Below are 56084 nucleotides of genomic sequence, written 5' to 3'. Positions count from 1 at the left end.
CTTGCCGACCTTGTACGCGCTGGTCACGCACAAACTCTTCTAGGGCAACCCGAGAACCAGTGGCTGGAGGTCAAACGACAGCACTACGACCTGGGAACTGACTACGGCAAGGTCAGGCTCGCCCAAACGGTCTCCCAGTTCGCGAATTCCGATTCCGGCGGTGTGGTGGTTGTGGGCCTCGAATCCAAGAAGCGCGACGGCGTCGACACCATCCACGCGGTTACTCCCATGAAGCATGACCCGAATATCCGCCGGAAATATGTACAAGCCATCAGCAACCGAATCTATCCGCCTCCGGATCGCTTGGTGATAGAGGTTGTCGCAGCGGACACGGGTGATCTCGTGCTAATTGAGGTTCCGTCCCAGCCTGAAGAGCTCAAGCCATTCCTTGTCCACGGGTCAATCATTGACGGCAGAACTCAGGGGACTTTCATCTCTATAGTCCAGCGACGCGACGATGAAGCCGCTTCAAGCCACCCGGCGGCAATTCATTCGATGCTGGCAGCCGGGCGAGCATTCTTGAGGCGCGGGCATTTCCCTGACGGAATATAACCCTTCGTGGTGCAGGCAAATTGGCGGGTTTTTACTAGCCTCCGAACACCGGCTCTGGAGTTAGTTCCATCTGCGTGCGCTCCCAGTCCAACATGTAGGCGGTCCTGGGCATTGCGTCGATTCCTGTGACTGCGCGAGATACCGAATAGACGCACTGCTCGTACTTTTCGGCGCACCGAGCAGCCTCGTGCCTAAGACCGCGGTGCTTCACTCTGTTTCGGTCCGAGCCGAGATCTAGGCACTCCCCTTCCCAGCGTTCCGGTACTCGGAGGGCCTTGATCAGCGTCGGATATGCATTAGATGTTGACACGCCTTCGGCTAGGTCAAGAGCAAGGTTCGTAAGAAGGGAATGCTGCGCTTCAACGTAATCAGGCGGCGCGAGCTCGCTCCGACGCCAGGATCCCCAGGCGAGCGTGTATTCCGTCAAGTGCCTAACCACCAGATCATGTTTCTCTGGAGAAACGCGGTCCGATGGAGGCTGCAGTCGTAACGGTTCTTCGGAGCCGGAGTAGGTAACGCACTCAAGGAATCGGAGCGGCAATCGCTTACCCCGTGGGTGTTTCTGAAGCTGAGCTACTGCGCGCATTTCCAACGCAAAATCTGCGGATGCCAACCCCAGTTGAGCACGGCTCCCACTGAAATCGAGAACGAAGTGAATGCGTCCGTTGGACCTCCTACCCGCGTAGTAAGAAAACTTGAGATGGTGGCGGGTGCAGGTATATCGGAGAATCCGGAAGCAATCGCGCGCCAATTCTGAATCCTGCTCGGCAACGTCGAAGTGGAGATTCCAACCGGCCATGTCAGGCCTCATCCTTCGGGCTATGACCCAGAGTCTGCGCAGCATCACTTGATCGGCGGACGCAGCGTTGCATGAAGGCGATGACGATTTCGCGTTGGGTTTTGCCCTGGAGCGCGGCGTAGGCCTTGAACTCGTGAGCGAGGTCCTCGGGGACGTCGAAGTTCATCCGCTTCAGCGGCTGCCCGGCATCGGGTTTCCTGGTGGTCATGCGTTGGCATCCTGCCTGGCGTGGTCGATCGCGGTGTGGATGTGGGTGGGGTTCAGGCCGGACCAGTGGAAGTCGTCGTCCACCACGACGACGGATGCCTGGGAGTAGCCGAGCTCCTCGGTGACGTACCCGGACAAGCTGACGTTTAGCCCCCTGTCCGACATCGTTGATCCAACTATAGGGAGTAGATTGAACCGGGTGACAGAGGCACTTTCCGAGCAGGCGCGCCGAGTTGGGTATGCGTACTACCGCCTTGGGCACTCCACTCCCTCCGCGGTCGCCGAATTCGATTCTCTTGTCCAGTCGCTAGCCGACGGGACCTGCGGTCCGAGCACGTCTAGACCGGAGCACTTCGGAAAACCCACGTGGGTCATTTGGGTATTGATTCTGGGGTTGTTTCTCATCGTTCCGGTCTTCAGTGCAGAAGCGCGGGAGGTTGGGACTGTTGTCGGGGCATTGTGGATCCCAGTTTGGCTGGTTGTGTATTGGTTTGCGTCGATGGCGCAGGAATCAAAGGACGGCCCGTTCCAGGCTTGGCTAGCCCAGGAACAGGGACGAGAGAGAGTCGCTTCCCAGTTCCGGAGCGCCGTGCATCGGGAAATGTCCACCCTGATTCGCGCATACGGGCGGCCGGTTCAGGGAACGGGGAAAAGCTCGCCGGATCTACAGTCTTCCGCTGACGTTTCCCCTCGGGGCCAGCCCCCGGGCAAGGACCTCCCCCACCCAACCTTCAATCCCCCAGGCTCGGTTGGAACCGCTACATCCAAATTACGCACACCAAAAGCGATCAGCTCGTCCTTCGAGCTGGTCCCCCCGCCGGTTAGACCCTCATGCACGTTTCGGGAGGCAGAGCTCTACTGTCGGGAGTGGCTGGAGGCACTCGGGGCCACGGGGACCCGCGTGTCCCAGGCGACCAGGGATGGGGGAGCCGACATTATCGCGGACCGCTGCGTTGCAGAGGTGAAGCACCATGCTTCGCCGATCGGTCCGGGACCCGTTCGACAGATCGCTGGGGTGGCTACGACCGTGGGGAAACAGGCCATCTTCTTTTCACTGAGCGGATACTCGAGACAGGCAATCGAGTTTGGTTCGATGGCCGGCGTCTTGCTCTTCCAATACGATCCTGCAGCGTCACAACTAACGGGACTCACCACGGCGGCACGTCAGGCGATGCAAGACGGCCTGCCCACTTGAGCCTCGAACTGGACTCGGTTCATTCAGAGACTGTCCAGTTTGCCCCGTCTTGCTGGTCCAATTTTGGCGCTCCGGATCGATCCCGCGCCCCTTCGATGGCTTGCCAGATCAGTGCAGCTACTTCGGCACCTTCCCACTGGTTATAGGGGATCCACAGGTGAATTTGTCGCCCCGGGGAGGACAGCTCGACGAGATAAGCGTCAATGTACGGGCCACTTTCTCTTCTTCCGATCAGACTGTCGATGAAGTCCCCATCATCGAAGACAACCGGTGCCCGGGGAACACCCATGTGCTGGAAGCCCGCCTTGGTTGTCGTAACTACGTACTCCCATTGAGGATTGTCGAGACTAAGGAATGTTGGCTGCGTCAGATCCACGGGGTCATGGAACGACGACAACATTAGCCTCCCTCCAGCGACCAAAAGCCGACCTGAGCCACGAGTGGTGCAGTCCTCGACTGACCAGACTTCCCACGCGGCCGACAAACAGCGTCCGGAAGCTGCAATGGAGCTGCTCTGTGCCTCGGTGATCCACTCCTCGTCCGACTTGCGTGCACCATCCATGAACAACTTCAGCTCATGCGGGCGCAGGCGCCGTGAGGGTCGTTCGTAGTCATTAGGAACGAAATCGGTTTCGTCCCAGAAGTACTCCAGCAACCAGCGCCTCACCGCGTGACGCCTTGACTTCGCGCTTTCCGGGTATTCGGTTGGATATTCGCCGATTGTCGAGCGCAACCCTTCGAGCGATGCTGCAGCTCGCTTGCATCGTTCATGGTTCTCCTCATCAACGGAATAGCGCTCGTAGTCGACGCCCACTACTTCTCCGGATGTGGACAGCTGGGCCATGGCCGACGCGGCAGCCAAGTTCACGCCCCAGTCCTGAATGGTTCGAGTTCGTTGAAGGACCTCAGCTTCCGTGAATTCCCTCGGGGGCGTCGGCTCCTCAGGGCGGAAATCGGGCCGCTCCCATCCCCTTGCATCCAGAAGATCCAGTGGCTCCGCCCCTAGTTCCCGGCGACGGTCGACAACCTCCTGCCCTATGGCGGCTGCCAACGACGCACCCTGCCGTTCGTTGTCGTTGAGAGTCATTAGATAGGCCAGTCCAGGGCGGTAAAGATGGACGAGGAAGCGGTTTTGCGAAGTGACCTGGTCCTTGGGCAGACGTTGATCCAAGAAATGGGCTGGAACCCGGCTTTCGTGCATTGCGAAGTATCCGGCTCTGGCGGTTTCGACAACTACGCTCCAGCAGTGTTCGCCCAGTTCCAGATCGACAACCTGGATGTTGTCCGAATCCAACGACTCTTCCGGAATGAAGCACGCAAAGTCTCCGTCGAAAGCGTCCCGCAGATAGGCCACTGCTCCCTTTCGGGGCCCCTGGCCATCCGTGGAGAGCCAGCACGGGACGACTAGGTCGATTCCGCGTGGTCCAAAGTTGGACATGGAGTCCCAGTATTCGTCGTCATCGATGTCCTCCGACGGCAGCGAGGCCGCACGGTACTCGTCGATCGCCGCGAGCATAGCTTCCTGAGTTTCGATGAGGTGGAAGGGCGAATCGGTCGTCAGCAGCTCTCCTGGAACTGTGCCGAACACGTCAACGAGGGCATGGCTCTCACGTCTCTGGCGGCCCATCGTGTGCATGTGCTCTATGGGCAGCCCGTATCCGGAATCGAACTCCCAATCTTTGGCCAAGCGCTCGATATGTTCACGCGCGTAGCGCTTGGACAGCGCATCCGGATTAGGTGTCTGGGGGGTGGACTTGGACCGTTCCTCGGGCTCCAGGACCGCTACCTCGGCCAGCGCGTGCGCCACAGGGAACGACACGTCACCTTTTCCGGTCATGTGCTGGACGTGACGCAATACTTCAAGAAATCCCTGATCCACTCTTGTAGCCCCCGTGTTCCCGGACTGTCTGTTAGGTGAAACCTACTTCACGAATGAGACAGTTCACTCCGCACCCGCGGTCGATCGGTTCCGAGAACCACCGTTGCCGCCGCTGTTGGTGGTTCAATCCCGAGGTCATAGGCGGCCTACTCTCCACAATGCCGGCGGTTCGGTCCTGTCATCGCCGGACTGCTTGCACCAAGCAGAGCTGTTTCCACCGCCAGGAGGTCTGGGGCACGGCGCAGCGCAATATCCGTCGGTGTCTGCGTGGGGTGCGGATGCTCCTAGGGCACCCGGACGTGAAGGCAGACACCTGGGTCAACCGGTTCGCACACCGCGCCAGCGGCGACAGCACCCTCAGGCCCGACCACGTTCGCCGACTCGTGACCGCCGCGGCAGCCTTGCTGCCTGGGGACATCTCCGCCACCGTGCTGAACCACGCGATCTGGCGCTCCTCCTCCGGGTCAGGAGAACGACGGCCCCCCGCTCCCAGCCCGTGTACACATCGCCGGCCCGGAAGGTAGACCATCAGGGGTGAACAGTTGGACCGGCAGGGCAAGGACCGCACGCACGGGCCGGACCGTCCGGCTGCCGGGCCCCACCGACAAGGCCTTGAACAGCGTCCACGCCAGGGCGGGGAAGTCGCCCGCCCGTGCCTGTCGAACCATGTTGTCCCCCATAGGTTCCAACGTATCCCGCGTTAAACAGACGGACAGCAAGGTGCCCCGGTGCCGGGCGTGTGGTGTTCCGGGTCCTCCACATCGCCCCGTCCACGGTGCCGGCAGGCGCGGTGGGCGGGGGTTGTGTGTGGGGAGCGCAGTGCTGGGGGCGGGTGGAGCCGGTGCGGAAGCTCGGGCCGTCCCCAGCCAAGCGTTCGGGCGCCACGCCGCAACGCCCCCCACCAACGCACACCGAAGTGGATGCAGCGGCTTCCCAGACGGCGTACAGGTTCATACAGTCCGGTTCCGTAGTGTCGGGAGCACCTCTTGGAGGTGCGAGTGATGATGAAGGTCCCGGTCTCCCCCAGGCCGGGACCTTCGCGCGTGACAGGGGCGGCCTGCGCGCCTACCGGTCGGTGTCGTCCTTGTTCCAGTACGTCTCGGCCTGTTCCTGGAGGACGGCGAGGCGTCCGCGCATTTCGGCGAGCTCCTCCCGTGCGGCCGCGGCGGCGGCCCGCTCGGCTTCCAGCGCCGATGCCGCGTCCCGGCGTTGACCTTCGGTCTGGGCGGTCAGGGCGGCGAGGCGTTCGGTCAGGTGCGCCACCTGTTCCTCGGCCTTGTCTGCGCGCTGCGCCTCGGCGTCGGCGCGCGCGGCTTCGGCGTCGACGAGGTCCCCGGCGTCCCGGGCCTCGACCTTTGCCGCCTCGACGAGTTGGCCGGCCGCTTCGCGGTCCGCCTGGTACCGGGCGGCGGCCTCGGCCGCCGCGGCGGCCCACGCCCCGGCGAACGCCCGCTGCACGGCCTCCGGGATCGGGACCTCCGCCTGCCGCGCTTGGGCCCGCCACTGCTCGACACCGAGGCGGGCGGCCTCCATGGAGACGCCCGCGCGGGCGCGCACCGCCGAGACGGTGACCTTCTCCCCCGCGGCGTCCATCTCCTCGGCCGCCGAGGCGGCCCGCTGCGCCGGTGTGGACTGCTCTGCCATGAGGGCATCTCCTCGCAAGTAGTCAGTAATAAGCTTACTCCTATTATTACTTCTTCAGAATGGCTTGTCCATCCCTTGAGCGGCCGGGTGGCGAGGCGATGGTGCCTACGGCGGCCCAGCACCGGCGGGCCTATGGGTGGCCGGGTCCTCCACGGCGGCCGTCCACGGCGCCGTCAGTCGCGGTGGACGGGGGTTGTGTGTGGAGAGCGCGGTGCTGTGGGCGGGTGGAGCCGGTGCGGAAGCTCGGGCCGTCCCCAGCCACGCGACCGGTCCGGTCGCCGGCGTTGCTGTCTCCCGTGGGGCACCGGTGCCGAGGATGTTCCCGCTGTCGTCACTCCACGCCACCTGTACCGGTCCCGCGCTCCGGGCGGTGGTGGGCACCTGAACGGCGGCGCTGCCGGCCGCGGTCGGCCCGGTGGCGGTCGGCCCGGTGGCGGTGGCCTCACCGCGTGGACCGGTTCGACGGGGCTGCTGCCCCGTACGGGCAGCGCACCGCTGCGGCGGCGTTCCCGTGGACAAGGCCGCGTCTCCCCGTTTCGGGCTGCCGGTGCCCGAACGCCGGTGACGGCGCTTTCCGTGGGGTTGGACCCGGCGCGTCGCGTCCGATGCGAGGGTGGTTTCAGGCGCGGCGGGCTTTGCGGTGCGCCGACCAGCCGGGCAGGCGGGCGTCCAGGCGGTTGCTCCGCAAGGGGTCCAGCGACCCAAGGCGGTTGAGGCGGCGTTGGTAAACCAGCCACCGGCCCAGGACAAGCTCCTCGTCGTTCACGGGCTTCGACCCGCTGGGGAACCGACCGTGTTCGGTGAGGAACGCTGCGCACTCCTCGAGCCGCTCGTCCCAGCGGATGCTGTCCCGGGACTTCACCGGCTGGCGTCGCCATCCGGGGATGCGGGCCATGGCGGTGTGCTGCATGAGCTGGAGGTCCCCGCGCCGGTGGGCGGCGCGTTGTTCGCGCAGCCAGAGGTGCAGGGCGAGTTCCAGGGCGGAGGCGACGCTCCGGCCGTCGGCGAGACCGGGCAGGCGGTGGTGCTCGTTGACGAATCCCAGCAGCATCCGGTGCCAGAGCCGCCACTGGGTGCCGGTGGTGCCGCGCGCATGGCGTGGCAGCGACGGTTCCGTGTGGCGCAGCGGGCGTCGTTCCGGGGGTCTGGGGTCGTCCCGGATCCGGGCAGTGACGTGGGAGCGCACGGCACTGGGGGTGGTGTGGCACAGCCGGGCGATGGTCTCCACCTCCACGCCCTTGCGGTACATCATTTCCCACTCCCCGCGGGAGAGATCCGATGCCACTACGCCCCTCCCTCCCGGCGGCCGGTGGGATCGTTGGTCGTCGGGGCCACGGGGCGTCCGGCCGGGTCGGGGTGGTTCCGGCGCACGCAGCGCTCCATGAACGCGATGACGATTTCGCGTTGGGTTTTGCCCTGCAGGGCGGCGTAGGCCTTGAACTCGTGGGCGAGGTCCTCGGGGACGTCGAAGTTCAGGCGCTTCAGCGACTGCCCGCCGGTCGCCGGCTTCCGGGCGGTCATGCGGTGGCGTCCTGCCGGGCGTGGTCGATCGCGGTTTGGATGTGGACGGGGTTCAGCCCCGACCAGTGGAAGTCGTCGTCCACCACGACGACGGGCGCCTGGGAGTAGCCGAGGTCCTCCGTGACGCACTCCAGCGCGGCGGGGGTCTCGGTCAGGTCCACCTCGGTGAACGTGGTGCCGGCCGCGGCGAACTTCTCGGCGGTCTTGCGACACCCGAAGCATCCCGGCTTCGAGTACATCGTGATGGCCATGCCACTCTCCCCCTACCGATTGGCGTACCTTCGTTCTACCCTCAAATAAGGGTCAGACAAAGGTTTTTACCTTGTGTTGGCGGCGTTTTTGGCCCGGCTGTGTACGCGACCCTGCAGGCAGGTGGGCTTGTTTGCCCAGACGGATCGGCTACTGCCCCACTCGTCCACGGAAGCCCTTTCGTCTCCCTGTGGGGGCCGGGGCCGGCGGCACTGCCGTCGCCCCGGTGGGTGCCGGCGCGGGGCCTGCTCTCGCCTGGTGGCGCTTTATTCGGTCCCCCGCGGGACCCGGGTGCCTTGGCGTCACGGTTGCGGCGTCGCCTCCGTTGCCCCGTGCTGCCGGAGGATTCATGGGCGCCCCCCGGGGGTGTGTTTGGATGTGTTCCATGAAGAGCACACCGCCCGCCGATGTGGTCCGGGATCTCGCGCGGCTCGAGAAGGCGTTGGACGCAACGGTCCCGGGCAAATCCGACGGGAACCTGTTGGTGGCGACGTGGAACGTGCGCGCGTTCGGGGACCTGACCCGCAAGTGGTCGGCCGGGCCGAAGGATTCGCCGAAGCGGGACCTGCACGCGATGGCGTGCATCGCCGCGATCGCGAAGCGCTTTGATGTCCTGGCAGTGCAGGAGGTCCGCCGGAACACCACCGCCCTGCAGCACCTGGTGGGACTGTTGGGGCCGGGGTGGAGGTTCATCACCTCCGACGTCACCGAAGGAACCGCCGGCAACGGGGAACGCCTGACGTACCTGTACGACGCCGAGCGTGTCCAGCCCTCCGGGCTGGTCGGGGAGATCGTCCTGCCCCCGACCGCGGACGGACCGGTCCCCCAGTTCGCCCGGACCCCCTACGCGGCCGGCTTCACCCGCGGCACCGCCGGATTCGTCCTCACCAGCGTGCACGTACTCTGGGGCCAGCGCGCGACCGACCGCCTCCCGGAGATCACCACCTTCGCCCAATGGATGCGCGACTGGGCGGAGCACCCGGACGACTGGAACGAGAACCTGCTCGTCCTGGGGGACTTCAACCTGGACCGCATCGGCGACCCGTTGTTCGAGGCATTCCTCTCCACCGGACTCTGGCCGCCAACGGAACTGGACACGGTGCCGCGCACCATCTTCGACAACGACCGGACACGGAACTTCTACGACCAGATCGCCTGGTTCTCCGAACCCGACGGGACCAGCATGCTCCAAAGCCTGCACTACACAGGACGCGCCGGCCACGTGGACTTCCTCCCCCACGTCTTCACGACACTGACCCGGAACGAGGTGTCCTGGCGGATCTCGGACCACTACCCGCTATGGTCCGAATTCACCCTCCGAAACGACCCTTGAGCGCAAAGGAACCATCGCGGTTCCCCGCGGTCCCCGGCGTTGTTGGTTGCCGGCGGGGACGTAGGCGGTTGGCTACCAGATTTTGATGCCGAAGCGCCGCGCGGCGGCGTTCAGGGCCGGGTTGTCGCTGCGGATCGCCGTCCCGGGGTCCGCGACCATCGCGGTTTCCTCCAGGCCGTCGTCCCTGCGCCTTAGCCAGTAGGCCCAGCAGTGCCCGCCGCCGTGCTTGCTCCGGAACCGCAGGCCCAGGGGCCTGCTGCCATCGTCCAGGACCTGTTCCCGGATCCAAGTGGACACCAGGGTGGTTGCCGCGCGGTTCTCCCCGTGGAGGACACCCAGGGTGAGCTGGTCGATACCCCGCCCGTCGTGGAGTCCGGTCCCGATGCCGGCGCCGAGGGCGGCGATGGTCTCCGGGTGTTCGACGTCCACCCACCAGCCCGGTTCGGCCAGCTCGACCCCGGTAGGTGTTGCGGCGGTCCCTCCAGTGCCGGGGCAGGCAGCCGAGCTTGACCTGGTTTCCCCAGTCGTCGTCGATGCCCCGGACGTATTCGTCCAGGCTCATGCCCATGAAGTCGGCGTCCTTCTGCATCGGATGCCGGGCGCCGAGGCGCAGGGCGTAGCCGGAGAGCACCTCGGCGAACGCGATCTCGTCCGTCTCGAAAGATGTACACGGTGGACCCGGGTGTGTCGTACCCGCTCCATTCCCCCACGGTCATAAACAAAGGAGTCTGTAGCCCAATGAAAAGGTCCCATCCCAAGACGGTGCTTTCGTATGTCTGGGCGAGGAACCGGCCTTAGGCTGCATCGGCGAAGATCGCCTCGATGTGCGCGACGACGTCCTCCGGCTTGAACTTCCAGTGCCCGCCAACCTTAGCCCCGCGCGGGGCAAGGCCTAGCTTGAGCCATTCCCGGAACTGATATTCCGAAATATTAAGGAGGTAGGCGACCTCGTGTAGGTCCAAAAGGGGACGGATACCGGCGATCGGAGCGGCGTTGATGCGGGACTGGGTTGCTTTCATACCAGTAGGGAGTGCAGTGTCCCGCGTTCAAGTCTCAGGTCAACCGAACCGCCATCAGCCCCCGCCCTCACGACCTGAAAAGTGGGCTACGCTATTGGATCATGAGCGGACCGATCCGGACCGTGACCTGCACAGAAAGAAGGGCCAATGCCCATCGCCCGCGGGCGTCCGCGCCGCCACGCACCCGGAACCATCGCCGAACCCCGCACCTTATACGACCCGTTCGACGGTGCAGGTCGCAGCACCAATAGGGGTCGCCGGATCATCATCGAGGCCGAAAAAACCGGAACCTCCCTCATTTACAAGGCCAGCGTGCGCTACTGGCCGTTGGATGGGAGCCGAACCCGGGAAGCCACCGCTCAGGGCGCCACGGAGACGGCCGCCAAGGCGGCCGCAGTCGATGGCGCCCGTCGTGCGCTGCGCCACATCCCGGGGACCGACCAGCTCACCCTCGACTCCCCATTCGCCGCTCTGTGGGATGCCTGGATGCTCGAGTCCGGACCCGGCAAGGCCCCGCGCACCCGCTCCATGTATAAGACACAGTGGGAGCACTGGATCGGTCCCGCCCTCGGCGCGCGCACCATCGAGCAGGTGAAGCCTGGAACGGTCACCGCTGTGCTGGCCGCCGTCCGAGCCGGACGAACCGTGCAAGTAAAGACCAAGGGCGGCCAGTTTCGGGACCAAGGCATCGGCGGGCTCGGAGCCGCGCGGACGACCATGCTGCTCATCCGCAACCTGATCCAGCTCGCCGATGACCATGAGGTGTACGGGGACAGGCGGCCCCCGAGGATCCGGGATACCTTCGCCGCAGAGCGCAAGGCCGCTGAAAAAACCCCCCGCGCGCTGTTCCCCTGGGAGGACAAGGCCCTTTTCGACCGGCTCGAGGGCTATGTCCACGGCGGGTCCCGCGACCCGCGGGCCGAACGGGTCCCCGTGATCATGGCCCTCATGCTCTCGAACGCGGCCCGTGTGTCGGAGGCCCTTGCCGCACGCATCGAAAACATCTGGGAGGCCTTCCCCGGCGAGGCGAAGAGCCCCCTAGTGATGCAACTGGCGGGCGCCGTCAAGTTCGACGACAACGGCACTCCTTACTACGAGGCGTGGGACAAATCCAGGTTGCGCGCCCGCACCCCGGTCGTTCTGGACGCCCGAGCATCCCGCTACGTCCGCGAGCAGATCGCCCGCGTCGGGACCACCACCGGCTGGCTGTTCCCCAACAAGGACGGAGGCGTGGTCGACCAGGGCAATTTGGACCGGCAGCTCCGTCAGGCCCTGAAGTTCAAAGTGGGCCCGGGCGACGTGGATCTGAGCTGGGTAGGGACGCACACCTGCCGGCGAACGAGGGTCACCATGGTTGCAATGACGGATCTGGAGGCCGCGCGCGTCTTGGCCGGGCATTCACAGATCTCCACCACTCAGAAGTACGTTGACCCCACCATGAGGCAGTTCCTGGACCCAACAGGCGCGCTCGGCGGACGCCAGGCGCACGTGCGGGGGGGAGGCCGGCTGAATGCCGAAATGTGACTCGTGGAAGAGTTTTGCTAGAGTTGGGGCCCCCTGAGGTCGCCCGGTGGTCGCCTTGGGGCCCGCCGATCCCTTTATCGGCAAGGGAGTTGGTGCTCTATCCCGATGTTGTGATGGCACACAACACGCGTGTGCCTTCCGCCCGTGAGGGTTGTGGGCCTGGCGGCACGGACATGCCGCGGACCGCGAGTCGGTTAGGCTCTACTCTAGGCACACATCCACCCCTGGAGCACCCACCTCCGGGCACCATCGGGAGCATCATGGACTTCTCGCCCCGGCCACCCGAGGGCGCCGAAACCCCGTTCAGGGTGCGCGGCGGCCCCGATGCCGTGCTGCTGGTGCACGGCTTCACCTCCGGCCCGCGCAGCATGCGCCCGTGGGCCGACGCCCTGGTGGAGGCGGGTCTGACCGTCAGCCTCCCCCTCCTGCCGGGCCACGGAACCACGTGGCAGGACCTGGCCCGCACCCGGCACACCTCGTGGACACGCGCCGTTGAGCGGGAGTTCGATTTCCTCCAGCGGGCGCACCGCAACGTCTTCGTCTTCGGCCTCTCGATGGGCGGGGCGCTGGCGCTCCAGCTGGCGGCCAACCGGTCCGTGGCCGGCGTCGTTGTCGCCAATCCCGGCTTGACCTTCGCCGACCCGGCCGCGCGCTTTGCGGGCATCATCAAATACGCGGTGAAATCCGTGGCCGCGATAGCCAACGACATCGCGCTGGCGGGCGCGGACGAGGGTGCCTACGACCGGACGCCCGTCGCCGCCGTCGAACAGCTGGCGCTCCTGTTCCGCCACACGCGGCGCGCCCTCCCCAGCGTCTGGGCGCCCGTACTCGTTTACCGCTCGCGGGTGGACCACGTGGTGCCGGATTCCAGCATCGACGCGCTGTTGGCGGGACTGGCCAAGCGGCCGCCCGGGGCGCCGCCGCCCACCGTCCGCGCCCTCGAAAAGAGCTTCCACGTGGCCACCCTCGACCACGACGCCGTCCTGATGTTCGAGGGCTCGATCGCATTCGTCCGTTCCCACACCGAAGGCGGCAGCAGTGCCTAACCACGATCCCGATCCGCGCCGGGACCCGTCCTCCGACGACGCCGCCTGGCGGGACCTTGTCCGGCAGCTCGAATCCACGGATCCGTCCGCCGAACAGTCCGCACCGTCGGAACGGCCCGCGCCGGCTGTTCCGGCCCCGCGCATAGCGGATCCCGCCGCGCCCGGTCCGCGCGATTACTCGCCGCCGGAACCGGACGACGACGACGACGCCTTCGTCCCCGAGGATCCCCCCGCCTTGGGCAGCGGCAACCCCATGACCGTTCTGGCCTGGTGCGGCGCGGCCGGCGCTCCCCTGGCCCTGCTGCTGCTGGCCATCCTGTGGCGCGGGGCGCCGGCGGTCGCGTGGATCGGCTTGTGCCTGGCGTTCCTCGTTGCGGTCGGCTACCTGCTGTGGCGCCTGCCGCGGCACCGAACGGGCAACGACGACGGTTCGCGCGTCTAGGAGCACCGGCGAAAGGCCGACGCGCCCATCGCCTTACGCCCGCGCCGCGCCGCGCGCCTCGACCCGAGCGAGATCGGCCGATCCGACCAGTCCCGCGTCCGCTCCCAGCCGGGCGCGGAGGACCCGCGCAAACGGGCGGTAGCCGCGGCCGGTGAGTTGCCGCCGATACGAGGCCTCCGCGGCTTCCAGCAGGCCCGTCGACGCCGACCCCAGCCCTCCCCCGATGACAAAGGTGCCGGGGTCCAAAGCCGCGGCCAGGTTCGCCAGTCCCAGTCCCAGCCATTCCCCGGCCTCGGCAACCAGGTCCATGGAGGCGGGATCCCCGTCGCGCGCCAGCCTCGTGACCAGTTCGCCGTTGATGGCTTCAGGGTCCCCTCCGGCCGCGGCCAGCAGCGCGTGGGCCACCGGCGAGTCCGCCCGGGCCATTTCCCGGCCTTCGCGCCCCAACGCGTTGCCGGACGCGTACTGTTCCCAGCACCCGCGGTTGCCGCACTCGCAGCGGTGGCCCCCCGGCACGACGACCTGGTGGCCGAACTCGCCGGCCACCCCATGCCGGCCACGGCGCAAAACGCCGTCGATCACCAGGGCTCCACCGATGCCCGTCCCCAGCGTCAGGCACACGAACTGCTCCTCCCCCCGCCCCGCGCCGAACCGCCACTCGGCCCAGCCGGCGGCATCGGCATCGTTCGCGACGGCCACCGGCCGATTCAAGAAACCCTCGAGTCGGCTCCGCAACGGTTCGTTGCGCCAGGCCAGATGGGGGCTGAAGCGGACGTTCCCCGTCACCGGGTCCATCCAGCCGGCGGCGCCGACCCCCACCGGCATCCCGGGCGTGTCGCCAGCCAGCTCGCGCACCACCTCCACGACGGCGGACTCGACCTCCCGCGGATCGTGCCCCGGCGTCGGCCGCCCGAGACGGCGCAGCACCACGCCTTCGGCGTCGACCACGCCCGCGGCGATTTTGGTACCCCCGATGTCGACGCCGACCGCCGCTCCTGCCGTCATCCAGCACCCTTTCCGAAGTTTGTCCTCGCCATAAGTTACTAGCGGGTATTTTTTGTGACGCGACACACTAGGCTGGAGTCAACGGCCGATCCGCTGGGGTTCGGCCGGAAGGTCCCACTCGACGAAGAGGAGCCCATTGTGCGCGAATTCAGCGTACCCCCGCTTGTGGTCAGCCCGCCCGCGACCAATTCCACCGACTTTGTCTTGCGTCAGGCCGCCTCGGCGGACAATCCCGTCCTGTTCGCGCGTCCGGACGGCAAGGGCGGATGGCTTGATGTCCATGCCAAGGACTTCGCCGCGGATGCGTCCGCCATCGCCAAGGGCCTGATCGCCGAGGGCGTCGAACCCGGCGGACGGATCGGCATCATGTCCCGCACCCGCTACGAATGGGCGCTCGTGGACTTCGCCATCTGGTTCGCCGGATGCGTCTCCGTCCCCGTGTACGAGACCTCCTCCCCGACCCAGGTGGCGTGGATCCTCGGCGACTCCGGCGCCACCGGCGTCGTGGTCGAGGCGGGACACCACGAGAACGTCGTGCGGCAGGCAGCCTCCCAGGAGGGGCTGAACGGGCTGGAGCACGTGTGGCAGATCGACGGCGGCGGGCTGGACGTCCTGCGAGAGGCGGGCCGGTCGGTCGGCGACGAGGTCCTCGAGGAACGCCGCACCTCGCTGAACCTGGACAGCCTGGCGACCATCATCTACACCTCCGGCACCACCGGCCGCCCCAAGGGCTGCGAACTCACGCACCGCAACTTCGTGGAACTCAGCGAGAACGCGGCGGCCGCCCTGCCGGAATGCGTCCACCCGGGCGCCTCCACCATCATGTTCCTCCCGCTCGCCCACGTGTTCGCCCGGTTCATCTCCGTGCTGTGCGTCGCCGCGGGCGCGACGGTAGCCCACACCGCGGACGTCAAGAACCTCCTGCCGGACCTGCAGAGCTACCGGCCGACGTTCATCCTCGCCGTTCCGCGCGTCTTCGAGAAGGTCTACAACTCCTCTATGCTCAAGGCCGAGGACGGCGGCAAGGGCAAGATCTTCCACGCGGCCGCGGACACAGCCATCGCCTACTCGCGGGCGAAGGAGCAGGGGAAGGTCCCCCTGGTCCTCGGGCTGAAGCACCAGCTCTTCGACAAGCTGGTCTACGGGAAGATCCGCGCGGCCATGGGCGGCCGCGTGGTCCATGCCGTCTCCGGCGGAGGGCCGCTGGGCGAGCGGCTCGGCCATTTCTTCAACGGGATCGGACTGATGATCCTGGAGGGCTACGGGCTCACCGAGACCACGGCGCCGATCACGGTCAACACGCCGAAGCGGATCAAGATCGGCACGGTGGGGGCTCCCATTCCGGGCAACGGCGTCAAGATCGCGGACGACGGCGAGATCCTCGCCAACGGCAACTGCGTCATGCGCGGCTACTTCAACCGTCCGGACCTGGAGGCCGAGACGTTCGTGGACGGCTGGTTCCGCACCGGCGACATCGGCGAACTCGACGAGGACGGCTTCCTGCGGATCACCGGACGCAAGAAGGAAATCATCGTGACGGCCAGCGGAAAGAACGTCGTCCCCGCCCAGTTGGAGGACGCGATCCGGGCGGACGCGCTGGTGTCCCAGTGCGTCGTCGTCGGCGACCAGCGGGCGTTCATCGCCGCGCTGGTGACGCTGGACGAGGAGGCCCTGCCGGGCTGGCTGCAGCGCCACAACCTCCCGTCCGCCACCGTGGCCCAGGCGGCCGAGCTGCCGGAGGTCCGCGACGCCATCCAGGGGATCGTCGACCACGCCAACGAATCCGTGTCCAAGGCGGAGGCGATCAAGGAGTTCAGGATCGTTCCCACGGACTTCACGGAGACCTCGGGCCACCTCACGCCGTCGCTGAAGATCAAGCGGGCGCAGGTCCTGCAGGACTTCGGGCCGGTCGTGGAGGACATCTACGCGGCGGACCGCCGCTAGCCGCTCCGGCGCAAAGCCAAGGGCCGGCCCCGCCAGAAGGCGGCGCCGGCCTTTGCCGTGCGCCGGTCCCTACAGCGGGTCGCCGTCCGCGGCGTCGACCCCCAGCGCCAGGAGGGCGTTCTCCACGACCTCCGTGAGCGCGGGATGGATCCAGTACTGCCCCCGCGCCATCGTGGGCACGTCCGTGCCCGCCACCATCGCCTGGATGAGGGGCTGGATCAGGATGGACGCCTCGTGCCCCATGATGTGGGCGCCGAGCAACCTGCGCGACTTCCTGTCCGCGACGAGCTTGACGATCCCCTCGCCGTCGTCCATCGCCCAGCCATACGCCGTCGAGCCGTATTCCTGGACCACGGTGACGATGTCGGTGCCCGCGGATGCCTGGGCGCGAGCCTGTTCCTCCGTGAGGCCCACGGCCGCGATCTGCGGATCCGTGAAGACGGCGGCCGGCACGTGGGACCGGTCCATGATTCGGGGACTGTCCGGCCGTTCCAGGTTGTGCGCGACGACGCGCGCCTCCCGGTTGGCGACATGCTTGAGTTGGTACTCGTTGGACGCGTCCCCCAGCGCGTACACGCCCTCGCAGGGTTCCCCGCCGACGAGGACCCGCTGGAAGTCGTCCACGGCGAGCGTGCCGTTGTCGTCGACGTCGAAACCGGCCGCTTCGACCCCCAACCGATCCGTGTTGGGCACGCGCCCGGTGGCGATCAGCACGACGTCGGCTTCGACGCTCAGGGCGCGTCCGGCGCCGTCCGGCGCGAACGAGGCCGTGACGGAACCGTCGGCGTTCTCCTCGACGCCCGTCACCGCGTAGCCAAGCTCGAGGCGCCAGCGTTCGACGGCAGCGGAGGTGAACCGGCGTGAAATCTCCGCGTCGTGCTGCCGCAGCAGGCGCCCCGACCGGTTGACCTGAACCACATCGGAACCCAGCGAATGGAAGACGTGGGCGAACTCCGCGGCGATGAATCCGCCGCCGAGCACCAGCACGCGCTCCGGCAGCGCGGGCAGCCGCATGACGGTGTCCGAGGTGTGCACCTGCGGCAGGTCCATTCCCGGAAGGTCCGGCAGCACCGCCCGCGAGCCCGTGGCAACCACGATGCGATCGGCCGTGATCTCCGTGCCGGAGTCGGTGAGCAGCGTGCGTGGACCGGTGAAACGGACGTGCTCCTCGTACAGGTCGACGTGCTCCAGCTCGTCCGCGCGGTAGTTTCGCCCGGCGGCGGAGATCGCGTCGATGCGGCCGAAGACCCGGTCGCGGATGTCGGCCCAGCGCACGCCGTCCAAGGCCAGGTCGACGCCGAGGCGCCGCGCCTGTGCCGGCGCGGCAGCCAACTGGGCCGGGTACACGAACATCTTGGTGGGGATGCACCCCACGTTCAGGCAGGTGCCCCCGAACGTGCCGCCGTCGATGATGGCGACCCTCTTGTCGTCCCAGAAGGGCGTGACGAGTGAGTTTCCCGATCCGGAACCGATGATCGCCAGGTCGTAGTGCGGCATGCCGTCAGCCCCTCAGCTCGTCGACGACGAGCGCCGCCAGTTCCATGGCGGCCTCGCGCGTGGCGGGGCGCAGCCGGGCGAGGTCGATGCGGGACCCCTCGGCCAAGTGCGGATCGTGCGGTAGGCGGACCACGGTGGCGACGCGCGTGCGGAAATGCGCCTCGATTTCCTCGACGTTGACCGCGCGGCCCTTCCCGGCCGACTGGTTGATGACCACGATCGCCCGCTCGGACAGGTCCGTGCGGCCGTGGGCCTCCAGCCAGGAGAGCGTCTCCGAGGCGAGGCGTGCCTCGTCCACGCTGGCGCCGGAGACCAGAACGACGGCGTCGGCCTTGTCCAACGTGCCCTTCATGACCGAGTGGACCATTCCCGTACCGGAATCGGTGAGGACGATCGAATAGAACCTGGACAGCAGGTCGGTCACGGCACGGTAGTCGGCGTCGTCGAACGCCTCCGCGACGTGCGGGTCCGTGTCGGAAGCCAGGACGTGCAGCCGGGAACCCTCGCGGGCCGCATACGTGGAGAGCTTGGAGAAGGAATCGACCATGAAGCGGTTCTGCACGAGTTGGCGCGCGGTGTAGCGGGCCTTCCCGGGCGACCGGTCCGTCAGCGTCCCGCGGTCGGGGTTGGCGTCCATGGCGATGATCCGGTCCTCTCGGATCTGGGCGAGCGCCATGCCCAACAGCGTGGTGACGGTGGTCTTTCCGACGCCGCCCTTGCGCGAGAGCACCGGGACGTAGCGCGTCCCCTCGCCCAGCGACGCCGCGATCTTGTGCTCGGTGATGCGCTGGAGCCGCACGGCGTCGGAATCGCCCACGTTGACCTTGCCGAACGTCGAGGCGAACAGCCAGCGGCGCCACCCGGCGGCCGGCGGACGATTGCGCGGTTCCAACAGGCGGTCCGCCGTCAGCGAAGCCGCCGTCTCCGGCGCGTCCACGGTAGCAGAGGCTCCGACCTCGGGCCCGTGCTGCTGCTCGGTCTTGACGGTCCCCGAGGGTTCCCACCCCGCGAGATCCGGCAGGGCGACCGCATCCACGTCCCGAGGACCGTCTTCGGTGGCACCACCGGACGCTTCGGCCACCTCCCCCGCCGGCGCGGAGGACGCTTCGAATGCCGGATCAATTGCCGGATCGGTGGCGTTCTCGGCCGGGGTCCCGGGCCGAGCCGCGGCCGCGCCGTCCGTGTCCGCCTGGTCCGAGGGCGAGCCGGTAGCCGAGTCTTCGTGGTCGGCGTCTCCGGCGTCCAGGGGCTTGTCGTCGGGCGTGCTGCTGTTCTGGGTCATCGTGTCCTCGGTGCGTGCGATGTGGCCTGGGCCGGGTCTGGAATCACCCTAGCGCACGCGGGGACCGGCACCCGGAAGGGTGCCGGTCCCCGCGTGGAACGGCCGGGCGGACGCCCTCGACGGCGTCCGCGGGCGCTATTCGGTGCCCACCGCCAGCAGGAGGTCACCGCCCTGGACCTGTGCGGTGCCGTCGATGGCGATGCGGGTCACCTTGCCGGCAACCGGAGAGGTGATGGACGCCTCCATTTTCATGGCCTCGATCGTCGCGACGGTCGCTCCGGCCTCGATGGTTTCACCGACGGACACCGTGGCCGTGACGGCGCCGGCGAACGGCGCCGCGATGTGGCCGACCTGGTTGGCGTCGGCCTTCTCGGCGGCCTTGACGGTGGACTCGACGTTGCGGTCCCGGACCGTGATGTTGCGCATCTGTCCGTTGAGCGTGCACATGACCTGCCGCATGCCCTTCTCGTCCGGCTCCGAGATCGCCTGGAGGGTGGCCAGCAAGCGCACGCCCTTGCCCAGGGAGATCACGTGTTCGGTGTTCCGCTCCAACCCGTACAGGTAGTCCCGGGTGTGCAGGGTGGAGATGTCGCCGTACTCGGCCACGGAGTTCTCGTAGTCCCGGGTCGGGCCCGCGAAGAGCAGCCGGTTCAGCGTGGAGCGCCGCGTCTCCGAGTCGGCCTGCAGGGCGGCGGTGTCCTCGGCGGAGAGTTCCTCGACGCGCGTGCGCACGTTGCGGCCCTCGAGCGCCTTGGAGCGGAACGGCTCCGGCCATCCTCCCGGCGGGTCGCCGAGTTCCCCGGAAAGGAACTGGATGACGGATTCCGGGATGTCGAACGCCTGCGGATTCGCCTCGAACGCGGCGGGATCCACGTTCATGCCCACCAACTGGAGCGCGAGGTCTCCCACCACCTTGGACGACGGCGTGACCTTGACCAGGCGGCCGAGGATTCGGTTCGCCGCGGTATACATGTCCTCGATGGCCTCGAACCGCTCGCCCAGACCCAAGGCGATGGCCTGCTGGCGGAGGTTGGAAAGCTGGCCGCCGGGGATCTCGTGGCGGTACACGCGCCCGGTGGGCCCGGCCAGGCCGGACTCGAACGGCGCGTACATGGCCCGGACCGACTCCCAGTACGGCTCGAGCGCCGCAGTGGCGTCCAACTCGATGCCGGTGTCCCGCTCCGTGTGCGCGAGCGCGGCGACCAGCGCGGAGGACGACACCTGCGACGTGGTCCCCGCCATCGAGGCGATCGCGACGTCCACGGCGTCCACCCCGGCGTCGGCCGCGGCCATCAGCGTGGCCAACTGCCCGCCGGCGGTGTCGTGCGTGTGCAGGTGGACCGGAAGGTCGAAGCGTTCGCGCAGCGCCGCGACGAGGATCTTCGCCGCCGCGGGGCGCAGGAGCCCGGCCATGTCCTTGATCGCGAGGATGTGTGCGCCTGCGTCGACGATCCGCTGCGCCAGCTCCAGGTAGTAGTCCAGCGTATAGAGGTCCTCGGCCGGGTCCAGCAGGTTGCCCGTGTAGCACAGTGCCACCTCGGCCACCGCGGTGCCGGTGGCGCGGACCGCCTTGATGGCCGGTTCCATCTGGGACACGTCGTTCAGCGCGTCGAAGATCCGGAAGATGTCGATGCCGGTGGCGGCGGCCTCCGCGACGAACGCGTCGGTGACCTCGGTCGGGTACGGGGTGTAGCCGACCGTGTTGCGCCCGCGCAGCAGCATCTGGAGGGGGATGTTCGGAAGTTCCGCGCGCAGCAGGGCCAGCCGCTTCCAGGGATCCTCGCCGAGGAAGCGCAGCGCGACGTCGTAGGTCGCCCCGCCCCAGACCTCCATGGAGAACAGCTGGGGCATGGTGTGCGCGAACGCCGGGGCCGCGGCCAACAGGTCGCGGGTACGGACACGCGTGGCCAGCAGCGACTGGTGCGCGTCGCGGAACGTCGTGTCCGTGACCGCGACCTCGGTCCGGGCGCGAAGCTCCGCGGCGAAACCCTCGGGTCCCTTCTCCAGCAGCACCTGGCGCCAACCGGCCGGAGGTGCGGCACCCTCGGCCGGTCCGTCGAACGGGGACCTGTCCGGAAGCTCGGACTTGTTTCCCGGGTAGTGCGGCAGCTTCTCGCGCGGGTCTATGCCCTCGCGGCGCTCCCCGTTGGGCTTGTTCACGGTGACGTCAGCAAGGAAGGTCAGCGCCTTGGTTCCGCGGTCCTGCGACCGGTTGCCCTTGAGCAGGTCCGGACGCGAGTCGATGAAATCGGTCGCGACGTCCCCGGCCAGGAACTGCGGATCGTCGAGCACGTTCATCAGGAACGGGATGTTCGTGGTCACCCCGCGCACACGGAACTCCGCCAGCGCACGGCGCGCGCGGCGCACGGCCATCGCGTAGTCCCGTCCGCGGCAGCTGAGCTTGACGAGCATCGAATCGAAGTGCGGCGAAACCTCGGCGCCAGCGTAGATGGTGCCGCCGTCCAGGCGCACGCCGGAGCCGCCGGCCGAGCGGTACGCGGTGATCGTTCCGACGTCCGGCCGGAAGCCGTTGGCCGGGTCCTCCGTGGTGATGCGGCACTGCAGCGCGGCGCCGCGCACGCGCAGCTCGTCCTGTCGGATGCCGAGGTCCTCCAGGGACTCGCCGGCCGCGATGCGCATCTGCGAGGACACCAGGTCGACGTCCGTAATCTCCTCGGTGACCGTGTGCTCCACCTGGATGCGCGGATTCATCTCGATGAAGACGTGCTGCCCGGCCCGCTCGCCGACCGTGTCGACGAGAAACTCGACCGTTCCCGCGTTCTGGTAGTTAAGGGCCTTCGCGAACTTGATGGCATCGGCGAACAAAGCCTGCCGGATGTTCTCGTCCAGATTCGGGGCCGGGGCGATCTCGATGACCTTCTGGTGTCGGCGCTGCAGCGAGCAGTCGCGCTCGAAGAGGTGAACGACGTTGCCCTGGCCGTCCGCCAGGATCTGCACCTCGATGTGGCGCGGGCGCAACACGGCCTGCTCCAGGAACATGGTCGGATCCCCGAACGCCGTTCCGGCCTCGCGCATCGCCGAACCCAACGCCTCGGGAAGCTCCTCGCGGGTGTCGACCCGGCGCATGCCGCGCCCGCCGCCGCCGGCAACGGCCTTGACGAAGATCGGGAAACCGATCTTGTCCGCCTCGGCGATCAGCCACTCGACGTCGTCGCTCGGCTCGGAGGAGTCCAGCACCGGCACGCCCGCGGCGCGGGCCGCACGCAGGGCCTCGACCTTGTTGCCTGCCAGTTCGAGGACCTCCGGGGGCGGGCCCACGAACGCAATGCCGGCCTCACGCGCCGCGCGGGCCAGGTCCGGGTTCTCCGAGAGGAAGCCATATCCCGGGTAGATCGCATCCGCGCCGGACTCCTTCGCCACGCGCACAATCTCCTCGACGTCCAGGTACGCCCGGACAGGGTGCCCCTCCTCGCCGATCTGGTAAGCCTCGTCGGCCTTCTGCCGGTGCATCGACCCGCGGTCCTCATGCGGGAAGACGGCCACCGTCTTGGCGCCCAACTCGTAACCGGCACGAAAAGCACGAATCGCGATCTCGCCACGATTGGCAACCAGAACCTTCGAAAACATGGTGCTCCTGGGGAATGTCAGCGGGTGGAAGGCGTCGGGGCGCCCACATGTTGGGGGGCGTCGTCGCCGGGAGGGCCCTTGGGACCGCCCAAAAATTCACCCTACCGTGGCGCGCGCCACAGCCCGAAAACATTGCGCGCCGCGAACCGCGCCGCATCGGCACGCCGCGCGGCGCCCCGCGCTTGGCCAACTATGATGGTCGGGGAGCAGAATCAGGGTATATACACAGAAGAGGTAGTGGTCAGTCCCGTGCAGGTTGTCAGCATCAGCAGTCTCAAAGGTGGCGTCGGCAAGACGTCCGTCACTCTGGGGCTGGCCTCCGCGGCCCTCGCCGCCGGCTTGCCGACCCTCGTCGTGGATCTCGATCCCCACGCCGACGCGAGCACGGGCCTCGGGGTCCGTCCGGCGGGGCAGAAGGACATCGGCCACATGCTTAAGAACGTGCGCCGTTCGGACGTCGAGCCCAACGCCGTCGCCAGTTCGTGGGTGGAAAGGGCCGCCGGGGACGTCGGCGGCCGCGAACCGGTGCTGGATGTGGCCGTCGGCGGCGCCTTCGCCGGTATCTACGACCGGCCGGACCTCCGGATGCGGGATCTGCGCCGGCTGCGCACGCTGCTCTCGCGCACGAACAAGTACTCGCTGGTCCTCATCGACTGCCCCCCGTCCCTGAACGGCCTCACGCGCATGGCCTGGACCGCCAGCAACCGGGTGCTGCTTGTGGCGGAGCCGAGCCTCTTCTCCGTCGCGGGGACCGAACGGAGCATGCGGGCGCTCGAGCTCTTCCGGAAGGAATTCGCACCCGACCTCGCGACCGCCGGAGTCGTCGCCAACCGCTACCGTCCGGCGTCCGCCGAACAGCGCTTCCGGCTGGACGAGATGCGCTCGATGTTCAAGTCCTCGCTGCTTTCCCCCGTTCTTCCCGAGCAGGCCAATTGGCAGCAGATCCAGGGCGCGGCCTATTCCGTGCACCAGTGGCCCGGCGAGGCCGCCCGGCAGGCATCTGGACACTTCGACGAACTGCTCCGCAACGTGACCGACTCCGGAGGACTCCGCAGCCGCGCCTCGCGCGCGGCCCGCTAGCCCCCGCGGCCCGGCACCCCACGGGGAGCGTTCGCCGGCAAACTCATGGCCCACACGACGGCGGCGGGTGGCTTCCCGAGGGAAACCACCCGCCGCCGTCGTGTGGTGGTGTGCGCGGTCGGCCTAGCTCGCCGATTTCTTGGCTGCGCGCCGCTGGCTGAGTTCGTCGTCCGCGAAGGACTCTTCCGCGGCGTGCTCGCTGGGCAGCTCCGAGAGGCTTCCCTCGACCTCGCGCCACACGCGCCCCACGGCGATGCCGAACACGCCCTGCCCGCCCTGCACCAGGTCGATGACCTCGTCGGCGGAGGTGCATTCGTAGACGGAGGCCCCGTCGCTCATGAGGGTGATCTGCGCCAGGTCCTCGACCCCGCGCTCCCGCAGGTGGCTGACCGCCGTGCGGATCTGCTGGAGCGATACTCCGGTGTCCAGAAGACGCTTGACGACCTTCAAAACCAGAATGTCGCGGAAACTATAGAGACGCTGGGTACCGGAGCCCGACGCCCCGCGCACGGCCGGTTCGACAAGTCCTGTCCGCGCCCAGTAGTCGAGCTGGCGGTAGGTGATACCCGCCGCCTTGCAGACTATCGGTCCTCGGTAGCCCGCTCCCTCGTCGAGAACAGGTAGATCCTCGGAGAACAGCAGGCCCTGCGAGGCTCCGTTGCCCGCCACCCTGGTACCGTCGCCCGACGATTCGCGGTGATCACCAATGGGACTCACGTTGAATCCTCCTTATGTCTTGTGCTCCCCGAGGGGAATGGCCCGCTGGGGTCGGAACCGACACAGGCGGATGTCTTCCGCCGGATGTCAGCTCGAACGACAAGCCAGGCAATGGGAAACCTATGCCTTGACGGTACGGCCAGCCGGGCCCAAGGTCAAAGACCTTCAAGCTTAACTTGAGGGCGTGTCGCTAGGGTTCGAAGTCCTCGGGCTCCACGTCGGCGAGGAACTCGCGGAACTCCCGAAGTTCGGCCTCCTCTCCCTCGCTGGAGGTCCCGTCGTCGCTGACCATCACCCCGGCCTCGACGAGCACCTCTTCGGCGCACGTCAGCGGACAGTGGACCCGCAGCGCCATCGCCACGGCGTCGGAGGCCCTCGAATCGACCTCCACGCCGCCGTCGAACACCAACCGCGCGTAGAACACGGTGTCCTGGACGGAGACGAGCCTCGCTTCGACGAGCCGGCGGCCCAGCGACTCGACGACGGAGGCCAGGAGGTCATGCGTCATCGGCCGCGGCGTCTCGATCCCCTGCTGGGCCATGGCGATGGCCGAAGCCTCGGGCGCGCCGATCCAGATCGGCAGGTGCCGCGGCCCGTCGGCCTCCTTGAGCAGGACCAGCGGCTGGTTGGACGGCAGTTCGATGCGAACCCCCACGACTTCGAGTTCCCGCATGCCTCTCCCCTTCCGTGTGGCTAGTGGTCCAGCCGGGCGATCGCTCCGCTGACCAGGGCGCTGTGCAAGGCCAGGCAGGCATCGCTGATTTCGCGAGCCGTCTCTGCCGCGCGTGCCCGCGACGAGACGTCGCGGCGGTTGGTCAGCGGCGCCACGGCGCGTTCGACGAGTCCGAGCTCGCGGTCCGCGGCCACCCGGAAGGCGCGCAGGTGCCGGGGTTCAATCCCGTGGGCGGCCAGTTTGGCGCTCGCGGTGGCGATGCGTGTTGCGTGTTCGTCGAAGCGCTGGTCCTCCTCGACGATGATGCCGTAGGCCAAGAGCTCCCCGATCAACTCGGCGGAGGCCCCCGTCGCCCCCTGAAGTTCCGCCTGGGTCAGCGGACGTCGGCGACCGGCGAGTTCGCCGGCCAGTTGGTCGGTCACGCTGCGCGGGGCGAGCGTGATTCCACCTGGAAGCTGTTCGGGACGGTCCCCGCGGTCGACGGCATCAAGGTAGTCCTTGATGACCTTCAGGGGCAGGTACTGGTCCCGTTGCAGCGCCAGGATGAACCGCAGACGGTCGATGTCCCCGGCGGTATATTTCCGGTAGCCGGCAGCCGTGCGCTGAGGGGTGATCAGCCCCTTCTCCTCCAGAAACCGGATTTTGGACGCGGTCGTCTGCGGAAAGTCGTCGGAAAGTTCCGCCAGGACCTCTCCGATGTTCAAGACCGAGGAGCGCGCCGGCGCGCCGCCCGCTTCGGCTGCGCGCCGGGCGTTTGCGGTGGGGGCCACTGGCTTGGCCGTCAGGCTTGCCGTGCGGCGGTCGTCGGGCGGCTTCCGGCGTAGAACGTCAGTCGGAACTTTCCGATCTGGACCTCGGAACCGGTCCGCAGACGGACCGAGTCCACGCGATCGTGGTTGACGTAGGTGCCGTTGAGGCTTCCGGCGTCGACGACTTCGAAACCGCCGTCAAGGCGACGGAACTCGGCGTGCTTGCGGGAGACCGTGACATCGTCGAGGAAGATGTCCGCCTCGGGGTGACGCCCCGCCGTCGTGCTCGCCGAGTCCAACAGGAAACGAGCACCGCGGTTGGGTCCGGAGTGGGCAATCAGGAGCGCCGAACCTTCCGGCAGCGCGGCAACGGCCGTTCGCTCCTCGGGCGCCAGCGGGATGTCCCCGACCGGACCCTCGGCGAGCGGAGGCAGGCTGATATTCGTGGTCTCCGCGACCGATTCCCCGCGGCCGGGCCTTTTGCCGCCCAAGCCGTTTTCCCCTGACATGCGTTGTCCTCCCTGACGTGCTTCTCAAAAACTGCGGTTCCACGGCCCGGCATGCGCCACGGGCACGCGACGAACCATGTTCCGAACCAGCCTAGCCTACCCAGGGGGCGGAATAGTCGGTTGTCAGCCCGCTGATTACGCCCGTCCCCGGTGGCGGGCTCCGACGCGTCCCCACAGGCGACGGTTCCTCAGCCTTCAATGTTTTTCAAAGTATAGGCACATTCCGTACCGGCCCCGAAGGGCTGCAAAAACGAAGAAGGGGGCCCGGGGAATCTTGCGATTCCCCGGGCCCCCTTCGGCTGGTCGGGCTAGCGGGATTCGAACCCACGACCTCCTGACCCCCAGTCAGGCGCGCTACCAAGCTGCGCCATAGCCCGAGGTTTTCCGCAGCCGTTCTCCCACTCGTTTCCTCGCGGGTCCGTCTGCGAAAAGCTCCTTGGATACTCTACCGCAGAATCGGGACTACTTTTGACGCCCGCGCTTTTCGCGCACGCGCATGCTGACCTCGAGCGGGGTGCCCTCGAACCCGAACGTCTCGCGCAGCCGGCGCGTGATGAAACGCCGGTATCCGGGATCCAGGAACCCGGTGGTGAAGAGCACGAAGCGCGGCGGTCGCGTGGAGGCCTGCGTGCCGAACAGGATCCTCGGCTGCTTGCCGCCGCGGACCGGGTGCGGGTGCGCGGCCACGAGCTCGCCGAGGAAGGCGTTCAGCTTGCCGGTCGGGATGCGCTTGTCCCAGGATTCCAGGGCGGTGTCCAGGGCCGGCACCAGCTTTTCCTTGTGCCATCCGGTCTTGGCGGAGATGTTGACCCGCGGCGCCCAATCCACGTGCGCCAGGTCCTGTTCGATCTCGCGCTCGAGGTAGCGCCGGCGCTCGTCGTCCAGCAGGTCCCACTTGTTGAAGGCCAACACCAGCGAGCGCCCGGATTCGATGGTCATCTGGAGGATCCGCACGTCCTGCTCGCTGAGCACCTCGTCGACGGCCAGGAGCACGACGGCGACCTCGGCCTTGTCGAGCGCGCTCTGCGTGCGCAGCGACGCATAGTAGTCGGAGCCGTGCGCCATGTGCTGCCGACGCCGGATCCCGGCGGTGTCGACGAACCGCCAGGTGCGGTCGCCGAGTTCCACGAGCTCGTCGACGGGGTCGCGGGTGGTGCCGGCCGTGTTGTCGACCACCACGCGCTCGCTGCCCGCGAGCTTGTTCAGCAACGAGGACTTGCCGACGTTGGGCCGGCCGATCAGCGCCACCCGGCGCGGTCCGCCGCGCGGGATGAGCCCTTCGTTCGCCGAGAACTCGGGCAGTTTCTTGACGATCTCGTCGAGGAGATCCGCGGTTCCGCGCCCGTGCAGGGCGGAAACGGGATACGGCTGCCCGAAGCCGAGGCCCCACAGCGCGGCGGAATCCGCCTCCTGGGAGATGTCGTCGACCTTGTTGGCGACCAGGAAGACCGGCTTCTTCATGCGTCGGAGCATCTTCACGACACCCTCGTCGGTCGCCGTGGCGCCGACGGCTGAGTCCACGACGAAGACGATCGCATCGGCCAGATCGGCGGCGATCTCCGCCTGCTCCGCGACGCGCGCGTGCAGGCCCTTCGCGTCGTGCTCCCAACCGCCGGTGTCGACCAGCGTGAAGTCGCGGCCGCCCCACTCGGCGGAATAGGACACGCGGTCGCGGGTGACTCCGGGTACGTCTTCGACGACGGCCTCGCGGCGCCCGATGATGCGGTTGACCAGCGTGGACTTGCCGACGTTCGGGCGCCCGATGATCGCGAGGACCGGCGGGATCCGCTCGTCCTCCTCGTCGAACGAGTCGTCGTCCGCGTGGGAAAGAAGGGCGGCGTCCTCCTCGTCGAGTTCGTAGTCGTCGAGCCCGGCGCGCAACGACGCGGCGCGCAGTTCGGCGTCCTCGTCGGAGATGCCCTGGAGCTTCTCGGCGATGTGGTCCTCGCCCGAGGGGACGTAGTCGTCGCCGTCGCCCGGGTAGGCGGCGCTATCGGTCATGATGAGGGGTTTCCTTTGTTTGCCGCCCCCGCCGGACGCGAAGGCACCTTCCATTTTCGCATGTCTTGGGCCGATGTGTTTCTAGGCCCGTTCGGGCCGCCCCTGGACGATCTCCAGAACGGCCCGCACCGTCTGCTCGAAGTCGAGTTCCGAGGAGTCGAGCGTGACGACGCCGTCGGCCGCCGTGGTGAAGTTGGTGACGGCCGAATCCCGGGCGTCTCGGGTGAGCACCTGCCGGTGCAGTTGCTCCGAGGACTGCGTGCCGCCCAACTGGATCCCGCGGCGCCGCAGGCGGGCCTCCTCGCTGGCGGTCAGGAGGATCCTCGCGTCCGCGTCCGGCGCGACCACGGTGGTGATGTCCCGGCCCTCCGCGACGATCCGTCCCTGGCCGGCGATCAGTTCGCGCTGCCGGCGGACCAGCTCGGCCCGCGCCTCCAGGTTGGTCGCAACGGCCGAGACGGCCTCCGAGACGAACGGCTCGCGGATCGCGAGCGTGACGTCCGTGCCGTGGATCCGAACCTCGTCCACATCTGGGTCCGTGCTGATCGACAGGTCCGCGGCGCGCACGGCGGAGGCCACGGCCGCGGCGTCGGTCAGGTCCGTTCCAGCGTCGAGGCAGTGCCAGGTCACGGCGCGGTACATGGCGCCGGTGTCGAGATACGCGGCGCCGAGGCGCCGGGCGGCCTCCTTGGAAACCGATGACTTGCCGCTTCCGGAGGGTCCGTCGACGGCCACCACTAGCTGCTTCATCTACTGCACCACTTTCCATTCGCGATCGGTGAGGGCGGAGACCAGTTCCTGGCTCCGGCCCGGGAGCACGGACACCTCGACCATGCCGACCTGGTGTCCGGAGGAATGCTCCATGCGGAGGTCCTCCACGTTGATGCCGGCCTCGCCGACATCCGCCAGGAGACGGGCGATTTGGCCGGGGGTGTCGTCCACGAGGACGGTGACCACGGCGAACGCCTGGGGAGGCGCGCCGTGTTTGCCCGGGATTCTCGCCTGGCCGGCGTTACCCTCCCCCATCAGCTCCGCCAGGTCGAGCAGCGCCCCCGGCGCGCCGGGATGCTCCAGGGTGTCGATGAGCCGGTTCAGGTCCTCGCGCAGGCCGTGCAGGATCGGCACCAGCTGGGGGGCGTTGTGGCTGAGGATCTGGATCCAGAGCCGCGGGTCCGACGCCGCGATCCGCGTCGTGTCCCGCAGACCGTTGCCGGCGAGCGCCAGGGTGTGCCCCGGTGCGTTCAGCAGCCGGGAGGCCAGCAGCGACGAGGCGACCTGGGGAAAGTGCGAGATGAGGGCGACGGCGCCATCGTGTTCCGCGGCGTCCATGCGGCTGACCGTGGCGCCGAGGTCGATGGCCAGCGACTCCGCAGCCAGCAGGCTGCGCTGACTGCTCGTCGGGTGGGCGCAGACGACCCAGGGCATGGCCGTGAACAGTTCCCCCCGCGCGGCGGCCGGGCCGGACTTCTCGCGGCCGGCCATCGGATGGGTGCCGACGTAGCGCTCGAGGTCCGCGGGCCGCAGTGACGCGTCCGCGCGCAGCGACTCCAGGATGGACGACTTCACGCTCGCGATGTCGACGACGGTGGCGCCCGGGTGCTCGCGGAGCGCGGCCGCTACGACCGACGCCGTGACGTCCGGCGGCGCGGCGACGACGACAAGGTCCGGAGTTGCCGTCTTGCCTGCGCCCAGGACGGTTCCTGCGCCGATGTCCTGCGCCACCTTCTCCGCCGTGGGCGAAGGATCCGACAGGAGGACGTCGACCCCGCGCCGGCTGAGGCCGAGGCCGATGCTCGCTCCCAGCAGGCCCGTGCCGACCACCAGCACGCTGCCGGAAAGGTGAGTCGCGGTCACCGGCTACATTCCCACCGCGGCGAGCAGGTGCCCGACCTCTTGGTTTCCCAGCGGGCGGATGGTTCCCTGTTTCTGGTCGCCCAGTCGGATGGGACCCATCTGCACGCGGACGAGGCGCTTGACGGGGTGCCCGACCGCATCGAAGAGACGGCGGACGACGCGGTTGCGACCCGAGTGCAGAATGACCTCGACGAGCACCTTGCCGGGGGTGGAGTCCACCAGCTTGAAGGAATCGACGTTGGCCCAGCCGTCCTCCAGCTGGATGCCGTCCTTCATCTTCGCCCCGATGCCCTGCGCCATCGGGCCGGGCACCTGGACCAGGTACGTCTTCGGGATCTCGTAGGACGGGTGCGTGAGGCGGTTGGCCAGCTCGCCGTCGTTGGTGAGCAGCAGCAGCCCCTCGGTGTTCACATCGAGCCGGCCGACGTGGAAGAGCCGCTCGCCGCGCTTCTTGACGTAGTCGGAGATGCAACGGCGGCCCTCCGGATCGTCCATGGTGGAGACCACACCGCGGGGCTTGTTGAAAACGAAGTACTTCAGGGTGTCGTTGAGCTGGATGCGCATCCCGTCCACGTGGATGCTCACCGTGGCCGGATCGACGCGCATGCCGAGCTCGGTGACGATCTCGCCGTCGACCTCGACGCGGCCGCCTGCGATCATCTCCTCGCTGACGCGGCGGGAGGCGACCCCGGCGTTGGCGAGGACCTTCTGCAGCCGCACGCCATCCTGCTCCTCGACGTCCTCCCGCGGCCGCGGCGCCGGCTTCGACGCGGGGCGCTTGCGCGCCACCGGCCCGAGGTTGCGCCCGAAGCGCTCGTTGCCGAACGGGCGCGGGCCCTTGGATGCGTAGGCGCCGCCCTGCTTGGCGCCCGGCTTGCCGCCTCCGGCCTTCCCGGCCCCGGACTTGCCGGAGCCGGCGGGCTTGCCCTTGGAGCCGCCCCTGGGACCGCCCTTGGCGCCGTCGGACGCCCCTCCGAAGGAGCCGCCCTGCCGTTCGTCGCGGCGCGGTCCGCCGTCGCGTCCGGAAGAGGCGGGGCCCTGGCCGCGCCCCGAGCCCTGCGATGGGCCCTGGCGGCGCTGGTCGCCGCGGCCTGCGCCGGAACGGGATCCCTGGGTCATGTCATGTCCTTCAATGTTGCGTAGTTATGGTGCCTAGAACCCGTGGTCCTCGAACTCGTCGAGGTGCTCGATTCCGGGCAGGTGCGGTGAGAGCTTCGGCAGCTCCGAAACGCTACCCATACCCAATCTTTCCAGAAAATACGAGGTGGTCTGGTACAGGAGCGCGCCGGTCTCCGGATCCGTGGATGATTCCTCCACCAAACCACGCACCGTGAGTGTCCGTACAACCGAGTCCACGTTGACGCCCCGGATGGCCGCTATCCGCGCCCGGGACACGGGCTGGCGGTAGGCCACGACGGCCAGGGTCTCCAGCGCGGCCTGTGTCAGCCGGGCGGTCTGGCCGTCGAGAACGAAGCGGGACACGAAGGGAGCAAAATCACGTCGGGAAAAGATCCGGAAGCCCCCCGCGACCTCCCGGAGCTCGAATCCCCGGGTGGTTCCGTAGTCCGCGCGCAGTTCCTGGACGAGCCCTCGCACCCGTTGCGGCGTCAGGCCGAGGACCGCGGCCAACCGTTCGGCGGAGACCGGTTCGTCGACCACCATGAGCACGGCTTCGACCGCCGCGCGCGCGCCTCCGGGAAGCGCGTCCGGATCCGGGACGTCCTGCGGGGTTTCGCTCATGGGGCTCCTTCGGTGGCGGCTCCGGCCGGCTCGGCCGCGGTGTCGTATTCCTCGCGGAGCAGGTCCGGGCTCCAGTTCGTGCCGTGGGCGTTCCAGCGGACCTCGAGTTCCCCCAGCGGCGCCACCTGGTCGAACGCCACGACGTGGTCGCGGAACATCTCCAGCAACGCAAGGAAACGCGCCACCACCACCTGCCGCGATCCGGCGTCGGCAATCAACGTCCGGAAGGATTGCCGGCCGGAGGACCGCAGGATTTCAGCCAGGTGCTCCGCCTGTTCGCGAACGCTCACGGCGGGCGCGTGCAGGTGGGACAGCCCCACCTCGGTTTCGCGGGCGGGCTTGGGCGCCAGGGCCCTCCGCGCCAGGTCGGCAAATTCCGCCGCGCTGGTCTTCCACAGCAATTCGGGCAGGAGAGACGAGAACCGCGGCTCGAGCGACACCTGGCGGGGGAAACGGTCTGCCTCGAGTTCCAGCCTGGTCTCCAGCTCTCCGGCGACGACCTTGAATGCCTTGTACTGCAGGAGCCTGGCGAAGAGCAGGTCCCGGGCCTCCAGAAGGGCAATGTCCTCGTCCGATTCCACTTCCCCGGACGGCAGCAGCCGCGCGGCCTTCAGGTCAAGCAATGTGGAAGCCATGACGAGGAACTGGGTGGTCTCGTCCAGGGCCTTCTCGCCGCCTCGCTCGCGCACCTCGCGGATATAGGCGATGAATTCGTCCGTGACGCGCGCCAGCGAGACTTCGGTGATGTCCAGCCGGTGCTTGGAGATCAGGCCCAGCAGCAGGTCGAACGGACCGGAGAAATTCGCCAGGTTGACGGCGAACCCGACGGTTGCGGGCGGCGCGGTCTCCGCCCCACCCGTGGTCATTACGGGGAGCCGCCGCGGCTGACGAGTTCGCGGGCGAGGTTGCGGTAGGACTCCGCGCCCGGGTGGTTGGTGGCGTAGCTGGTGATCGGTTCCGCGGCCACGTTGGCGTCGGCGAACTTGATGGTGCGCTTGATGACCGTCTCGAAGACCTTGTCGCCAAACGCCTCCAGGAGGCGTCCGAGGACCTCCCGGCTGTGAAGTGTGCGCGCGTCGTACATCGTCGCCAGGACACCGTCGACCTGCAGCCCCGGGTTGAGGCGGTCCTGCACTTTCTCGATGGTCTCCACCAGCAACGCCACGGCGCGCAACGCGAAGAACTCGGCGGTCAGCGGAATGATGACACCGTGCGCCGCGGTCAAGGCGTTGACGGTCAGCAGCCCAAGCGAGGGCTGGCAGTCGATGAGGATGACGTCGTAGTCGTCCGCGACCTTGCGCAGCGCACGGTCCAGGACCTGCTCGCGCGCGACCTCGTTCACCAGCTGGACCTCGGCGGCGGAGAGGTCGATGTTGGCCGGCAGCAGGTCGACGTTGTCGACGTCGGTGTTCATGATGGCGTCCCGGATGTCCGTCTTCCGGTCCATCAGGACGTTGTAGACCGTGGTGTCCAATTCGTGCGGGTTGGTGCCGAAGCCCGCGCTCAGCGCCCCCTGCGGGTCGAAGTCCACCAGCAGCACCTTGCGGCCGTACTCGGCGAGCGCCGCGGCCAGGTTGATCGTCGACGTCGTCTTGCCGACCCCGCCCTTCTGGTTCACCATTGCGATGACACGCGCCGGGCCGTGGCCGTCAAGCGGCGGCGGCTCCGGGAAGGTGGTGAGGGGTCGCCCGGTCGGTCCCATCGCCGGCGGCTCCTTCAGCAGACCTGCCGTCCGGGTGCCCGAACCCTGTTCCTCGCTCACGGTATGAACCACGCTTCCGTTCGTTTGACTCTGATTCCTGCCTACCCCCTAGGCTATCCCCCGCCGTCCGGTGCCGTTGGACGCGCCGGGTCGGCGAGCCTTTACCTTGAAGCTGAGGTGGAGGGTTGACAGGGACGACGACGGCCGCCCCGCCCGATGGGGCGAAGCGGCCGTGCCGTGCTCGCGGCTCCACGCGACGCCGGCGACCCGTGGGTGCTAGCGCGCGGCGCGGCTAGCGGCTTTCCCGGGTCAATGGCTTTCCGGGTGCAGGGACAGCTCGTCGAAGGGGCGCTCCCCCGCCAGCACGGCGCGGGCCTGGTCCTTGTCCAGTTCCCGGGTCCAGGTTCCGATCAGCAGGGTCGCCACGGCGTTGCCGGTGAAGTTGGTCAGTGCGCGCGCCTCGGACATGAACTTGTCGATGCCGACGATGACGCCCATGCCGTCCAACAGCTCCGGGCGGTGCGCCTGGAGTCCGGCCGCGAGCGTGGCCAGGCCGGCGCCGGTGACGCCCGCGGCGCCCTTGGACGCGATGATCATGAACACCAGAAGGCCGATCTGCTCGCCGAGGTTCATGGGCATGCCCATGGCGGTAGAGACGAACAGGGACGCCATGGTCAGGTAGATGGCGGTGCCGTCCAGGTTGAACGAGTAGCCGGTCGGAACCGTGATGCCGACGACGGGCTTGGACACACCGACATGCTCCATCTTCGCGATGAGCCGGGGCAGCGCCGACTCGGAGGACGACGTCGAGAAGATCAGGAGGTACTCGCGGGCCAGATAGCGCAGCAGCGAGAAGATGTTCAATCCGGTGACCACCTTCAGCAGGCCGCCGAGAACGACCACGATGAAGACGGCGCACGTCGCGTAGAAGGCACCCATGAGGATGGCCATCGATCCGATGGCCGCCCAGCCGGTGGCGCCGACGACCGCGGCGATGGCGCCGAAGGCGCCGATCGGGGCGGCCCACATGATCATCATCATCAGGCGGAAGACCACGGCCTGGATGTTGCGGATGCCGTTGAGCACGGGCTCACCGGATTTGCCCATGGACTGGAGTGCGAATCCCACGAAGAGTGCCAGCACGAGGGTCGGCAGCACCGCGATGTCGCCGGGGATCAGTTCCAGCAGGAACTTGACGGTGGCGTTCTCCTCGCCGCCGGCGGCCGACTCGTACGGCTTGAGCTCGAGGCCGGAGCCGGGGTGGATGATGTTGCCCACGATCAGCCCGATCGCCAGAGCGAAGGTGGACATCGTCATGAAGTAGAGAAGCGCGAGGCCGCCGACCTTGCCGACCGTGGCGGCCTTGGCGATGGAACCGATGCCCAGGACGATGGTGCAGAAAATGATGGGGGCGATGATCATCTTGATGAGCGCGATGAACGCGGTTCCGAGCGGTTTCAGGGACTTGCCGAGCTCGGGGAAAACCAGGCCGATCGTGGCGCCGGCGACGACGGCCACGATGACCATCACGTACAGCCAGTGCGTGCGGTCCTTCTTGGGTGCCGCGTTGTTGCCAGCCGGCGTGTTGCCCGGCTGCCCTTCAAGGTGGGTTGGCGTCGTCGCCATGGGTACTCCTCGGTATTGTTGGTGGGACTTCTTATGACCATGGTGCGGCCCGCGTGACCGGCATCACCCCTTGCGTTCATACTGTTCACGCGACGGTCGATGGGTCCGCCGCAACGAAGGGAGAGCCATGGGCAACAGGTCCGCGAGCCTGGCCACCCGGTTGTTCGCGTGGCAACTGGTGCTGGTGACCGCCGTGGCTCTCGTCGTCAGCGCCTTCAGCTACCGCGGCGCGGAGGCGCAGGCGCACGACTTCGCCGCCGACAGGGTCCTTAGCGTCGCGGCGACGCTGGCGCTGGACCCCTTCGTGGAGTCCGCCGTCCAGGGCGCGGACCCCTCCGCCGCACTGCAGCCGTACGCGCGTAAACTCCACGAGAGCGCGTCGGTGGATTTCGTGACGGTGATGGACACCGACCGGACCAGGTACACGCATCCGACACCCGAACAAATCGGCCGCCCCTACATCGGGAGCATCGAACAGGCGCTCGCAGGACGTACGCACGTCGAGGAGTACACCGGCACACTGGGTCCCTCGGTCCGGGCGATCGCCCCCGTCCGCGACGCCGACGGCCAAGTCACGGCCATGGTGTCCGTGGGCGTGACGATGCGGACCCTGGCCATCAGCCGGGCGGCCGGCGTCCCGGCCATCCTGGGTGTCGCCGCCTCCGCCATCGCCCTGGGAGGCGTGGCCGCGTACTTGCTCAGCCGCTACCTGCGCCGGGTCACCCTCGGCTACGGGCCCGAAGAGCTCCGGCGCCTCTTCGCCTACTACGACTCCGCGTTGCACTCGTTGCGCGAGGGGCTGGTGCTCGTCGACGGCGAAGGGCGGCTGGTCCTCTACAACGACCACGCCGCGGACCTTCTCGGCCTGCCGCCAGCGGGTGCCCTCAGGCCCCTCCCGGTGGGCGAACTCGGTCTCGCGGACACCGTCCGCGACCTCTTCGAAAGCGGCAGGAGGGCCACGGACGAGATCCACCTCACCAAGAGCCGCGTCCTGGTCATCAGCCAGGAACGGGCGGCGGAACCCACCGACGGTCCAGTCGGGTTGCGGGTCGGGCGCCCGGGGGCGCGGCGGCCCATGGCGCGCCGCCCGGGCGCCGTGGCCACGCTGCGGGACCATACTGAAATCCAGGCGCTGACGGGCGAGCTGGAGACCATGAAGACCCTGACCGAGGCCCTGCGGGCACAGACGCACGAGCACGCCAACCGCCTACACGCCGTCGCCTCGCTGATCGAGCTGGGGCGGGAGCGCGAGGCGCTGGACTTCGCGGTCCGGGACCGCCAGGAATCGCAGCGGCTGACCGACGACGTCGTGCAGTCCATCGACGAACCGTTCCTCACCGCGCTGCTCGTCGGGAAGGCCGCTCAGGCCAACGAGCGCGGCATCGAATTGACCCTCACGGCCAACGGCGAGCTCCCCCGCGATTCCCTCGACGCCCGGGACCTCGTGACCATCACGGGAAACCTTCTGGACAACGCATTCGACGCCGCGGCGACGTCCGCGGCGCGTCGGGTGTGGGCCGACTTTTCGGTGGTCGACTCGGACGTCGTGATCTCCGTTGCCGATTCCGGTCCCGGAATCGATCCGGATCATCTGGAGGATTTCCTGCGCATGGGAGCGTCGACAAAGCCGGCCTCGTCGACGGCGGGCGGCCGGGGCCTCGGCCTGGCGCTGGTGCGGCAGGCGGTGGTGCGGCTCGGGGGTTCGCTGGAAGTGGATAACGACGCCGGTGCCATCTTCACCGTCACCCTGCCGCTGGAGCGCGGCTCGGCCGCGTATGGACGAACCGCGCGCGGGAAAGCCGGGGGCCGTCCGAATGGCTGATCCACGGCGCGTCCTGCGCGTTCTTGTCGCCGACGACGAACCCATCACCGCCGCCGCCCACGCCGACTACGTCCGCCGGGTGGCGGGGTTCGATGTCACTGCGATCGCCCACAGCGGCTCCGAGGCGCTGTCGCTGTTGGAGGCGGCCGGCGCCGCGGGCGCACCCGTGGACCTGGTGCTCTTGGACATGAACCTCCCGGACTTGCACGGCCTCGACGTCGCCCGGCGCATCCGCGGGCGAGGCAACACGGTGGACATCATCGCCATCACGGCCGTTCGGGACCTGTCGGTGGTCCGGACGGCCATCGCGGCCGGGATCACGCAATACCTGATCAAGCCTTTTCCGTTCGCGGCCTTCCGCGAGAAGCTGGAGAACTACCGCGGCTTCCGGTTGAACCTCTCCGGTCCCGACGCGCCCACACAGGCGTCCATCGACAACGCCTTCGCCGCGCTGCGCACCACCGGACCCGCCAGCCTCCCCAAGGGCATGCTGGAGGAGACCCTCGCTTCGATCGCCGCCATCCTCCGCGGGTCCGCGGCGGGCCTGTCCGCCACGGAGGTCGCGGAGGCACTCGACATCTCCCGCGTCACCGCCCGGCGGTACCTGGAGCACCTCAGCGTCCAAGGTGTCGCGCCCAAGTCGCCGCGGCACGGGACGCGCGGCCGACCGGAATACGAATACCGTTGGAAGGGCTGACGCCAGCGGCCGCCCATGGGCCTAATGCCGGTCCGGCGCCCCAATCTGCCGCTTGACCCGCTCGAGCTCGTCCTTCAGCAGGTCAACGGTGGCACGGTACTTTTCGAATTCCGCAGCCCTGCGCCGGGTCCGGACTAAACCGATGCCGGCGGCGAGAACGGCCAGCGGAAACGACACCACGAGGGCCCATCCGGACACGGCCAGGAAATCCAGCGCCACGGGAAGGGCCCGTTGGAATGCCAGCAAATCGTTCATGCCACCGACCACGCCGTTCAGGGTGGATTCCAGGGATTCGAGGTATTGTCCGACCAGGGGCGTGCCCGAGAGCGACGGAACGCTCAGGGACGGTTGTCCCCCCGCGGCCCAGCGGGAATCACGGAAGTGGTTCAGGACGTAGATCCCGGCACCCGCATTGAGCGCCGCGAAGAGCAGCACGGATCCAACAGCGGTCCAATGAAATCCGTGTGGACGCCAGAGGCCGACCGCAAGCGCGAAGACGCCGGCGGCAACCCACGTCAGGATGCCGAGTTCCTCCCGACCCATTCCGCCCAGTGGATCCAACGTTTTCCCCTCACCGCCGGAATCGACACCCTCCCGGTCCCACGCGAGTTTATCCCAGGCGCCCTTCGCCGGATTGGTGCGAGCCCTCGGGCCGGAGCAGGGGGATCAGGTCCTCCACGACCTGGGGATCCTCGATCGTCGCCGGCACCGCATAGTCGACGCCGTCGGCGATCTGCCGCATGGTTTTGCGCAGGATCTTGCCGGAGCGCGTTTTGGGCAAGGCCTCGACGATCCGCACCTGCCGGAAGTCCGCCACCGGGCCGATCCGTTCGCGGACCATGGCCACCAGTTCGGCGCACAGCGCCTCCTCGGTGGTCGCCGCTCCGTCCTTCAGGACCACGAACCCGCGGGGAACCTGTCCCTTGAGCCCGTCCGCAACGCCGATCACGGCGCATTCGGCGACGGCGGGATGGGCACCCAGCACCTGCTCCATCGCCCCCGTGGACAGTCGGTGGCCGGAGACGTTGATGACGTCGTCGGTGCGGCCCATCACGTACAGGTATCCGTCCGCGTCGAGCAGACCCGAGTCGCCGGTCGCGTAGTGGCCGGGGAACTGCTCCAGGTACGAGGAGATGTACCGCTCGTCGTTTCCCCAGAGGGTCGTCAACGCGCCGGGCGGCAGCGGAAGCCGGATGGCGATGTTGCCCTCCTGTCCGCGCGGAAGTTCCTGCCCCAGGGAATCGAGGATGCGGACGTCGTAGCCGGGAACGGGAAACGACGGCGATCCCGGCTTCAGCGGCAGTTCCTCCAGCCCCCAAGGGCTGGCGGCGATCGGCCAACCCGTTTCCGTCTGCCACCAGTTGTCGACCACAGGCACCCCGAGCACGGCCGTGGCCCACCCGTAGGTGTCGGGATCGAGCCGCTCCCCCGCGACGAAGAGCGCGCGCAGAGACGACGTGTCGTGGGCGGCCAGCAGTTCCGCCTCCGGGTCGGCCTTGCGGATGGCCCGCAGTGCGGTCGGCGCCGTGAACAGGACCTTGACCCGGTGGTCGTCGACGAGACGCCAGAAGGCACCGGCGTCGGGCGTGCCCACGGGCTTGCCCTCGTAGAGCACCGTGGTGGCCCCGGCGATGAGCGGGCCGTAGACGATGTACGAGTGCCCGACCACCCAACCGACGTCGGACGCGGTCAACATGGTGTCCCCTGCGCGGACGCCGTAGATGTTCTCCATGGACCAGCTCATCGCCACGGCGTAGCCCCCGGTGTCCCGGACGACGCCCTTGGGTGCGCCCGTGGTCCCCGAGGTGTAGAGGATGTACAGCGGGTGCGTGGAGTCCACGTCGACCGCGGCCGCGGGCCGTGCGGTCCGCGCGAGCGCCTCCCAGTCGTGCCAGGTGGTCGCCGCGCGACCGGCGTCGTCCGACGCCGGTCGAGCCACGCCGCCGTCGTACTCCGCCAGGTTGGCGATGAAACCGTCCCGGTGCTGCACCACCACGTGCGGGACGGTGTGGTTGGAGAGCCGCAACGCCTCCGCGACCGCTGGAAGGTATTCGACGCGGCGCGAGGGCTCCACGCCTCCGGTCGCCGTGACCAGCGCTGCCGGAGCGGCGTCGTCGATACGCGCCGCGAGCTCGGTGGCGGCGAAACCACCGAACACCACCGAGTGCACCGCGCCGATCCTGGCGCACGCGAGCATGGCCACCACGGCCTGCGGAATCATCGGGAGGTACAGCAGGACGCGGTCCCCGCGGCCGACGCCGAGTCCGACCAGCACGCCGGCGAAACGCTCGACCTCCGCGAGCAACTCGGCGTACGTGTAGCTGCGCCGGGCGCCGAGGACGGCGGAGTCGTAGACCAGGGCCACCCGGTCCCCCGCTCCGGCGGCCACGTGGCGGTCCAAGGCATTGACGCTGAGGTTCAGCCTGCCGTCGGGCAACCAGCCGTAGAGCGGCGCGGCGGATTCGTCGAGGCCACGGGTGGGTGGCGTGGACCAGTCGATGCGCGCGGACTCGCGGAGCCAGAAGCCCGCGGGATCCTTGACGCTGGCTGCGTGCGTGGCCCGGTACGTGCTTGGCTGTTCGTTCGTTGGCGGCATCGGAACTCCCTTGTTCTTTGCTTGCGGCGCGAGCGGTGTCTCGGGTGCTCGGCCCGTCCTGTCTGCGCCAAGACTATGGCGACCGTCACAAACAATTCAAGAGACGTGTATACACAGTGGAAGGACCGGCGCCCAAATACCCAAGAAATGCGATAAGTGGCCCATGAATGGAACAGCTGTGTATACAATGACGATATGAGGGCAAGTGACAAGGCGTACGGCGAATTACGCCGGGACATCGTCGAATGGCGGCTCCCACCGGGGACCGTCCTGGGCGAGGTGGAGCAGGCGGAACGGCTCGGCGTCTCCCGCACCCCGTTGCGCGAGGCGCTGTCCCGGCTGACGGCCGACGGGCTGGCCGTCCAGCAACGCGGCCGGGGCGCCGTCGTCTCCGATGTCTCGCTCGAACACGTCGACGACCTGTTCGCACTGCGACGGGCACTCGAGGTGGAATCGGCACGGATCGCAGCACGGTCCGGCGCCACGGACCCCTTTATCGCATTGTCGCGGCGTTTCGCCGCGGCAGCGACCCCAAGCGGGGAAAAAACCGTTGATGCTCCCCGCGAGAACTACTACCGCCTGGCCTCGGAGCTGGACGCCGCCATCGACGATGCGGTCCGCAACCCGTACCTGGAGCAGGCGCTACGCGGATTGCGCGTCCACCTGGCGAGGGTTCGGAGGCTGGCCCAAGACGATCCCGCACGCCTCCGCGCCTCCGCCGGCGAGCACGCCGCGATCGCGCGTTCCATCGCGGCCGGCGATCCGGACCTCGCCGCGGCGGCCACCATGCTCCACCTGCAGCACAGCCTCGACCACATCAAATCCCATGCACCAACACGAGAGGATCCCCAATGATCAACCACGCCGTACGTGTGTACCGCTCGGAGGAAAACCTTCCCCGCGAAGAGCAGCTGGCCCACAAGATCGCCCGCGTGGCCGCCGATCCGGTCGAGGTCGCGCCGGAGGTCGCGGAAATGATCATCAACCGCGTCATCGACAACGCCTCCGTCGCCATAGCCTCGCTGAACCGCGGACCCATCGTCGCTGCCCGCGCCCAGGCGCTGACCCATGCGCCGTCGACCGGCGGGGCGGGCGCCTCGGTCTTCGGCATCACGGAAAAGGTCTCCCCCGAGTGGGCCGCCTGGGCCAACGGCGTGGCCGTGCGCGAACTTGATTACCACGACACCTTCCTGGCCGCCGAGTACTCCCACCCGGGCGACAACATCCCGCCGATCCTCGCCGTCGCGCAGCACACCGGCGCCAGCGGCAAGGACCTGATCCGGGGCATCGCCACCGGTTACGAGATCCAGGTGGACCTCGTGAAGGCCATCTGCCTCCACAAGCACAAGATCGACCACGTCGCCCACCTCGGGCCGTCGGCGTCCGCCGGCATCGGCACGCTGCTGGGCCTCGATGTCGAAACCATCTTCCAGGCCGTCGGCCAGGGACTGCACACCACCACTGCCACCCGCCAGTCGCGCAAGGGCGAGATCTCCACCTGGAAGGCGCACGCTCCGGCCTTCGCGGGCAAGATGGCCGTGGAGGCCGCCGACCGCGCCATGCGCGGCCAAACCTCCCCGGTGCCGATCTACGAGGGCGAGGACGGCGTCATCGCCTGGATGCTCGACGGCAAGGACGCGGCCTACGAGGTGCCGCTGCCGGGGGATGGCGAGGCGAAGCGCGCCATCCTGGACACCTACACCAAGGAGCACTCGGCCGAGTACCAGGCGCAGGCCTGGATCGACTTGGCCCGCAAGCTCAACCGCGAACACCCGGAGACGACCGACGCCAAGAACGTCGCCTCGGTCCTGATCAAGACCAGCCACCACACCCACTACGTGATCGGTTCGGGCGCCAACGACCCACAGAAGTACGATCCGACCGCCTCGCGCGAGACCCTGGACCACTCCATTCCGTACATCTTCACCGTGGCCCTGCAGGACGGGTCCTGGCACCACGTCGACTCGTACTCCCCCGAGCGTGCCCGCCGTGCCGATACCGTGGAACTCTGGAACAAGGTCACCACCGAGGAAGACACCGAGTGGACGCGCCGCTACCACTCGCTGGACATCAACGAGAAGGCCTTCGGCGGTTCGGTGGTCATCACCCTGAACGACGGCACCGTGGTCACCGACGAGATCGCCGTCGCCGACGCGCACCCGCTCGGCGCACGGCCGTTCGCCCGCGAGCACTACGTCAACAAGTTCCGCGCCCTGGCCGCCGGCCTGGTCGAGGACGACGAGATCGACCGCTTCATCGCGGCGGCCGAAAACCTGGAGAAGCTGGGCTCCGGCGAGCTGGGGCAGCTCAACATCGTTGCGGCCCCCGGCGTCATCGACCTCGCGGCCGCCCCGAAGGGGCTGTTCTAGGATGTTGTACTCCAACGTGACCCCCGCGCAGAAGCGCGCGGCCCTGCGCGGGATGCTCGTGCCCGGAACCGCCCGCCAGTTCCCGGGGGCCTTCAACCCGCTCTCCGCGCGTCTCATCGGGGAAAAGGGTTTCGACGGCGTCTACATCTCCGGCGCGGTCCTCGCCAACGACCTGGGGCTGCCCGACATCGGGCTCACGACCCTCACCGAGGTCGCCCAGCGCGCAGGCCAGATCGCCCGGATGACGGATCTGCCCTCCCTCGTCGACGCCGACACCGGCTTCGGCGAGCCCATGAACGTGGCGCGCTCCGTCCAGGAACTGGAGAACGCCGGCCTCGCGGGCTGCCACATCGAGGACCAGTTCAACCCCAAGCGCTGCGGCCACCTCGACGGCAAGAACGTCGTTGACCTGGACACGATGGTCAAGCGGGTCGCCGCCGCAACAGACGCCCGCCGCGACCCCAACTTCCTGATCATGGCGCGCACGGACGTCCGCGCCGTCGATGGTCTGGATGCGGCGATCAACCGTGCCAAGGCACTGGTGGACGCCGGCGCCGACGCGATCTTCCCGGAGGCCATGCGGGACGTATCCGAGTTCGCGGCCGTCTGCGGGGCCGTGGAGGTTCCGGTCTTGGCCAACATGACCGAGTTCGGCAAAAGCGCGCTGTTCACCCGTCGGCAACTGGCCGACGTCGGGGTCGCCATGGTTATCTACCCGGTCACCCTGCTGCGCAGCGCCATGGGCGCCGCGGAGCGGACCCTCGACGCCATCGCCGCCACCGGAAGCCAGGAGGAAGAGGTGCCCAACATGCTCACCCGCGTGAGACTCTATGAACTGGTGGACTACGAGGCCTACAACAAGTTCGACACCGGCATCTTCAACTTCCAGGTCCCCGGCCTGGATATCGACGGCAACAACGCCAACCCGTAAGCGTTCGAAGGAGAGCACCACCATGGGCGATACCGATACCAAGGACATCAAGAAGGGGCTCGACGGCGTTGTCGTCGACTACACGGCCGTCTCGAAGGTCAATCCCGACACCAATTCCCTGCTTTACCGCGGCTATCCGGTCCAGGAGCTCGCGGCCAGCAAGAGTTTCGAGGAGGTGGCCCTCCTGCTGTGGAACGGCGACCTCCCCAACAAGGCCGAACTGGCGGAGTTCGTCGCCTTCGAGCGCGCGAACCGGTCCATGGAGGCGAACGTGAAGGCGGCCATCGACCTGCTGCCGACCACGTGCCACCCGATGGACGTGGCGCGCACCGCGGTCTCGGTGCTGGGCGCCAACCATCCGCTGGCGGAGGACTCCTCCCCGGAGGCCGAACTCGCGAAGGCGAAGTCGCTGCTGGCCGCGTTCCCCGCCGCCGTCGCGTACGACCAGCGCCGCCGTCGCGGACTGGATGCGGTGGAGCCGCGGGAGGACTTGGACTATTCGCAGAACTTCCTGTGGATGACGTTCGGCGAGGAGGCCGCACCCGAGGTCGTCGACGCGTTCCGCGTCTCGATGGTCCTCTACGCCGAGCATTCGTTCAACGCCTCGACCTTCACCGCCAGGGTGATCACCTCCACCCTGTCGGACCTGCATTCGGCGGTCGTCGGCGCCATCGGCGCCCTGAAGGGCCCGCTGCACGGCGGGGCGAACGAAGCCGTGATGCACACCTTCGAGGAGATCGGGATCCGCACGGACGAGTCCCGGGAGGACGCCGCCGCCCGGGCCAAGGCCTGGATGGAGGAGGCCCTCTCCCAAAAGAAGAAGGTTATGGGCTTCGGCCACCGCGTCTACAAGAGCGGCGACTCCCGCGTGCCGTCGATGAAGGCCGCGCTTGACCGCATGATCGAGCACTTCGGCCGGGCCGAGATGCTGGGTCTGTACGACGGGCTGGAGCAGGCAATGGGTGAGGCGAAGAACATCAAGCCGAACCTGGACTACCCCGCCGGTCCGACCTACCACCTCATGGGTTTCGACACGGCCATGTTCACTCCGCTGTTCATCGCCTCGCGCATCACCGGGTGGACCGCCCACGTCATGGAACAGCGCGCGGCCAACTCGCTGATCCGGCCGCTGTCGGCCTACAACGGACCGGACCAGCGGGCCGTCTGACGGACAGCGCCATCGCGAAAGGAGGCCGTGCGGCGATCGCCGCACGGCCTCCCTCGTTTCCCCGCGCGCCGGTCAGCTGAAGCGCAGCGACCGTGCGAAGCGGACCGTGTCTGCCCAGGACTGCGACTCCAAATAGGCCCCAAGTTCGGCATCGGATTCGAACCCGAGCCGAGCGGACAAGCCCTGCGCCACCACGAACGTCCCGTCGACCTCCAGGAGGCGGTCCGCCTCGCACAGCGCCCCCTCCGCCGGCTGTCCGGCGCGCACAAGTCCCACAAACGACCAGCTCCCGACGGCGTTCGTGCCCGTCATGAGAGCTACCTCCAGCGACCCCGCGTCGTCCGTCGCGGACACTGCCTCACTCGCGTGGATGCGGTAGGTCTCCTGGCCCGGTTCGCAGGTTCCGCCGGCGGACGGATCCGCGCTGAAGCGTTCGAGACTCGCGGTGTGGGCACCGTAGCGGTCGAAGAACACGAGACGCTGCGACGGCGCACCGTCCGGATCGGCCTCGCGCACTTCCCAGTCCGAGCGGTGCTCCACGCTGAAGCCCGAGGGGCCCGTGTCGAGACCAGTCCAGTCGTCCTGCGGCTCGTCCGGTGCCCACGTCGCCGTGTTGGGGCCCAGGAGACTCTGGGGATCATCGATCTCGATTCCGAACGAATCGAATACCGCGTCCGCCCGTTCCCGGGCCGTCGGTCCCACTGTGGTCGGCGCACCACCGTTCGCCGTCCCAACTCGCCAGGTAGAGGCCCGCGAAGGTGTCGCCGTGATCGGCGTCGAAATGGGCGAGATCCGTGAAAACCGTGAAGGCCGCGTGGTCCCCGACGCAGCCCACGGCCCGGTTGACGTCCGGGTCGCCTTCCAGCGGGGCCGGCGGCGCATCACCGGTGACGGGCGCGATCAGCACGGTGTCGACGTCCAGCGAACGGCATGCCGGGGAATCGTCCCATCGGACGTTGGCGTGCGCGGGAAGCAGGCCGTTGGGCAGTTCCGGCCCCGTCTGCTCGTCGGGCGGGTCGGTGGCCGCACCGGAGGGTGCGGGATCCGAGGACGCCGTGGAGTCCGTCGCCGTCCCGGACTTCGTGGGTGAGGGGCCGGCAGGCGGCGCCGGCTCGCGCATGCCCGTGCCAAAGGGGTTCAGGACCGTGGCCGCGACGCCTCCGCCTTCCCCACCGCGGCTCGTTCCGGCGAGCCCGGGACGCGACGCTCGGTCACGGTGTACCCCGCGACGCCCTCGTTGTCCCGGGACAACACCACGTGGACGTCCAGGGCCCTCCCCTCGATCAGCGGTACCAGCCAGCGCGGGGAGTCCTCCCACATCCGGTCGGTCGGGAGCGCGTCGGCGGGATGCCAGGCTCCATGGAGTTCGTCGGTGTCGCGCAGCGTCCCGGCGGTGTGCGGGGCCAGCATCACGGTGCATTCCATGTCCGCCTGCGGCTGGGCGGGGAATTCGAAGCGGATTCCGGCCACCTCCCGGAGCGCCACCGGATCGGTGGTCAGCCCCGTCTCTTCGGCAAGTTCCCGTGCGGCGGCCGCCGCCGCCGATTCCCCGGGTTCGATCTTTCCGCCCGGCAGGACGATCTTCCCGGCGCCGAATCCGCGCTGTTTGTGGCCCAGGAGAACGCTCGTGCCCGCGCCATCGCGACGCAACACGAGGCAGAGGACAACGGCGGTGCTCATGGCCCCAGTGTAGGCACGGTCAGCGGGCGCGGGGGTGCGCCGCCGCGTAGACCTCGCGCAGGGTGTCGGCGGTGACCAGCGTGTAGACCTGCGTCGTGGTGACGGAGGCGTGGCCCAGCAGCTCCTGGACCACCCGCACGTCGGCGCCTCCCTCCAGCAGGTGCGTGGCGAACGAGTGCCGCAGCGTGTGGGGCGAGACGGTCTTGGCGATCCCGGCTCGCTCGGCCGCGGCCTTGAGCGCCGTCCAGGCCGATTGGCGGCTCAACCGTCCGCCGCGCGCGTTCAGGAACAAGGCGGGGGTTCCCTTGCCCTTGGCCACCAGCGCAGGACGGCCGCGCACCAGATAGGCCTCCAGGGCCGACAGCGCGTACGAGCCCAGTGGAACCACCCGCTCCTTGGATCCCTTGCCGGTCAGCCGGACGACGGCGGGGCCGTCGCTGGGACGCTCGAGGTGGAGGTCGTCGACGTCGAGCCCGACGGCCTCGCTGATCCTGGCCCCGGTGGCATAAAGGAACTCCAGGAGTGCCCGGTCCCGTTGCCCGGTCTCGGATTCGGCCGGCACGGATTCGAGGATCGCTCCCACCTCTGCGACGGTGATGGCCTTGGGCAGGCGCTGGCCCGCCGCGGGCGGCCGGAGGTCGGATGCCGGGTTGTCACGGGCCGTCCCCTCTAGGGCCCAGAAGCGGTGCAACCCGCGCACCGCAACGACACACCGCGCCGCGGACCGCGCGCTCAGCACCGATCCGCCGTCGGCCCCGTCCCGAAGGGCCTGCGCAAACGCGGCGAGAACCGTTCGTTCCACGTCGTCCGCCGCCTCGATCCCCCGTGCCGCCAGGAAGGCGGCGTAGCGTCCGAGGTCGCGACGGTACGCCGACACGGTGTTGGCGGCCATGCCCCGCTCCACCGCGAGGTGCTGGAGGTAGGCGGCCATCTGGCGGCCCGGCCGCGTGGATTCGAGCGCTGTGGGCACCGTGTGCGCGGCGGGTGCGTCGGAGCTTGATGCGGTCATCCGTGGGCCTACGGCGCGGACGGCGGCTGGGGCGGCGACGAACGCCGCATCCGGGGGTGCGCCTCCCAGGGCGCGTCCGCCGGACGGAGCGTGGCAAAGCCGTCCGCGGCCGAGGCATGGCAGGCCAACAGGCCGGCGACCGCGGAAGGGTTGTGGATGCGTCCGTCGAGGACCGCGGCCACGGCGTCGCCGAGCGGCAGCCATTGGACCGGCATGTCCGCTTCCTCGTCGGTGCGCACGTGCCGCTGGTTCTCCGGCACGGGCGCGGGAGCGCGCGCGAGGTAGATCCGGATCGCCTCGCTGGAGGAGCCGGGCGAGTTGAACACGTCCACGAGGGTGTGCCACGTCGCCGCGGTCAGATCGGCCTCTTCGGCGAGCTCGCGCGCCGCCGCCAGCTGCGGGGCCTCGCCGTCGACGTCGAGCAGCCCCGCGGGGACCTCCCAGAGCGTCATACCCACCGGATGGCGGTATTGGTTGATCAACAGGACGCGCCCGCGGTCGTCCATCACGACGACGGCGACCGCGCCCGGATGGTCGATGTAGTCGCGCACCAGCGGCGCCTGGTCCTCCGCAAACCGGAAACTGTCCTGGACGACGTTCCAGATCCGTCCCTTGTAGACGGTCTCCGAAGACAGCAGACGGCGGGGGCTCGCCTGGTCGGCCAGCCCTCCGCCGTCGGCTTCGGCCATGCCTACCGACCGGCCTTCTGGTGCTCGAGCGCGGCCTTGACCAGCCCGGAGAACAACGCGTGGGGCCGGGTCGGACGCGAGCTCAGCTCGGGGTGCGCCTGGGTCGAGACGTAGTACGGGTGCACGTCCCGGGGCAGCTCGACGTATTCGACCAGTTTGCCGTCCGGGGAGGTTCCGGAGAAGGCCAGTCCCGCCGCGGCGATCTGCTCCCGGTATTCGTTGTTGACCTCGTAGCGGTGGCGGTGGCGCTCGGAGACCTCGGTCTTGCCGTAGGTTTCGGCCACGACGGACCCCTCGGCGAGCTTCGCCTCGTAGAGGCCCAGCCGCATCGTTCCGCCCAGGTCGCCCTTGCCGTCGACGATGTGGAGCTGCTCGGCCATCGTCGCGATCACCGGGAATTCGGTGTCCGGTTCGAACTCGGTGGAGGACGCGCCCTCGAGCCCGACGACATTGCGGGCGTACTCGATGACCATGGACTGCAGGCCCAGGCACAGGCCCAGGGTCGGCAGCTTGTTCTCGCGGGCGAACTTCAGCGCGCCGAGCTTGCCCTCGAGCCCGCGGATGCCGAACCCGCCGGGCACGCAGATCGCGTCCACGCCGGCGAGGGCCTTTTGGGCCCCCTCCAGGGTCTGGCAGTCGTCCGAGGGAACCCAACGGATGTTGACCTTGGCCTCGTTCGCGAAGCCGCCGGCGCGCAGGGCCTCGGTCACCGAGAGGTAGGCGTCGGGCAGGTCGATGTACTTGCCGACCAGGGCGATTTCAACATGGTGCTTGGGGTGGTGGACGGCCTCGAGCAGCCGGTCCCACTGGCGCCAGTCGACGTCCTTGAACTTCATGCCCAGGGTCTGCACGATGTACGCATCCAGGCCCTGCTCGTGGATGACGACCGGGATGTCGTAGATGCTCGGGGCGTCGGCGCAGTTGATGACGGCCTCGGGGTCGACGTCGCACGTGCGCCCCAGCTTGATGCGCATCTCCTCGGGGATTTCTCGGTCCGAGCGGATGACCAGTGCGTCCGGCTGGATGCCGATGGAACGCAGCGCCGCGACCGAGTGCTGCGTCGGCTTGGTCTTGAGCTCCTGGCTGGGCCCGATGTATGGAACCAGGGAGACGTGCACGAAGAAGACGTTGTTGCGTCCGATGTCCTGACGGACCTGGCGGGCGGATTCGAGGAAGGGCTGCGACTCGATGTCGCCGACCGTTCCGCCGATCTCGGTGATGATGACATCCGGGGCCTTTTTGCCCTCGGACGGGAGGCGCATGCGGCGCTTGATCTCGTCCGTGATGTGGGGAATGACCTGAACGGTGTCGCCGAGGTAGTCGCCGCGTCGTTCCTTCTCGATGACCGTCGAATACACCTGACCGGTCGTCACGTTGGCCATGCCGTCGAGGTTCTCATCGAGGAAGCGCTCGTAATGGCCGATGTCGAGGTCGGTCTCGGCTCCGTCGTCGGTGACAAACACCTCCCCGTGCTGGAAGGGGTTCATCGTGCCCGGATCCACGTTCAGATAGGGATCCAGTTTCTGCATGGTGACGGATAGGCCGCGCGCCCGAAGCAGGTGACCGAGGCTCGAAGCCGTCAGTCCCTTGCCTAGGGACGAGGCGACACCGCCGGTGACAAAGATCTGCTTGGTAGTTTCGGAGGACCGGGAATTACGGGAAAATGTTCGCTGCACCACGGAATTCGAGCCTATCATCATTTTCGCCGGACGGATTTGGGGATCACTCTACTGGACGGCCTCAACGAAGCGCCGCGACCGCCTGCTGGGCATCGTCGAGAAGCTCCTCGGCATGGGCCTGGGCGGTGTTCGAGTCTTCCTGTCCGGCCAACATCCGCGCCAGTTCGCGCACGCGCTCGGCCCCGTCAAGGAGCACGACGTCGCTCGCGGTGAAGCCCGCGCCGCCGTCGGCCCCGGCATCGGAGTTCTTGATCACGCGAATGTGGCGGTCGGCATACGCCGCCACCTGGGGCAGGTGCGTCACGACGATCACCTGTACGTGGCGGGCCAGCATCGCCAGCCGTCGGCCGATTTCGACGGCGGCCTTACCTCCCACCCCGGCGTCCACCTCGTCGAACACAAACGTCGGGACGGGATCGACCTCCGCCAGCACCACCTCGATGGCCAGCATGACGCGCGAGAGCTCACCCCCGGATGCGCCCTTGCCCAGCGGGCGCGGCGCGCTGCCGGCGTGGGGCCGCAACAGCATGAGGATCTCGTCCCGTCCATGGCGTGCCGGTTCGGCGGCAGGCACGACCTCCACGACGAACCGCGCGTCCGGCATCGCCAGCGCGGCGAGTTCGGCGCTCACGCGGTCGGCGAGTTCCCCCGCGGCCCGGGTCCGCAGGTTGCTCACGAGGGAACCGAGGGAATCCAGGCGTTCCTGGAGGTCCGCCTCCTCCGCGGTCAGGGCCTCGATCCGACCGGTGTCGTCCTGCAGCTCCGCGAGGCGCGTTCGGGAGGACGCCGCCCATTCCAGGACCTCGTCGATGCTGGGGGCGTACTTGCGGATCAGGGCGTTCAAGTCGGCCCGCCGGGACTCGATAGCGCCCAGTTGCTCCGGCCCTTCGGAATCCAGCGACGCGGCGTAACTGGCCAGATCGGCGGACACGTCCGCCATGAGGAATCCAATCTCCGCCATGCGGCCAGCCAGGGCCTTGATCTGGGGGTCGTCGTCTTCCACCTGCTCCAGTGCCCGCTTTCCCGCGTCCACGAGGCTCACCGCGTCCGGTTCTCCACCGAACTCGTCCGAGGAAAGCGCGGTTCCCGCGGCGGCCGCGGCGAGTCTCAGACCCTCCACGTTGGAGAGCTTCTGGGCGTCCGCCTTGAGAGTCTCGTCCTCGCCCGGCTGCGGATCGACGCCGTCGATCTCCTCCAGCGCCAACTGCAGCGACTCGGCCTCGCGGACCCGTTCGCGCGCCTGCGCGACGAGCTCCTCGAGGGACGAACGAACGTCCCTCCAGCGGTCGAAGGCAGCGCGGTAGTCCCCCAGTGCCCCACCGAGTTCCGCCCCACCGAACTTGTCCAGCGATTCCCGCTGCGCGACGGCACCCTTGAGCCGGAGTTGGTCCGTCTGCCCATGGACGGCAACGAGGGAATCACCGATCTCCGCGAGAACGCCCACCGGTGTGGACCGCCCGCCCACGGCGGCCCGGCTGCGGCCCTCGGCGCTCAGGACGCGGGCGATGATGAGCTCGGCGCCGCCGTCGTACTCCTCGACGAGCGCGCCGGCCTCCTCTGCCCTGGCCATTGCGGGGCTTCCGGCCGGGAGCCGGACGGTCGCCTCGGCGACCGCCTGCTTGGACCCGTGGCGCACGGCACCCGGATCGGCACGTTGGCCCAGGAGCAGGCCGAGCGCGGTGACGACCATGGTCTTGCCCGCGCCGGTTTCACCGGTGACCACGCTGAGGCCGGCGCCCAGCGGCAACGTGGCCTGTTCGATGACGCCGAGGTCGGAGATCCGGATTTCCTCGATCATGGGCGGGGCTCCGTTTCCGAGCGCGGTTCGTGGTGGCGTGGCTCGACGACGTGGAGCGGGGCGGAGGTGATCGGAAGCGCGCTGGTAGCCGTCATCCGGTCGGCGGACGGGACGGGGCCGCGCCACCCGCGCGTGGGCAGTTCGAACTTGCTGACCAGCCGTTCGCTGAACGGGGTGCGGTTCACCCGCGCCAGCCGCACCGGGGTGGCCGAGCGCGTGACTTCCACGCGCGAGCCCGGCGGCAGGTCGATGGTGCGTCGGCCATCGCACCACAGGACGGCCTGCGCATCCGTGCGGGTCAGGATCTCCAGTGCCATGGTGGAGGTCGGCGAGACGACCAGCGGCTTGGCGAAGAGCGCGTGCGCGCTGATCGGAACCATGATGAGGGCCTCGACCTCCGGCCAGACGATGGGTCCGCCCGCGGAAAACGCGTAGGCCGTGGAACCGGTGGGGGTGGCCATGACCATGCCGTCGCATCCGAAGGTACTGATGGGACGGCCGTCGATCTCCATCACGACCTCAATCATCCGTTCGCGGTTGGCCTTCTCCACGGCGGCCTCATTGAGGGCCCACGTGTGCGCGATGCGGCGGTTGTCCAGCCAGACCTGCACGTCGATCGTCATGCGCTCCTCGACCGTGTATTCCTTGTTGACGACCCATTCGACCGTCTGGTCCAGGTCCGCCCGCTCGCTTTCGGCAAGGAAACCCACGTGCCCGAGGTTGACTCCCAAGAGCGGAACGCCCGAAGTCCTGACGAGTTCAGCGGCACGCAGAACCGTCCCGTCTCCGCCGAGCACCATGCCGAGGTCCACGCGATCCAGTTCGACGTCTTCGTCCAGGATCTCCACCTCGAGCGACTCGCCGTCGACGGCGTTGCGGAGGTTCTGCAGTTCGAGTCGACGCATGACGGGAATAAGTCCGGCGGCCCGGAGGCTGCGGCAGGTGTCCAGGGCGGCCTGCAGGGCATCCGCACGTCCGGTGTGCGCGAGGACCAGGATCCTTCTCATGCGTTCCTTCCGTCGACTGCCGCGGGGCGAACCCCGAGTTTGGGGGCCCCGCTCAAGAATAGTCAACCTTTGGCAACACCGGCGGGTCCGCTGGCGAAAGTGGAGAAACCGCGTGGCCAGGACGCCGCATCCAGAGGAAGAACTCCACGTTCCCATCCTGTCCCCGCAGGGGGCTGCGAGCCAACCCGGCCAGTTCGAGGCCCTCCCGGATTCCCGCGGCCACCACGCCCTCGACGGCCCGGCGCCTCCACCCGGGGTCGGTCACCACTCCGGTGCGCGCGAGGTTCTCGCGTCCAATTTCGAATTGCGGCTTCACCATCAGCACCAGGTCTCCCCCGCGGCGTGTCGCGGCCGCCAGCGGACCCACCACGAGCCTCAACGAGATGAACGAGAGGTCCGCCACGACCAGATCCACCGGTCCGCCGATGTCCTCCGCCTCCAGGTAGCGAACGTTGACGCCTTCGTGGACATCCACCCGCGGGTCCACGCGCAGTGGTTCGACCAGCTGGCCATGCCCGACGTCTACGGCGACCACCCGGGCGGCCCCTCTGCGCAGGAGGACATCGGTGAAACCGCCGGTGGACGCGCCGGCGTCGAGGCAACGCCGGCCGGACACCCCCACGGGGCCGAACGCCTCGAGCGCGCCGGCCAGCTTGTTCCCCGCGCGGGAGACGTATTCCTCGCCCTCGGCGGGAAGGACATCGAGGTCGGCGTCGGTTCCAACGGTCCGGGCGGCCTTGTTGGCGCCTTCGCCGTTGACCCTGACCCGGCCTTCGGCGATCAGTTTGGCGGCATGGGTCCGCGAGCGTGCAAGACCGCGGACCACCAGCTCCTGGTCGAGGCGGCTCACGGCTCTTCTCCGTCGTGCTCCTCCAGGGCTGCGCGCAATGCGTCGTGCACGGAGGCGTAGACGGCGGAATGGCCGGAGACCGGCGCTGTCGGCAGCGTTTCTAGCGCCCCGAGTGCATCGTCGACCAACGGATCGCCCGTCGGCTGGTCTCGGGTGGGCAACTCTGCAGTCGTTTCGCGTTCGTTCACGGATCTCCCCGGGTTGGCGTCTCAGAGGTTTCGGTCGGATTGCTACCGCGTCAGGACTGGAAATCGAGGTCGGGCTCGCGCGCGGTCTCCGAATTCGGGTGTGCGTACCACCAGGCCGCACACGCGGCCCGCCAGGAATCGACGTCGTCTTCGGCGCCCGCAACCACCAGCCGGTCGTTTTCGATCCATGCCCGGGAACGGCCGCATTCGAAGTCCCTGCCCGTGGCCTTGATGGCCGGATAGGCAGTGAACAACTCCGTGAGGTTGCGCAACATGAAGTCTGGGCGCTCGGCTGCGCGTGCGGCGAGGATCGAACGGGTGGAATCGATGCCGGTCAGGACGGCCGCCGTCGTGTAGCCCGCCCGGTTCCCACCGAGGATGTCGGTGTCGAGACGGTCCCCGACCACTAGCGGTCGGTTGGCCTGCAGGTGTTCCGCGGCGCGCCGGAACATCACCGGCTCGGGCTTGCCGGCGACGCGCGGCATGGCGCCGGTCGCCGCGGCTACGGCGTTGACCAGGGAGCCGTTTCCCGGCGCGATCCCACCGGCCTGCGGAATCGTCAGGTCGGTGTTGGTGGCGAACCACGCCGCGCCATTGGCGATGGCGTAGGACGCCTCGGCGAGGTCCTTCCAGCCGATTGCCGGGTCGAAACCCTGGATCACGGCGTCGGGCCGGTCCTTTGCCGATTCGGCCAACCGGAATCCGCGGCGGGCCACGCAGTCCCGAAGGTATGCGCTGCCGACCACCAGAACGCGGTCCCCCCGGTCGTGGGCCGCCGCCAGCATGTCGGCGCCCGCGTCGGCGGAGCCGAAGACGGTCTCGGCGGTCGCCGGCGCGCCCAGGTGGCGAAGGTGATCCGCCACCGCCGTCGGTGAACGTGAGGCGTTGTTGGTGATGTAGGCCAGGCCCACGCCAACACCAGCGAGGCGATCCAGGGACTCGGTAGCCCCCGGGATCGCCTCGCTGCCGGCATAGACCACGCCGTCAAGGTCCGCCAGAACGGCGTCGAAACCAGTGATCAACATGCGTGCCGAGGGCCTATCGGTTGTCGTCGTTGGTGTCGATCGACGTCGGATCCTGCTCGTCGGCCGCCACGGCGGAATCCTCCGAATCCCAGAATTCCCCTGCGTTGTCGACGCCTTCTTCCTCGTTCGTTTCGGATTCGGCATCCGCGTTGACGTCCTCGGAAACGGCCTCGGCGACGGCACCATCCGAACCGTCGTTCCCCGTGGCGACGTCGGCATCGGACTCGCCGGCCTCGTCCTCGGGCTCGGCCACGGCCTCGGCTCCCAGATCGACGCCGTCGGTGGACGTCAGGCCGTCCTCGGCATCGACACCCGCTACCTCGGCATCGCCGTCGAGGACGTCCTTGACCCGCGGCTTGCGCTCGATGGGCTCGTCGTCCTCGTCAACCAGGTCCATGATCTCGGGTTCGGCGAACTCACCCACGCCGAGGGCGTTTTCGGCGACGACCACCTGGCGGCGCCACAACACCGCCTCGTCGTTCTTCCCCAGAGCCTCGAGCGCGTCCGCATAGACGGCAAAGAGGCGCGGGCTGAAGGAAAACGCCCGGTTGATGTCGAGCTCCGGAATCTGGAGTTCGGCCAAGGCCTGCTCCCGATTGCCGAGATCGGTTTGCGCGCCCGAAGCGACGATCGCCATTTCGACGCGTGCCGGGGCATCGAGCGCGGACGCCTCTTCGCTGTGCGCCGTCTCGAGTGCCTTCTCCGGCTTGCCCAGTCCGCGTTCGCAGTCCGCCATGATCGGCAGGTGGATGTTCGATCCGCTGATGCGACGGTAGGTGCGGAACTCGCGCAGCGCGTCGGCGTACTGACCCGATGCGTAGGCGGTCAGGCCGACGGCTTCCCGCACGACGGCGACGCGTCCCCCACGGCGACTGGCGGCCAGCGCGTGCTCGTGGGCGAGCTCGGCGTCGAGATCGATCAGACGGCCCGCCATCACGAGGTGCTTCGAGACCCAGTCAAGGTTCTTCTCATCCAGGTAGCGGAGTTCGGCCTTCGTGACGCGGTCGAGTTCCTTGCCGGTGACGTCGTCATCGATCTCCGGGGACCGCGGACGGTCAGCGCGGTTCGCGCTCCGCAGGTCGGCTGGGTTGTGCGCGGCGCGCTCACCTTCGGCCACCCCTGGGAACGAACGCGTGTCGTCGCCCGTGTTCTCGCGGCGGTCGTTGTCCTTGCGGAACCCACCCTCGCGGCGGTCGCCC

54 protein-coding genes and 1 tRNA gene (1 of these 55 running past the window's edge) are annotated in these 56084 nt (G+C 68.3%); 15 read left to right on the top strand and 40 right to left on the bottom strand.

The genetic code is table 11. The annotated features are described in order from the left end of the window. Positions 1-552: the 3' portion of an AlbA family DNA-binding domain-containing protein gene (locus ACHAAJ_RS12320; RefSeq protein ID WP_435728486.1), read on the top strand. The gene continues 555 nt to the left of window position 1, outside the view; 552 of the gene's 1107 nt are visible here — the last part of the coding sequence; its start codon lies beyond the left edge, outside the window; it ends in the stop codon at positions 550-552. Positions 553-1352: 800 nt separating this feature from the next. Here the strand turns inward: ACHAAJ_RS12320 and ACHAAJ_RS12315 are convergent. Both ACHAAJ_RS12315 and ACHAAJ_RS12310 read right to left on the bottom strand, forming a co-directional pair. Continuing rightward, complete coding sequence (locus tag ACHAAJ_RS12315; RefSeq protein ID WP_435728485.1) at positions 1353-1559, bottom strand: hypothetical protein; 207 nt, start codon at positions 1557-1559, stop codon at positions 1353-1355. Next, positions 1556-1723, bottom strand: coding sequence for a thioredoxin domain-containing protein (locus ACHAAJ_RS12310; protein ID WP_435728484.1), 168 nt, complete (start codon positions 1721-1723; stop codon positions 1556-1558). The genes ACHAAJ_RS12315 and ACHAAJ_RS12310 overlap by 4 nt, the downstream gene beginning before the upstream one ends. Before the next feature lie 334 nt (positions 1724-2057). Between ACHAAJ_RS12310 and ACHAAJ_RS12305 the strand changes: the two genes are divergently transcribed. After that, a complete protein-coding gene (locus ACHAAJ_RS12305) occupies positions 2058-2753 on the top strand; it encodes a restriction endonuclease (RefSeq protein ID WP_435728500.1) in 696 nt (231 codons plus the stop codon). 19 nt (positions 2754-2772) lie between these two features. Here ACHAAJ_RS12305 and ACHAAJ_RS12300 read toward each other — a convergent pair whose 3' ends face one another. Next, positions 2773-4632: a hypothetical protein gene (locus tag ACHAAJ_RS12300; protein WP_435728483.1), complete on the bottom strand. Its 1860-nt coding sequence runs from the start codon at positions 4630-4632 to the stop codon at positions 2773-2775. A 53-nt stretch (positions 4633-4685) separates the two neighbouring features. On the opposite strand from ACHAAJ_RS12300, the gene ACHAAJ_RS15675 reads away from it, so the two are divergent. Further along, entirely contained in the window at positions 4686-5156 is a 471-nt protein-coding gene (locus tag ACHAAJ_RS15675; RefSeq protein ID WP_494337660.1) for a DUF8548 family protein, read from the top strand. A gap of 541 nt (positions 5157-5697) precedes the next feature. Here the strand turns inward: ACHAAJ_RS15675 and ACHAAJ_RS12295 are convergent. From ACHAAJ_RS12295 to ACHAAJ_RS12280, 4 genes are all read right to left on the bottom strand, one after another. Further along, complete coding sequence (locus ACHAAJ_RS12295) at positions 5698-6276, bottom strand: hypothetical protein (protein ID WP_435728482.1); 579 nt, start codon at positions 6274-6276, stop codon at positions 5698-5700. A 619-nt stretch (positions 6277-6895) separates the two neighbouring features. After that, positions 6896-7561: a helicase associated domain-containing protein gene (locus ACHAAJ_RS12290; protein ID WP_435728481.1), complete on the bottom strand. Its 666-nt coding sequence runs from the start codon at positions 7559-7561 to the stop codon at positions 6896-6898. Further along, on the bottom strand, positions 7561-7797 hold the full coding sequence (locus ACHAAJ_RS12285; protein WP_435728480.1) for a hypothetical protein: 237 nt from the start codon (positions 7795-7797) through the stop codon (positions 7561-7563). The genes ACHAAJ_RS12290 and ACHAAJ_RS12285 overlap by 1 nt, the downstream gene beginning before the upstream one ends. Beyond that, the gene (locus ACHAAJ_RS12280; protein WP_435728479.1) at positions 7794-8048 is read right to left on the bottom strand and encodes a glutaredoxin family protein; all 255 of its coding nucleotides are present in this window, start codon (positions 8046-8048) and stop codon (positions 7794-7796) included. Before ACHAAJ_RS12280 ends, ACHAAJ_RS12285 begins: the two co-directional genes overlap by 4 nt. A gap of 383 nt (positions 8049-8431) precedes the next feature. Between ACHAAJ_RS12280 and ACHAAJ_RS12275 the strand changes: the two genes are divergently transcribed. Then, complete coding sequence (locus ACHAAJ_RS12275) at positions 8432-9379, top strand: endonuclease/exonuclease/phosphatase family protein (RefSeq protein WP_435728478.1); 948 nt, start codon at positions 8432-8434, stop codon at positions 9377-9379. Between the two features lie 72 nt (positions 9380-9451). On the opposite strand, the gene ACHAAJ_RS12270 is transcribed toward ACHAAJ_RS12275, so the two are convergent. Together ACHAAJ_RS12270 and ACHAAJ_RS12265 are read right to left on the bottom strand one after the other, a co-directional pair. Beyond that, a complete protein-coding gene (locus tag ACHAAJ_RS12270; protein WP_435728477.1) occupies positions 9452-9808 on the bottom strand; it encodes a hypothetical protein in 357 nt (118 codons plus the stop codon). A gap of 365 nt (positions 9809-10173) precedes the next feature. After that, positions 10174-10398 (bottom strand): helix-turn-helix transcriptional regulator, encoded by a 225-nt coding sequence (locus ACHAAJ_RS12265; protein ID WP_435728476.1) that lies wholly within the window; start codon positions 10396-10398, stop codon positions 10174-10176. Positions 10399-10545: 147 nt separating this feature from the next. Between ACHAAJ_RS12265 and ACHAAJ_RS12260 the strand changes: the two genes are divergently transcribed. From ACHAAJ_RS12260 to ACHAAJ_RS12250, 3 genes are all read left to right on the top strand, one after another. Continuing rightward, entirely contained in the window at positions 10546-11922 is a 1377-nt protein-coding gene (locus ACHAAJ_RS12260; protein WP_435728475.1) for a tyrosine-type recombinase/integrase, read from the top strand. 260 nt (positions 11923-12182) lie between these two features. After that, on the top strand, positions 12183-12968 hold the full coding sequence (locus ACHAAJ_RS12255; RefSeq protein WP_435728473.1) for an alpha/beta hydrolase: 786 nt from the start codon (positions 12183-12185) through the stop codon (positions 12966-12968). Continuing rightward, positions 12961-13410 carry a hypothetical protein gene (locus ACHAAJ_RS12250; RefSeq protein WP_435728471.1) on the top strand — a complete coding sequence of 150 codons (450 nt, stop codon included), beginning with the start codon at positions 12961-12963 and terminating at the stop codon, positions 13408-13410. Before ACHAAJ_RS12255 ends, ACHAAJ_RS12250 begins: the two co-directional genes overlap by 8 nt. A 33-nt stretch (positions 13411-13443) precedes the next feature. On the opposite strand, the gene ACHAAJ_RS12245 is transcribed toward ACHAAJ_RS12250, so the two are convergent. Beyond that, the gene (locus ACHAAJ_RS12245; protein WP_435728469.1) at positions 13444-14415 is read right to left on the bottom strand and encodes an ROK family protein; all 972 of its coding nucleotides are present in this window, start codon (positions 14413-14415) and stop codon (positions 13444-13446) included. A 138-nt stretch (positions 14416-14553) separates the two neighbouring features. Here ACHAAJ_RS12245 and ACHAAJ_RS12240 point away from each other — a divergent pair, with 138 nt between their 5' ends. Next, the gene (locus ACHAAJ_RS12240) at positions 14554-16359 is read left to right on the top strand and encodes an AMP-dependent synthetase/ligase (RefSeq protein ID WP_435728468.1); all 1806 of its coding nucleotides are present in this window, start codon (positions 14554-14556) and stop codon (positions 16357-16359) included. A gap of 69 nt (positions 16360-16428) precedes the next feature. On the opposite strand, the gene ACHAAJ_RS12235 is transcribed toward ACHAAJ_RS12240, so the two are convergent. The 3 genes from ACHAAJ_RS12235 to ACHAAJ_RS12225 form a co-directional block, all read right to left on the bottom strand. After that, on the bottom strand, positions 16429-17856 hold the full coding sequence (locus ACHAAJ_RS12235; protein WP_435728466.1) for a mycothione reductase: 1428 nt from the start codon (positions 17854-17856) through the stop codon (positions 16429-16431). A gap of 4 nt (positions 17857-17860) precedes the next feature. Continuing rightward, positions 17861-19138: a MinD/ParA family ATP-binding protein gene (locus tag ACHAAJ_RS12230; RefSeq protein WP_435728465.1), complete on the bottom strand. Its 1278-nt coding sequence runs from the start codon at positions 19136-19138 to the stop codon at positions 17861-17863. A 135-nt stretch (positions 19139-19273) separates the two neighbouring features. Continuing rightward, positions 19274-22726 carry a pyruvate carboxylase gene (locus ACHAAJ_RS12225; protein ID WP_435728463.1) on the bottom strand — a complete coding sequence of 1151 codons (3453 nt, stop codon included), beginning with the start codon at positions 22724-22726 and terminating at the stop codon, positions 19274-19276. A gap of 249 nt (positions 22727-22975) precedes the next feature. On the opposite strand from ACHAAJ_RS12225, the gene ACHAAJ_RS12220 reads away from it, so the two are divergent. Continuing rightward, positions 22976-23806 carry a ParA family protein gene (locus ACHAAJ_RS12220; protein WP_435728499.1) on the top strand — a complete coding sequence of 277 codons (831 nt, stop codon included), beginning with the start codon at positions 22976-22978 and terminating at the stop codon, positions 23804-23806. Between the two features lie 123 nt (positions 23807-23929). On the opposite strand, the gene ACHAAJ_RS12215 is transcribed toward ACHAAJ_RS12220, so the two are convergent. The 13 genes from ACHAAJ_RS12215 to ACHAAJ_RS12155 form a co-directional block, all read right to left on the bottom strand. Continuing rightward, positions 23930-24514 carry a MerR family transcriptional regulator gene (locus ACHAAJ_RS12215; protein ID WP_435728498.1) on the bottom strand — a complete coding sequence of 195 codons (585 nt, stop codon included), beginning with the start codon at positions 24512-24514 and terminating at the stop codon, positions 23930-23932. Between the two features lie 199 nt (positions 24515-24713). Continuing rightward, entirely contained in the window at positions 24714-25196 is a 483-nt protein-coding gene (locus tag ACHAAJ_RS12210) for a bifunctional nuclease family protein (RefSeq protein ID WP_435728461.1), read from the bottom strand. Positions 25197-25216: 20 nt separating this feature from the next. Then, complete coding sequence (gene ftsR / locus ACHAAJ_RS12205) at positions 25217-25900, bottom strand: transcriptional regulator FtsR (protein ID WP_435728497.1); 684 nt, start codon at positions 25898-25900, stop codon at positions 25217-25219. A gap of 77 nt (positions 25901-25977) precedes the next feature. Then, positions 25978-26454, bottom strand: coding sequence for an FHA domain-containing protein (locus ACHAAJ_RS12200; protein WP_435728460.1), 477 nt, complete (start codon positions 26452-26454; stop codon positions 25978-25980). Between the two features lie 300 nt (positions 26455-26754). Further along, positions 26755-26831: transfer RNA gene (locus ACHAAJ_RS12195), tRNA-Pro, on the bottom strand. An 85-nt stretch (positions 26832-26916) separates the two neighbouring features. Continuing rightward, entirely contained in the window at positions 26917-28455 is a 1539-nt protein-coding gene (der, locus tag ACHAAJ_RS12190; RefSeq protein WP_435728459.1) for a ribosome biogenesis GTPase Der, read from the bottom strand. An 81-nt stretch (positions 28456-28536) separates the two neighbouring features. Further along, a complete protein-coding gene (cmk, locus tag ACHAAJ_RS12185) occupies positions 28537-29205 on the bottom strand; it encodes a (d)CMP kinase (RefSeq protein WP_435728458.1) in 669 nt (222 codons plus the stop codon). Further along, positions 29206-30309 (bottom strand): prephenate dehydrogenase, encoded by a 1104-nt coding sequence (locus ACHAAJ_RS12180; RefSeq protein ID WP_435728456.1) that lies wholly within the window; start codon positions 30307-30309, stop codon positions 29206-29208. 3 nt (positions 30310-30312) lie between these two features. Continuing rightward, positions 30313-31428, bottom strand: a complete 1116-nt coding sequence (locus tag ACHAAJ_RS12175) for a pseudouridine synthase (protein WP_435728455.1) — start codon at positions 31426-31428, stop codon at positions 30313-30315. Positions 31429-31461: 33 nt separating this feature from the next. Continuing rightward, positions 31462-32049, bottom strand: a complete 588-nt coding sequence (gene scpB, locus ACHAAJ_RS12170) for an SMC-Scp complex subunit ScpB (protein WP_435728454.1) — start codon at positions 32047-32049, stop codon at positions 31462-31464. Continuing rightward, complete coding sequence (locus ACHAAJ_RS12165) at positions 32046-32915, bottom strand: segregation and condensation protein A (protein WP_435728453.1); 870 nt, start codon at positions 32913-32915, stop codon at positions 32046-32048. Before ACHAAJ_RS12165 ends, scpB begins: the two co-directional genes overlap by 4 nt. Beyond that, positions 32915-33811, bottom strand: a complete 897-nt coding sequence (locus ACHAAJ_RS12160; protein ID WP_435728451.1) for a ParA family protein — start codon at positions 33809-33811, stop codon at positions 32915-32917. The genes ACHAAJ_RS12165 and ACHAAJ_RS12160 overlap by 1 nt, the downstream gene beginning before the upstream one ends. A gap of 249 nt (positions 33812-34060) precedes the next feature. Next, entirely contained in the window at positions 34061-35377 is a 1317-nt protein-coding gene (locus ACHAAJ_RS12155) for a cation:dicarboxylate symporter family transporter (protein WP_435728450.1), read from the bottom strand. Between the two features lie 127 nt (positions 35378-35504). On the opposite strand from ACHAAJ_RS12155, the gene ACHAAJ_RS12150 reads away from it, so the two are divergent. Both ACHAAJ_RS12150 and ACHAAJ_RS12145 read left to right on the top strand, forming a co-directional pair. Further along, on the top strand, positions 35505-37199 hold the full coding sequence (locus tag ACHAAJ_RS12150; RefSeq protein WP_435728448.1) for a sensor histidine kinase: 1695 nt from the start codon (positions 35505-35507) through the stop codon (positions 37197-37199). Further along, on the top strand, positions 37192-37896 hold the full coding sequence (locus ACHAAJ_RS12145; RefSeq protein WP_435728446.1) for a response regulator: 705 nt from the start codon (positions 37192-37194) through the stop codon (positions 37894-37896). The genes ACHAAJ_RS12150 and ACHAAJ_RS12145 overlap by 8 nt, the downstream gene beginning before the upstream one ends. 21 nt (positions 37897-37917) lie before the next feature. Here ACHAAJ_RS12145 and ACHAAJ_RS12140 read toward each other — a convergent pair whose 3' ends face one another. Together ACHAAJ_RS12140 and ACHAAJ_RS12135 are read right to left on the bottom strand one after the other, a co-directional pair. Continuing rightward, positions 37918-38439, bottom strand: coding sequence for a hypothetical protein (locus ACHAAJ_RS12140; RefSeq protein ID WP_435728444.1), 522 nt, complete (start codon positions 38437-38439; stop codon positions 37918-37920). Positions 38440-38506: 67 nt separating this feature from the next. Further along, the gene (locus tag ACHAAJ_RS12135) at positions 38507-40492 is read right to left on the bottom strand and encodes an AMP-binding protein (protein ID WP_435728442.1); all 1986 of its coding nucleotides are present in this window, start codon (positions 40490-40492) and stop codon (positions 38507-38509) included. Positions 40493-40687: 195 nt separating this feature from the next. Between ACHAAJ_RS12135 and ACHAAJ_RS12130 the strand changes: the two genes are divergently transcribed. Genes ACHAAJ_RS12130 through ACHAAJ_RS12115 form a run of 4 tightly spaced genes read left to right on the top strand, consistent with a single transcriptional unit; the run spans position 40688 to position 44960 of the window. Beyond that, positions 40688-41347, top strand: a complete 660-nt coding sequence (locus ACHAAJ_RS12130) for a GntR family transcriptional regulator (RefSeq protein WP_435728440.1) — start codon at positions 40688-40690, stop codon at positions 41345-41347. Beyond that, entirely contained in the window at positions 41344-42861 is a 1518-nt protein-coding gene (locus tag ACHAAJ_RS12125; RefSeq protein WP_435728438.1) for an MmgE/PrpD family protein, read from the top strand. The genes ACHAAJ_RS12130 and ACHAAJ_RS12125 overlap by 4 nt, the downstream gene beginning before the upstream one ends. A 1-nt stretch (position 42862) precedes the next feature. Further along, positions 42863-43792 (top strand): methylisocitrate lyase, encoded by a 930-nt coding sequence (gene prpB / locus ACHAAJ_RS12120; protein WP_435728436.1) that lies wholly within the window; start codon positions 42863-42865, stop codon positions 43790-43792. A gap of 22 nt (positions 43793-43814) precedes the next feature. Beyond that, complete coding sequence (locus tag ACHAAJ_RS12115) at positions 43815-44960, top strand: bifunctional 2-methylcitrate synthase/citrate synthase (protein ID WP_435728435.1); 1146 nt, start codon at positions 43815-43817, stop codon at positions 44958-44960. Positions 44961-45032: 72 nt separating this feature from the next. Here ACHAAJ_RS12115 and ACHAAJ_RS12110 read toward each other — a convergent pair whose 3' ends face one another. The 12 genes from ACHAAJ_RS12110 to ACHAAJ_RS12055 all read right to left on the bottom strand — a co-directional run. Then, the gene (locus tag ACHAAJ_RS12110) at positions 45033-45662 is read right to left on the bottom strand and encodes a PDZ domain-containing protein (RefSeq protein ID WP_435728433.1); all 630 of its coding nucleotides are present in this window, start codon (positions 45660-45662) and stop codon (positions 45033-45035) included. After that, the gene (locus ACHAAJ_RS12105) at positions 45598-46080 is read right to left on the bottom strand and encodes a hypothetical protein (protein ID WP_435728432.1); all 483 of its coding nucleotides are present in this window, start codon (positions 46078-46080) and stop codon (positions 45598-45600) included. The genes ACHAAJ_RS12110 and ACHAAJ_RS12105 overlap by 65 nt, the downstream gene beginning before the upstream one ends. Before the next feature lie 17 nt (positions 46081-46097). After that, positions 46098-46640 (bottom strand): NUDIX domain-containing protein, encoded by a 543-nt coding sequence (locus tag ACHAAJ_RS12100; protein WP_435728430.1) that lies wholly within the window; start codon positions 46638-46640, stop codon positions 46098-46100. Between the two features lie 19 nt (positions 46641-46659). Then, complete coding sequence (xerD, locus tag ACHAAJ_RS12095) at positions 46660-47649, bottom strand: site-specific tyrosine recombinase XerD (RefSeq protein WP_435728428.1); 990 nt, start codon at positions 47647-47649, stop codon at positions 46660-46662. Between the two features lie 8 nt (positions 47650-47657). Continuing rightward, complete coding sequence (locus tag ACHAAJ_RS12090) at positions 47658-48338, bottom strand: NUDIX domain-containing protein (RefSeq protein ID WP_435728427.1); 681 nt, start codon at positions 48336-48338, stop codon at positions 47658-47660. Between the two features lie 2 nt (positions 48339-48340). Next, on the bottom strand, positions 48341-50035 hold the full coding sequence (gene pyrG / locus ACHAAJ_RS12085; protein ID WP_435728426.1) for a CTP synthase: 1695 nt from the start codon (positions 50033-50035) through the stop codon (positions 48341-48343). A gap of 43 nt (positions 50036-50078) precedes the next feature. Continuing rightward, a complete protein-coding gene (gene recN / locus ACHAAJ_RS12080; protein ID WP_435728425.1) occupies positions 50079-51815 on the bottom strand; it encodes a DNA repair protein RecN in 1737 nt (578 codons plus the stop codon). After that, the gene (locus ACHAAJ_RS12075; RefSeq protein WP_435728423.1) at positions 51812-52822 is read right to left on the bottom strand and encodes an NAD kinase; all 1011 of its coding nucleotides are present in this window, start codon (positions 52820-52822) and stop codon (positions 51812-51814) included. Before ACHAAJ_RS12075 ends, recN begins: the two co-directional genes overlap by 4 nt. A gap of 52 nt (positions 52823-52874) precedes the next feature. Then, on the bottom strand, positions 52875-53672 hold the full coding sequence (locus ACHAAJ_RS12070) for a TlyA family RNA methyltransferase (protein WP_435728421.1): 798 nt from the start codon (positions 53670-53672) through the stop codon (positions 52875-52877). Then, positions 53669-53860, bottom strand: a complete 192-nt coding sequence (locus ACHAAJ_RS12065; protein ID WP_435728419.1) for a hypothetical protein — start codon at positions 53858-53860, stop codon at positions 53669-53671. Before ACHAAJ_RS12065 ends, ACHAAJ_RS12070 begins: the two co-directional genes overlap by 4 nt. A gap of 50 nt (positions 53861-53910) precedes the next feature. Next, positions 53911-54885, bottom strand: a complete 975-nt coding sequence (locus tag ACHAAJ_RS12060; protein WP_435728417.1) for an HAD-IIA family hydrolase — start codon at positions 54883-54885, stop codon at positions 53911-53913. A gap of 13 nt (positions 54886-54898) precedes the next feature. Continuing rightward, the coding region (locus ACHAAJ_RS12055; protein ID WP_494337659.1) for a tetratricopeptide repeat protein at positions 54899-56084 on the bottom strand (1186 nt) is incomplete at its 5' end.

The sequence above is a fragment of the Arthrobacter arnarulunnguaqae genome, assembly GCF_051262515.1.
Lineage (GTDB): Bacteria > Actinomycetota > Actinomycetes > Actinomycetales > Micrococcaceae > Arthrobacter_N.
Note: the sequence above shows the minus strand (reverse complement) of the source record. Positions and strands in the feature narration are given on the sequence as shown.

Bases quoted from the DNA above. Each gene is read 5' to 3' on its own strand.
- ACHAAJ_RS12210 (WP_435728461.1), bottom strand. From the start codon at position 25,196: ATGCGGGAACTCGAAGTCGTGGGGGTTCGCATCGAACTGCCGTCCAAC.
- recN (WP_435728425.1), bottom strand. From the start codon at position 51,815: ATGATCGAGGAAATCCGGATCTCCGACCTCGGCGTCATCGAACAGGCC.
- ACHAAJ_RS12135 (WP_435728442.1), bottom strand. From the start codon at position 40,492: ATGCCGCCAACGAACGAACAGCCAAGCACGTACCGGGCCACGCACGCA.
- ACHAAJ_RS12230 (WP_435728465.1), bottom strand. From the start codon at position 19,138: ATGACCCAGAACAGCAGCACGCCCGACGACAAGCCCCTGGACGCCGGA.
- ACHAAJ_RS12150 (WP_435728448.1), top strand. From the start codon at position 35,505: ATGGGCAACAGGTCCGCGAGCCTGGCCACCCGGTTGTTCGCGTGGCAA.
- prpB (WP_435728436.1), top strand. From the start codon at position 42,863: ATGTTGTACTCCAACGTGACCCCCGCGCAGAAGCGCGCGGCCCTGCGC.
- ACHAAJ_RS12075 (WP_435728423.1), bottom strand. From the start codon at position 52,822: ATGAGAAGGATCCTGGTCCTCGCGCACACCGGACGTGCGGATGCCCTG.
- ACHAAJ_RS12130 (WP_435728440.1), top strand. From the start codon at position 40,688: ATGAGGGCAAGTGACAAGGCGTACGGCGAATTACGCCGGGACATCGTC.
- ACHAAJ_RS12305 (WP_435728500.1), top strand. From the start codon at position 2,058: ATGGCGCAGGAATCAAAGGACGGCCCGTTCCAGGCTTGGCTAGCCCAG.
- ACHAAJ_RS12260 (WP_435728475.1), top strand. From the start codon at position 10,546: ATGCCCATCGCCCGCGGGCGTCCGCGCCGCCACGCACCCGGAACCATC.
- ACHAAJ_RS12155 (WP_435728450.1), bottom strand. From the start codon at position 35,377: ATGGCGACGACGCCAACCCACCTTGAAGGGCAGCCGGGCAACACGCCG.
- ACHAAJ_RS12200 (WP_435728460.1), bottom strand. From the start codon at position 26,454: ATGTCAGGGGAAAACGGCTTGGGCGGCAAAAGGCCCGGCCGCGGGGAA.
- ACHAAJ_RS12115 (WP_435728435.1), top strand. From the start codon at position 43,815: ATGGGCGATACCGATACCAAGGACATCAAGAAGGGGCTCGACGGCGTT.
- ACHAAJ_RS12060 (WP_435728417.1), bottom strand. From the start codon at position 54,885: ATGTTGATCACTGGTTTCGACGCCGTTCTGGCGGACCTTGACGGCGTG.
- ACHAAJ_RS12165 (WP_435728453.1), bottom strand. From the start codon at position 32,915: ATGACCACGGGTGGGGCGGAGACCGCGCCGCCCGCAACCGTCGGGTTC.
- pyrG (WP_435728426.1), bottom strand. From the start codon at position 50,035: ATGATAGGCTCGAATTCCGTGGTGCAGCGAACATTTTCCCGTAATTCC.
- ACHAAJ_RS12255 (WP_435728473.1), top strand. From the start codon at position 12,183: ATGGACTTCTCGCCCCGGCCACCCGAGGGCGCCGAAACCCCGTTCAGG.
- cmk (WP_435728458.1), bottom strand. From the start codon at position 29,205: ATGAAGCAGCTAGTGGTGGCCGTCGACGGACCCTCCGGAAGCGGCAAG.
- ACHAAJ_RS12090 (WP_435728427.1), bottom strand. From the start codon at position 48,338: ATGGCCGAAGCCGACGGCGGAGGGCTGGCCGACCAGGCGAGCCCCCGC.
- ACHAAJ_RS12175 (WP_435728455.1), bottom strand. From the start codon at position 31,428: ATGACCCAGGGATCCCGTTCCGGCGCAGGCCGCGGCGACCAGCGCCGC.
- ACHAAJ_RS12235 (WP_435728466.1), bottom strand. From the start codon at position 17,856: ATGCCGCACTACGACCTGGCGATCATCGGTTCCGGATCGGGAAACTCA.
- ACHAAJ_RS12145 (WP_435728446.1), top strand. From the start codon at position 37,192: ATGGCTGATCCACGGCGCGTCCTGCGCGTTCTTGTCGCCGACGACGAA.
- ACHAAJ_RS12245 (WP_435728469.1), bottom strand. From the start codon at position 14,415: ATGACGGCAGGAGCGGCGGTCGGCGTCGACATCGGGGGTACCAAAATC.
- ACHAAJ_RS12295 (WP_435728482.1), bottom strand. From the start codon at position 6,276: ATGGCAGAGCAGTCCACACCGGCGCAGCGGGCCGCCTCGGCGGCCGAG.
- ACHAAJ_RS12265 (WP_435728476.1), bottom strand. From the start codon at position 10,398: ATGAAAGCAACCCAGTCCCGCATCAACGCCGCTCCGATCGCCGGTATC.
- ACHAAJ_RS12100 (WP_435728430.1), bottom strand. From the start codon at position 46,640: ATGAGCACCGCCGTTGTCCTCTGCCTCGTGTTGCGTCGCGATGGCGCG.
- ACHAAJ_RS12105 (WP_435728432.1), bottom strand. From the start codon at position 46,080: ATGCGCGAGCCGGCGCCGCCTGCCGGCCCCTCACCCACGAAGTCCGGG.
- ACHAAJ_RS12140 (WP_435728444.1), bottom strand. From the start codon at position 38,439: ATGGGTCGGGAGGAACTCGGCATCCTGACGTGGGTTGCCGCCGGCGTC.
- ACHAAJ_RS12125 (WP_435728438.1), top strand. From the start codon at position 41,344: ATGATCAACCACGCCGTACGTGTGTACCGCTCGGAGGAAAACCTTCCC.
- xerD (WP_435728428.1), bottom strand. From the start codon at position 47,649: ATGACCGCATCAAGCTCCGACGCACCCGCCGCGCACACGGTGCCCACA.
- ACHAAJ_RS12310 (WP_435728484.1), bottom strand. From the start codon at position 1,723: ATGTCGGACAGGGGGCTAAACGTCAGCTTGTCCGGGTACGTCACCGAG.
- ACHAAJ_RS12275 (WP_435728478.1), top strand. From the start codon at position 8,432: ATGAAGAGCACACCGCCCGCCGATGTGGTCCGGGATCTCGCGCGGCTC.
- ACHAAJ_RS12285 (WP_435728480.1), bottom strand. From the start codon at position 7,797: ATGACCGCCCGGAAGCCGGCGACCGGCGGGCAGTCGCTGAAGCGCCTG.
- ACHAAJ_RS15675 (WP_494337660.1), top strand. From the start codon at position 4,686: ATGAGACAGTTCACTCCGCACCCGCGGTCGATCGGTTCCGAGAACCAC.
- scpB (WP_435728454.1), bottom strand. From the start codon at position 32,049: ATGAGCGAAACCCCGCAGGACGTCCCGGATCCGGACGCGCTTCCCGGA.
- der (WP_435728459.1), bottom strand. From the start codon at position 28,455: ATGACCGATAGCGCCGCCTACCCGGGCGACGGCGACGACTACGTCCCC.
- ACHAAJ_RS12280 (WP_435728479.1), bottom strand. From the start codon at position 8,048: ATGGCCATCACGATGTACTCGAAGCCGGGATGCTTCGGGTGTCGCAAG.
- ACHAAJ_RS12225 (WP_435728463.1), bottom strand. From the start codon at position 22,726: ATGTTTTCGAAGGTTCTGGTTGCCAATCGTGGCGAGATCGCGATTCGT.
- ACHAAJ_RS12315 (WP_435728485.1), bottom strand. From the start codon at position 1,559: ATGACCACCAGGAAACCCGATGCCGGGCAGCCGCTGAAGCGGATGAAC.